This is a genomic window from Catenibacillus scindens (genome assembly GCF_014202115.1).
GTDB classification, from domain to species: Bacteria; Bacillota; Clostridia; order Lachnospirales; family Lachnospiraceae; genus Catenibacillus; species Catenibacillus scindens.
The window spans coordinates 57,672-111,970 of the sequence record NZ_JACHFW010000012.1 but is presented as its reverse complement, the minus strand read 5'-3'; the positions used below and the strand labels follow the sequence as shown (position 1 = coordinate 111,970).

Annotated in this window: 55 protein-coding genes; 19 read left to right on the top strand and 36 right to left on the bottom strand. The window is 45.2% G+C overall.

Annotated features, from left to right (window positions below; all coding sequences use genetic code 11):
• Positions 1-108: 108 nt before the first annotated feature.
• The 11 genes from HNP82_RS13550 to HNP82_RS13500 form a co-directional block, all read right to left on the bottom strand.
• Complete coding sequence (locus HNP82_RS13550; protein ID WP_183775579.1) at positions 109-1,707, bottom strand: ABC transporter substrate-binding protein; 1,599 nt, start codon at positions 1,705-1,707, stop codon at positions 109-111.
• 162 nt (positions 1,708-1,869) lie between these two features.
• Entirely contained in the window at positions 1,870-3,018 is a 1,149-nt protein-coding gene (locus HNP82_RS13545; protein WP_183775578.1) for a Gfo/Idh/MocA family protein, read from the bottom strand.
• Between the two features lie 21 nt (positions 3,019-3,039).
• Complete coding sequence (locus HNP82_RS13540; protein ID WP_183775576.1) at positions 3,040-4,038, bottom strand: sugar phosphate isomerase/epimerase family protein; 999 nt, start codon at positions 4,036-4,038, stop codon at positions 3,040-3,042.
• 448 nt (positions 4,039-4,486) lie between these two features.
• A complete protein-coding gene (locus tag HNP82_RS13535) occupies positions 4,487-4,630 on the bottom strand; it encodes a hypothetical protein (RefSeq protein WP_183775574.1) in 144 nt (47 codons plus the stop codon).
• Positions 4,627-5,043: a Zn-ribbon domain-containing OB-fold protein gene (locus HNP82_RS13530; RefSeq protein WP_183775572.1), complete on the bottom strand. Its 417-nt coding sequence runs from the start codon at positions 5,041-5,043 to the stop codon at positions 4,627-4,629. Before HNP82_RS13530 ends, HNP82_RS13535 begins: the two co-directional genes overlap by 4 nt.
• A gap of 13 nt (positions 5,044-5,056) precedes the next feature.
• A complete protein-coding gene (locus tag HNP82_RS13525; protein WP_183775570.1) occupies positions 5,057-6,340 on the bottom strand; it encodes a thiolase family protein in 1,284 nt (427 codons plus the stop codon).
• A gap of 51 nt (positions 6,341-6,391) precedes the next feature.
• Positions 6,392-7,585 carry an ROK family protein gene (locus HNP82_RS13520; RefSeq protein ID WP_183775569.1) on the bottom strand — a complete coding sequence of 398 codons (1,194 nt, stop codon included), beginning with the start codon at positions 7,583-7,585 and terminating at the stop codon, positions 6,392-6,394.
• Positions 7,586-7,761: 176 nt separating this feature from the next.
• Positions 7,762-8,727 (bottom strand): aldo/keto reductase, encoded by a 966-nt coding sequence (locus HNP82_RS13515; RefSeq protein WP_183775568.1) that lies wholly within the window; start codon positions 8,725-8,727, stop codon positions 7,762-7,764.
• Positions 8,728-8,772: 45 nt separating this feature from the next.
• On the bottom strand, positions 8,773-9,267 hold the full coding sequence (locus tag HNP82_RS13510; RefSeq protein ID WP_183775567.1) for a VOC family protein: 495 nt from the start codon (positions 9,265-9,267) through the stop codon (positions 8,773-8,775).
• Between the two features lie 97 nt (positions 9,268-9,364).
• On the bottom strand, positions 9,365-10,300 hold the full coding sequence (locus HNP82_RS13505; RefSeq protein ID WP_183775566.1) for a sugar phosphate isomerase/epimerase family protein: 936 nt from the start codon (positions 10,298-10,300) through the stop codon (positions 9,365-9,367).
• 3 nt (positions 10,301-10,303) lie between these two features.
• Entirely contained in the window at positions 10,304-11,296 is a 993-nt protein-coding gene (locus tag HNP82_RS13500; protein ID WP_183775565.1) for a sugar phosphate isomerase/epimerase family protein, read from the bottom strand.
• 615 nt (positions 11,297-11,911) lie between these two features.
• Between HNP82_RS13500 and HNP82_RS13495 the strand changes: the two genes are divergently transcribed.
• Together HNP82_RS13495 and HNP82_RS13490 are read left to right on the top strand one after the other, a co-directional pair.
• Positions 11,912-14,695, top strand: coding sequence for a DUF3160 domain-containing protein (locus HNP82_RS13495; protein ID WP_183775563.1), 2,784 nt, complete (start codon positions 11,912-11,914; stop codon positions 14,693-14,695).
• 20 nt (positions 14,696-14,715) lie between these two features.
• Entirely contained in the window at positions 14,716-15,300 is a 585-nt protein-coding gene (locus HNP82_RS13490; RefSeq protein WP_183775561.1) for a hypothetical protein, read from the top strand.
• Between the two features lie 47 nt (positions 15,301-15,347).
• On the opposite strand, the gene HNP82_RS13485 is transcribed toward HNP82_RS13490, so the two are convergent.
• The gene (locus tag HNP82_RS13485) at positions 15,348-15,488 is read right to left on the bottom strand and encodes a hypothetical protein (RefSeq protein WP_183775560.1); all 141 of its coding nucleotides are present in this window, start codon (positions 15,486-15,488) and stop codon (positions 15,348-15,350) included.
• Between the two features lie 109 nt (positions 15,489-15,597).
• Positions 15,598-16,074, bottom strand: coding sequence for a pyridoxamine 5'-phosphate oxidase family protein (locus HNP82_RS13480; protein ID WP_183775559.1), 477 nt, complete (start codon positions 16,072-16,074; stop codon positions 15,598-15,600).
• Between the two features lie 133 nt (positions 16,075-16,207).
• Between HNP82_RS13480 and HNP82_RS13475 the strand changes: the two genes are divergently transcribed.
• On the top strand, positions 16,208-17,116 hold the full coding sequence (locus tag HNP82_RS13475) for a LysR family transcriptional regulator (RefSeq protein WP_183775557.1): 909 nt from the start codon (positions 16,208-16,210) through the stop codon (positions 17,114-17,116).
• Positions 17,083-17,538 (top strand): GNAT family N-acetyltransferase, encoded by a 456-nt coding sequence (locus HNP82_RS13470; RefSeq protein ID WP_330599613.1) that lies wholly within the window; start codon positions 17,083-17,085, stop codon positions 17,536-17,538. Before HNP82_RS13475 ends, HNP82_RS13470 begins: the two co-directional genes overlap by 34 nt.
• A gap of 148 nt (positions 17,539-17,686) precedes the next feature.
• On the opposite strand, the gene HNP82_RS13465 is transcribed toward HNP82_RS13470, so the two are convergent.
• Positions 17,687-18,523 (bottom strand): SGNH/GDSL hydrolase family protein, encoded by an 837-nt coding sequence (locus tag HNP82_RS13465; protein WP_183775555.1) that lies wholly within the window; start codon positions 18,521-18,523, stop codon positions 17,687-17,689.
• Positions 18,524-18,779: 256 nt separating this feature from the next.
• On the opposite strand from HNP82_RS13465, the gene HNP82_RS13460 reads away from it, so the two are divergent.
• The 4 genes from HNP82_RS13460 (at position 18,780) to nadA (ending at position 22,522) form a co-directional block, all read left to right on the top strand.
• A complete protein-coding gene (locus tag HNP82_RS13460; RefSeq protein WP_183775553.1) occupies positions 18,780-20,072 on the top strand; it encodes an L-aspartate oxidase in 1,293 nt (430 codons plus the stop codon).
• A gap of 72 nt (positions 20,073-20,144) precedes the next feature.
• Positions 20,145-21,011: a carboxylating nicotinate-nucleotide diphosphorylase gene (nadC, locus tag HNP82_RS13455; protein ID WP_183775551.1), complete on the top strand. Its 867-nt coding sequence runs from the start codon at positions 20,145-20,147 to the stop codon at positions 21,009-21,011.
• Between the two features lie 44 nt (positions 21,012-21,055).
• Positions 21,056-21,589 (top strand): transcription repressor NadR, encoded by a 534-nt coding sequence (locus HNP82_RS13450; protein WP_183775549.1) that lies wholly within the window; start codon positions 21,056-21,058, stop codon positions 21,587-21,589.
• A 15-nt stretch (positions 21,590-21,604) separates the two neighbouring features.
• A complete protein-coding gene (nadA, locus tag HNP82_RS13445; protein ID WP_183775547.1) occupies positions 21,605-22,522 on the top strand; it encodes a quinolinate synthase NadA in 918 nt (305 codons plus the stop codon).
• A gap of 5 nt (positions 22,523-22,527) precedes the next feature.
• On the opposite strand, the gene HNP82_RS13440 is transcribed toward nadA, so the two are convergent.
• On the bottom strand, positions 22,528-24,918 hold the full coding sequence (locus HNP82_RS13440) for a helix-turn-helix domain-containing protein (RefSeq protein WP_183775545.1): 2,391 nt from the start codon (positions 24,916-24,918) through the stop codon (positions 22,528-22,530).
• 305 nt (positions 24,919-25,223) lie between these two features.
• Here HNP82_RS13440 and HNP82_RS13435 point away from each other — a divergent pair, with 305 nt between their 5' ends.
• Positions 25,224-26,171, top strand: a complete 948-nt coding sequence (locus tag HNP82_RS13435; RefSeq protein ID WP_183775544.1) for an alpha/beta hydrolase — start codon at positions 25,224-25,226, stop codon at positions 26,169-26,171.
• A gap of 75 nt (positions 26,172-26,246) precedes the next feature.
• Here the strand turns inward: HNP82_RS13435 and HNP82_RS13430 are convergent, their stop codons facing one another.
• Positions 26,247-26,435, bottom strand: coding sequence for a hypothetical protein (locus tag HNP82_RS13430; protein WP_183775543.1), 189 nt, complete (start codon positions 26,433-26,435; stop codon positions 26,247-26,249).
• Positions 26,436-26,484: 49 nt separating this feature from the next.
• Here HNP82_RS13430 and HNP82_RS13425 point away from each other — a divergent pair, with 49 nt between their 5' ends.
• Both HNP82_RS13425 and HNP82_RS13420 read left to right on the top strand, forming a co-directional pair.
• On the top strand, positions 26,485-26,808 hold the full coding sequence (locus tag HNP82_RS13425; protein WP_183775542.1) for a hypothetical protein: 324 nt from the start codon (positions 26,485-26,487) through the stop codon (positions 26,806-26,808).
• Positions 26,805-27,695, top strand: a complete 891-nt coding sequence (locus HNP82_RS13420) for an ABC transporter substrate-binding protein (RefSeq protein ID WP_183775541.1) — start codon at positions 26,805-26,807, stop codon at positions 27,693-27,695. Before HNP82_RS13425 ends, HNP82_RS13420 begins: the two co-directional genes overlap by 4 nt.
• Positions 27,696-27,815: 120 nt before the next feature.
• Here HNP82_RS13420 and HNP82_RS13415 read toward each other — a convergent pair whose 3' ends face one another.
• The 4 genes from HNP82_RS13415 to HNP82_RS13400 form a co-directional block, all read right to left on the bottom strand.
• On the bottom strand, positions 27,816-29,198 hold the full coding sequence (locus HNP82_RS13415; protein ID WP_330599612.1) for an MFS transporter: 1,383 nt from the start codon (positions 29,196-29,198) through the stop codon (positions 27,816-27,818).
• Between the two features lie 200 nt (positions 29,199-29,398).
• On the bottom strand, positions 29,399-31,789 hold the full coding sequence (locus tag HNP82_RS13410; RefSeq protein WP_183775539.1) for a GH39 family glycosyl hydrolase: 2,391 nt from the start codon (positions 31,787-31,789) through the stop codon (positions 29,399-29,401).
• A 12-nt stretch (positions 31,790-31,801) separates the two neighbouring features.
• On the bottom strand, positions 31,802-32,155 hold the full coding sequence (locus HNP82_RS13405) for a cupin domain-containing protein (RefSeq protein ID WP_183775538.1): 354 nt from the start codon (positions 32,153-32,155) through the stop codon (positions 31,802-31,804).
• Positions 32,156-32,167: 12 nt separating this feature from the next.
• A complete protein-coding gene (locus tag HNP82_RS13400; protein ID WP_183775536.1) occupies positions 32,168-32,449 on the bottom strand; it encodes an acylphosphatase in 282 nt (93 codons plus the stop codon).
• Positions 32,450-33,045: 596 nt separating this feature from the next.
• Between HNP82_RS13400 and HNP82_RS13395 the strand changes: the two genes are divergently transcribed.
• Both HNP82_RS13395 and HNP82_RS13390 read left to right on the top strand, forming a co-directional pair.
• Complete coding sequence (locus HNP82_RS13395; RefSeq protein WP_183775534.1) at positions 33,046-34,308, top strand: chloride channel protein; 1,263 nt, start codon at positions 33,046-33,048, stop codon at positions 34,306-34,308.
• Between the two features lie 93 nt (positions 34,309-34,401).
• Positions 34,402-35,322 (top strand): LysR family transcriptional regulator, encoded by a 921-nt coding sequence (locus HNP82_RS13390; protein WP_183775532.1) that lies wholly within the window; start codon positions 34,402-34,404, stop codon positions 35,320-35,322.
• A 38-nt stretch (positions 35,323-35,360) separates the two neighbouring features.
• On the opposite strand, the gene HNP82_RS13385 is transcribed toward HNP82_RS13390, so the two are convergent.
• The 5 genes from HNP82_RS13385 to HNP82_RS13365 form a co-directional block, all read right to left on the bottom strand.
• Positions 35,361-36,119, bottom strand: a complete 759-nt coding sequence (locus tag HNP82_RS13385) for a hydroxypyruvate isomerase family protein (protein WP_183775530.1) — start codon at positions 36,117-36,119, stop codon at positions 35,361-35,363.
• A 23-nt stretch (positions 36,120-36,142) separates the two neighbouring features.
• Entirely contained in the window at positions 36,143-37,222 is a 1,080-nt protein-coding gene (locus tag HNP82_RS13380; protein WP_183775528.1) for a Gfo/Idh/MocA family protein, read from the bottom strand.
• Positions 37,223-37,245: 23 nt separating this feature from the next.
• Positions 37,246-38,862 (bottom strand): ABC transporter substrate-binding protein, encoded by a 1,617-nt coding sequence (locus tag HNP82_RS13375; RefSeq protein ID WP_183775526.1) that lies wholly within the window; start codon positions 38,860-38,862, stop codon positions 37,246-37,248.
• 71 nt (positions 38,863-38,933) lie between these two features.
• Positions 38,934-39,935 carry a sugar phosphate isomerase/epimerase family protein gene (locus HNP82_RS13370; protein WP_183775524.1) on the bottom strand — a complete coding sequence of 334 codons (1,002 nt, stop codon included), beginning with the start codon at positions 39,933-39,935 and terminating at the stop codon, positions 38,934-38,936.
• 14 nt (positions 39,936-39,949) lie between these two features.
• The gene (locus HNP82_RS13365; RefSeq protein WP_183775522.1) at positions 39,950-40,450 is read right to left on the bottom strand and encodes a C-glycoside deglycosidase beta subunit domain-containing protein; all 501 of its coding nucleotides are present in this window, start codon (positions 40,448-40,450) and stop codon (positions 39,950-39,952) included.
• A 184-nt stretch (positions 40,451-40,634) separates the two neighbouring features.
• Here HNP82_RS13365 and HNP82_RS13360 point away from each other — a divergent pair, with 184 nt between their 5' ends.
• Entirely contained in the window at positions 40,635-41,072 is a 438-nt protein-coding gene (locus tag HNP82_RS13360; protein ID WP_183775520.1) for a LysR family transcriptional regulator, read from the top strand.
• Positions 41,072-41,551, top strand: a complete 480-nt coding sequence (locus HNP82_RS13355; RefSeq protein ID WP_183775518.1) for a LysR family transcriptional regulator substrate-binding protein — start codon at positions 41,072-41,074, stop codon at positions 41,549-41,551. Before HNP82_RS13360 ends, HNP82_RS13355 begins: the two co-directional genes overlap by 1 nt.
• 120 nt (positions 41,552-41,671) lie before the next feature.
• On the opposite strand, the gene HNP82_RS13350 is transcribed toward HNP82_RS13355, so the two are convergent.
• From HNP82_RS13350 to HNP82_RS13340, 3 genes are all read right to left on the bottom strand, one after another.
• Positions 41,672-43,312 (bottom strand): ABC transporter substrate-binding protein, encoded by a 1,641-nt coding sequence (locus tag HNP82_RS13350; protein WP_183775516.1) that lies wholly within the window; start codon positions 43,310-43,312, stop codon positions 41,672-41,674.
• Between the two features lie 86 nt (positions 43,313-43,398).
• Positions 43,399-44,409: a sugar phosphate isomerase/epimerase family protein gene (locus HNP82_RS13345; protein WP_183775514.1), complete on the bottom strand. Its 1,011-nt coding sequence runs from the start codon at positions 44,407-44,409 to the stop codon at positions 43,399-43,401.
• 14 nt (positions 44,410-44,423) lie between these two features.
• Positions 44,424-44,921: a C-glycoside deglycosidase beta subunit domain-containing protein gene (locus tag HNP82_RS13340; RefSeq protein WP_183775512.1), complete on the bottom strand. Its 498-nt coding sequence runs from the start codon at positions 44,919-44,921 to the stop codon at positions 44,424-44,426.
• 259 nt (positions 44,922-45,180) lie between these two features.
• On the opposite strand from HNP82_RS13340, the gene HNP82_RS13335 reads away from it, so the two are divergent.
• Positions 45,181-46,530 (top strand): MATE family efflux transporter, encoded by a 1,350-nt coding sequence (locus tag HNP82_RS13335; protein ID WP_243164773.1) that lies wholly within the window; start codon positions 45,181-45,183, stop codon positions 46,528-46,530.
• 145 nt (positions 46,531-46,675) lie between these two features.
• Here HNP82_RS13335 and HNP82_RS13330 read toward each other — a convergent pair whose 3' ends face one another.
• The 6 genes from HNP82_RS13330 to HNP82_RS13305 form a co-directional block, all read right to left on the bottom strand.
• Positions 46,676-48,142, bottom strand: coding sequence for an aldehyde dehydrogenase family protein (locus HNP82_RS13330; protein WP_183775508.1), 1,467 nt, complete (start codon positions 48,140-48,142; stop codon positions 46,676-46,678).
• A 333-nt stretch (positions 48,143-48,475) separates the two neighbouring features.
• Entirely contained in the window at positions 48,476-49,543 is a 1,068-nt protein-coding gene (locus HNP82_RS13325; RefSeq protein ID WP_183775506.1) for a hypothetical protein, read from the bottom strand.
• Between the two features lie 340 nt (positions 49,544-49,883).
• Positions 49,884-50,150 (bottom strand): hypothetical protein, encoded by a 267-nt coding sequence (locus HNP82_RS13320; protein WP_183775505.1) that lies wholly within the window; start codon positions 50,148-50,150, stop codon positions 49,884-49,886.
• 206 nt (positions 50,151-50,356) lie between these two features.
• A complete protein-coding gene (locus HNP82_RS13315; protein ID WP_183775503.1) occupies positions 50,357-50,890 on the bottom strand; it encodes an ATP-binding protein in 534 nt (177 codons plus the stop codon).
• The gene (locus HNP82_RS13310) at positions 50,887-51,480 is read right to left on the bottom strand and encodes a type IV toxin-antitoxin system AbiEi family antitoxin domain-containing protein (RefSeq protein WP_183775501.1); all 594 of its coding nucleotides are present in this window, start codon (positions 51,478-51,480) and stop codon (positions 50,887-50,889) included. The genes HNP82_RS13315 and HNP82_RS13310 overlap by 4 nt, the downstream gene beginning before the upstream one ends.
• Before the next feature lie 107 nt (positions 51,481-51,587).
• On the bottom strand, positions 51,588-52,409 hold the full coding sequence (locus HNP82_RS13305; protein WP_183775499.1) for a relaxase/mobilization nuclease: 822 nt from the start codon (positions 52,407-52,409) through the stop codon (positions 51,588-51,590).
• Positions 52,410-52,896: 487 nt separating this feature from the next.
• On the opposite strand from HNP82_RS13305, the gene HNP82_RS13300 reads away from it, so the two are divergent.
• The 3 genes from HNP82_RS13300 to HNP82_RS13290 are packed head-to-tail and all read left to right on the top strand — an operon-like array spanning position 52,897 to position 53,656.
• Positions 52,897-53,136 (top strand): DUF3791 domain-containing protein, encoded by a 240-nt coding sequence (locus HNP82_RS13300; RefSeq protein WP_183775498.1) that lies wholly within the window; start codon positions 52,897-52,899, stop codon positions 53,134-53,136.
• Between the two features lie 9 nt (positions 53,137-53,145).
• The gene (locus tag HNP82_RS13295) at positions 53,146-53,424 is read left to right on the top strand and encodes a DUF3990 domain-containing protein (protein ID WP_183775496.1); all 279 of its coding nucleotides are present in this window, start codon (positions 53,146-53,148) and stop codon (positions 53,422-53,424) included.
• 4 nt (positions 53,425-53,428) lie between these two features.
• Positions 53,429-53,656, top strand: a complete 228-nt coding sequence (locus HNP82_RS13290) for a hypothetical protein (RefSeq protein WP_183775494.1) — start codon at positions 53,429-53,431, stop codon at positions 53,654-53,656.
• A gap of 61 nt (positions 53,657-53,717) precedes the next feature.
• Here the strand turns inward: HNP82_RS13290 and HNP82_RS13285 are convergent, their stop codons facing one another.
• Positions 53,718-53,879, bottom strand: a complete 162-nt coding sequence (locus tag HNP82_RS13285) for a hypothetical protein (RefSeq protein WP_183775492.1) — start codon at positions 53,877-53,879, stop codon at positions 53,718-53,720.
• A 28-nt stretch (positions 53,880-53,907) separates the two neighbouring features.
• Positions 53,908-54,171 (bottom strand): hypothetical protein, encoded by a 264-nt coding sequence (locus tag HNP82_RS13280; protein ID WP_183775491.1) that lies wholly within the window; start codon positions 54,169-54,171, stop codon positions 53,908-53,910.
• Positions 54,172-54,299 lie beyond the last annotated feature (128 nt).

Here is a 54,299-nt window from a genome sequence, read left to right as displayed (position 1 = left end):
CCAGAAATCCCAGCATAATACTACAAAATATGAATTTTTCAAGGTACTATAGGTACAGGGCACAACTAATTATATAGTTTCGACCCCAACATCATCGTTATCTTAAAATTATTCCTGTGCCGCCAGCCACTCATCTAATTGGCTCTGATATTCGTCAATGATTTTCTGAACATTGACAGACTCTAATTTTTCTATAAACTCCTCGTAAGTGCCCTCTGGAGCAACGCCGGAATCCAGGGATGGGCCATACTCAGCAATAACATTGGCCACGGCGCTCAATTCATTCTGGATACCGGATGTATCGCAGGCGAATCCGAAGTATTTAGACTGAGTCACAGCGTCCATATCTACCTTCTGCTCTGTGCGGAAATCCGCGTCCTGACCGGTCCATGGCAGCGCAAGGAACTGATTACCGAACATATAATCCGCAGTCTGATAAGCAACAGAGTTTGCGTCCTGATCGCCAATAAAGCCGGCAACGCCATCGGTTACTTCATAGTCTCTGCCTTCAATTCCCCATACAAGAAGGTTTTCAATACGGGAATCTGTATACATTAAATTCATAAACTCAATAGCAGCTTCCGGTTCTGTCGCTGTCACAGGTACTGCCCAGGCAAATTTTATACAGCTTGTTGTCGACAGAGGAGCTGTCGTTACCTTAACGCAAGTTACAGGCATACCACAGGCTGCGGCTTTTAATGTTTCAACGCCGAGTTCACCTTCTGTAATATAGCTAAAGCCCACATTATTCTTAATGAGAACTTCGCCGGAATCATCTGTATTGGCGGCGTCTTTGTAAACATAACCTTTTTCATACCACTCACGCATTTTATCAACCATGGCTTTATATTCTTCTGTAGCATAGTTGAGGCGCACAGTATCATCTGAACCATTGGGATCAATAGAAATTAATTTATAGGTGTCTCCAAGTAAATCATAGGTTGTTGCATCAGAAAAATTATCCACGCCCATATAATAGCCGTTAAGAGGAAGAATCAGGCCATCCAGATCAGAGTTTACAACTCCGGCAAGATATCCCCATTTTTCACTGGATTTAACGGCCTCAAGAATTTCCTCATACTCTGTAAAAGATGTCATATTCTGTGCCTTTTCAAGAAGGCCAAGATCCTCTAAAACATCTGTACGCATAATAATATAAGCGCTTGTCACAAGGTTTCTGTATGTAGGAACAGCGTAAATAGCATCGCCTACAGTTGTGGCATCCATCAGGCTGCCCGCCGTTTCAAGAATTGGCTGCCCATATTCTTCAAGAAGACCGGAGATGTCCATATACTGATTCTGACTCACCATACTGCTGTAAGATGAAGATCCCACAGGAAATGTCAGCATTAAATCTAATTTTTCTCCACCAGCCATCATCAGACCGATCTGCTGGTCGTAGCTTCCGCTTTCGATCATCTGAATATCTACATGAACATTAATTTCCGGTTCAGTAATTTCATTAATAGCATCTTCGACTTCCTGAACACCTTTAGGCAGACCGCCTACAGGCATATAAACCATAGTAATATTGGCCATATCTCCAAGATGCTCCTCAGAATTTTGTGCAGCACTGTCACTTCCTGATCCTGTAGTGTTCTGGCTGCCTCCTGCGCCGCCGGCGGCTTCATTATTTCCGCATCCGGCAGCCGCAGAAATTACCATAAGAGCTGACAATGTTATTACCGCAAGTTTTTTTATCTGCATTTTATTATTCCTCCATACCAAAAATACCTTTATTTACGCAGCTTTCGCTGCGCTAACTAGTTCCAGGCCCCGCCAGCTTGCTGCGGAGTCATTGACTTTGACAGAGAGTCACGCAAGCCAAACTCTTTGTGCCGCGTAACTCCCTCTATTAACTATAAACCCTTAAATTTCAACCCATACGGCGTTGTTCTTGCTGCTCTCGACACACGCATGGATAAACTTCACTCCCGCAATTCCATCGTCCACTGTCGGGAAGTCCAGATCCCCTTCTGCCGGTTCCTCTCCGTTCACTTTCTTTAAGATCGTGCTGATATAGCACTTATAGATGTTGGCAAAGGCTTCGTACAGCCCTTCCGGATGGCCCGATGGCAGGCGGTTCATCTCTTTGGAACGCTCGCTCACATATCCCATGCCTCTGTTATAGATCTGGGTCGGCTGTCCCTTTAATGTCACACTCAGCACGTTGGGGTTCTCCTGTACCCACTCAATCGCTCCCTCGGTTCCGAAGATCCGCACCACAAGGCCGTTCATATGACCTACACACACCTGGGAGGACGAGTACACGCCGTGGGCTCCATTGTCAAACTCTACAAGGATGTTCGCGTTTAAATCCAGCGGCTGGCCGTAGTTGTCCAGCACTGCCGCCACTTTCTTCAGCTTCAGGCCGGTGATATAGGATACCGTATGCTCGATATGGGTTCCGATATCTCCCACACAGTTGGAGATCCCCGCAACCTTCGGGTCTTTTCTCCAGGAGGACAGCTTCACCATCTTCTGGTCCCCTTTGCCGATATCATCCACAAGGTATTCCTGAAGGTATTCTGCGTTCACGTTGATCACGTCCCCGATCACGCCCTGTTTTACCAGCTCTCTGGCTTCTTTCACCATGTTGTTGCCGGAATACGAATAGTTTACCGCAAAGTACAGCCCTTTCTCTTCGGCCAGGGCCTTTAACTCCTCAGCTTCCCCAACCTCAAAGCTTAACGGCTTTTCGCAAAGCACGTTGATGCCGTGGTTTAAGAACTCCTTCGCTACCTGGTAGTGGAGGAAGTTCGGCGTTACGATGGACACGAAGTCGATACCGTCTTCTCTCTCGCTCTCCTTCTGGGCCATCTCTTTATAATCTGCGTAGATCCGATCCTCATCCAGGCGGTAGAACTGGCCGCACTCTTTGTTGGCCGCCATATCCGGGTTAAAGCAGCCCGCCACTAACTGGGCTCTTCCGTCAAAGTTCACCGCAATCCGGTGTACCCCGCCGATGAACGCGTTTAAGTCTCCGCCGACCATTCCGTATCTTAATGTCTTTCTCATGGTTTTCTTTTCCCCCTTTTTTTAATTCCCGCTGTTGGAGATCGCGCTGTCAAACTTCACATCCGATGGCGCAAAATCAACTTTCTTCACAAACGCGCAGGCTTCTTTCGCCCCGTACTCTCTCTCCATTCCCGAATCTTCCCATTCTACAGACAGCGGACCCTGGTAATCGTAGGCGTTCAGCACACGGATGATGTCCTCAAAGTTTACATCCCCATGGCCAAGGGAACGGAAGTTCCAGCCCCTTCTCAGATCGCCGAAATCAATATGGGAGCCTAACAGGCCGCTGCGGCCGTCTAAGGTCACCGCCGCGTCTTTCATATGGACGTGGTATACACGGTCGATGAAGTCCTGTAAGAACAGTTCCGGTTTCATCCCCTGCCAGATCAGGTGGCTCGGATCAAAGTTTAACCCAAACTCCGGACGGTCTTTGAATTTCTCAAGGAGACGTTTCGTGGAGTAGTAGTCAAAGGCGATCTCTCCCGGATGGACTTCCAGGGCGAACTTGATGCCGTTCTCTTTGAACACGTCAAGGATCGGCGCCCACAGGTCATAGATCTCCTGGTAACCGGCCTCGATCATCTCTTCTGTGGTCTGGGGGAAGCTGTAAAGGTATTTCCAGATCGGTGATCCGGTAAAACCTGTCACCACATAGCAGCCCATCTTCTTTGCCGCGATGGCGCAGTATTTCATCGTCTCGATGGCCCAGGCCCGGATCGCGTCCGGCTGGTCGGCAAGGCTTGGCGGCGCGAAGTTATTCAGTCTTGGATCGTTATAGTCTCCCACACACTGTCCGATAATGTGAGAGCATAACGCCACGCACTGAAGGTCATATTTTGCCAGAAGCGCTTTGACTTCCGCCACATAAGCGTCATCCTCTGCTGCACGTTTCGGATCCAGGTGGTTGCCCCAGCATGCCAGCTCGATACCGTCATAGCCCATGGCTTTCGCTTTGCTAAAAAGTTCTTCCATCTCCATGTCCGCCCACTGGCAGGACATTAATGTTACTAATCTGCCCATATGTATCCTCCTTACTATCAATGGCATATGAAAGCCTGTCTTGTTCAACTTCCATATGTATTTTTGCCGCGCCCTGCGCGGACGTTACTTTACTTATAGGATAATACGTGATTTGTTTATTGTCAATACTTATTATATCATTTTAACAAAGTATTTTTATAAGAGTTGGATAAAGATTTAACAATGCCCCCCTGAGTTTTGTGGCAATATGTATAGGAATGTATAGGAAATGTCATAATAATCTTTATTATGACGTTTCCTGCACCGCCCTATGCCAAACTAACCGATTGTGCAGTATTTCCGCCAAAGGCGGGCCGATCCGCCGGCATTTTCTGCGACATAAAAACCTGCCCTTTCCGAAATCCAAAGGATACCGGAAAGGGCAGGTTCTTACTGAAACGGCGGATTATCCATCCCGGCCGCGCCATCTCTGATGACAAAACAGTTATTACATATTTTCCATAACGAAGTCTGTAAGTTCGCCGATGGTTGGATATTTGCCAATATCTCCGAGAGAGATCAGCACATCCGCCTCATTTTCAATCTGAGATACACATTCAATGATCACTTCAAGGACTTCATCTCTGGTCATTTGATTCCCTCCACTTTATCAATCTCAAAAAATACAACGGTAACGCCGTCTTTATCTGCAAAAAGAGGATGTACCGGCAGAGGCAGAAGAGGTCTTAACTTCTTAGCGCTCCGCTTGTTAATGCCAAATACTGTACAGTTAAACATAGGGCCTTCTTCCAGCTCCACAAGGCCATAGGCGTAATCGCCAAGGCTGGCATTCCATGGGTCCGCGTTTAATGTGGAGGGCAGGATAATGCTGTGAAGCACGCCTTTACCGGAAAGTTCCACCCACTCCGTCTCATGATAACCGCATGTATTGCAGGCATATCTGGGCGGATATTCAATAGCGCCGCACTCTTTGCACTTGCGGCCTAAAAGTTTATGTTCAGCTAATCCATCATAAAACGGTTTTACAATTTTTTCTATCTTCATGTCTTGCCCCTCCCTAATCCAATGCGCGAAGAATAGGAATACGACAGTTCTGTCCGCCACCAAATCCGCGGAGCATCGCTGTCTTAGGTTGCTTTTTCACCTGTCTTGGACCGGCCTCACCGCGAAGCTGCAACACAGCTTCATACACGTCAGCCATACCTGACGCACCGTAGGCGTGTCCGTAGGATGTACGTCCGCCATGGGGATTGATCGGGCGGTCGCCGTCAAATGCTGTACGTCCCTCTAATACCCATTTCCAACCCTCGCCTCTGGGGAGATAACCGACTTCCTCGGCGGCAAGAAGCTGAGACGGAAGAACAAAGTCGTTGACAAGAAGCAGGTCGATATCCTCCGGCGTCAGACCTGTCGCGGCGTAAACCTGACGGGCCGCTTCCTTTGTGATCTCCATCTCATTGTGGGGGCGCATAAGTTCCAGACAGGAAGCGCCGATACCTAAAACTTCAACAGGTTTTTTAGAAAACTTGTGAGCCATCTCTGTAGGGCAGACAATCACGCACGCAGCGCCATCGGCGGAAGGCGCGTTGCCTGTCACGCGGAGGTATTGCGTTGTCTTAGGATTAAAGGGTGAACGGAGATATTCCATAGGATCATCAAAGCCGTACTGTTTGGCAACTTCCTCAAAAGGTGTGCGCAGCATGGCCAGAGGATTGAGAGCCGCAGCTCTTCTTCCGTGGTAGGACATGGTATTTAACACCTCGTCCACCTGCTCGTCTGTCAGTCCATAAGTATTTTTATACAGGTCGATCCAATCGTCCTGTCCGATATGTCCGCCGCCAAGGGCACGGGTGTAGGCCCGGTCCATAATAGCTTCCAAATCCGGTATAACGTCATCTGTGGTAATCGTCCGGCGGATATGGGCCGGCTTGCCCTGTACCGGAAGACCACAGGCCATTTCCACACAGCCGGATAATACAATATCATGAGCGCCGCTGGCAACATCCATCACAGCTTCTTCCAGGCCAACATAGCCTGTACAGCATGCCTCGGAATGATGAATGGAACCTTTTCCTCTCATACCAAACCACTCAGCCACCTGCATATTGGGAGTTGCGGCAAAGTTAAAGAATTTTGGATTTGCCGAACCGTGATAGAAATAATCTACGTCTCTTGGCTCCAGCCCGGCATCAGCCATAGCCATCAGCGCGGCATGCCCGAAAAATTCGCCTTCGGTTAATCCCTGCATCTCTGGATCATCGTCAATACAGCAAAACGGTGTTGCCCCTATGCCTATGATTGACACACTTCTGGAGTATTTTCCCAAATTTCCATGTACCATATTTCTTCTCCTCGCTTTATATACGTTTCACCCAACGTCCGATCTCATTTCTTACTTTGCCCGTCTGCCCTTTCCTCTGGTCTGGGCCGGCGCCGCGGCTGTCGCGCTCTTTAAGATTTCAGGAAGCTTTTCATTTAAAAACAGAGACCTGGCTTCAAGAGCCGCGCCGTAAGCATCATCATATTCCCCGTAAATACTGCATTTTAAGTGGATGTCCTGTATAGCGCTTCCCGACAGAGCGCTGACGTAATCATCAACGATCCGGGTGTAGGGCTGAATATACTTAGCCATTTCCCCGCCAATGACAATACTCACTTTAAAAACAGCATAAAGATTGTACACCGCAATAGACAGATTTCTCAAATACATATCCCATATCCCGGCAAATTCCTTATTGCCCTTATTAATCTCTTCAAAAAAATCATCATATCCGGCAGTCATACCGTTGGCTCTGAAAAAATCCACGATCCGGCTGGCCGAACACAGCTCGTAAAAACTGCCCGGCACTCCCCGCACTGCGGTTTTTTGTGAAGGATCAATAAGCATGGATCCCACATCCACACTGGAACCTTTAAATTTGAAGATACTCCGGTCATAAATGAGTATTCCGCTGACCCGGCGGCTTAAAAGGACAAAGAAATTATCTTCCACATAAGCCTTTCCGAACATCTGGGCCATGGCGGCCAGACGGCAGGAGTCATCAATAGATACATCGTCACCCAGGATTTCATGGATATGCTCCAAATCCATGGAAGACGTTCCCAGGGTATGTGTTCCCAGAGCAAATGTCTGATCTTCGTTGACAAATCCGGGAAGGGCAATTCCTATGCCGCATGGCGCGGATACTTTCTCCTGCATTTTAGTGATCAATTCACGAATTTTATGCCAGTAATCGTCATTATCTTCAAATTGGATATAATGACGCTCTTTTTCATAGATCTCACCACTAAAATCAATGAGTAAAAGATATACTGTATGCCTGGCGATGCTCACACCTATGGAATACTGATACTGGGGATTTAAGGATAACCGGACAGGACGTCGCCCTCCGGAAGATTCACCCGTACCGGCGGTCATGACAATGCTGCTGTTTCTCAGAATATTTACGATGTTAGATATTGTAGGAATACTTAATCCTCTGTTATGGGCGATTTCCGTATTTGTGATCCCTGGACTGCATCCGAGATCGTCAATAATATTCAATGCGTTTTGCAAACGTATTTCCATAGTATTAGCAACTCTCATAGCTCTCTACCGTTACCTTTCAATATTTTTGTAGCAGTTTAGCCATCAGCCATAGGCCAACCTGTACTATTTTTTAAACAGGTGCCTGCATATGCAGGCACCTGTCAATAAGGGCCGAAAAGGACTGCTAAATACTATATTAACACATTCCTTTTTGTTTTCCAAAAAGATTTGTATTATTTTCTTGTATCAGATTTCAGTTCAAGATAGAGAACTTCCTGAGGAGTCAGTTTAACGTCTAAAGCGCCAAAGGAAGATTCCATCTCGGCCCGGTTTGCTGCGCCGATTACCGGGAATGTATTCAGCGGGCTGTCAAGAACATAAGCCATAGCTACCTGCGGAACTGTGCAGCCTTTTTCTTCAGCGATCTCTTTGCAGCGATCCAGTCTTACAAAGTTCTCTTCGCAGCAGTATCCGATACGGCAGAACATATCAATATCATCCGGATGATTTGCAAACATCTCTCTTGTTACTCTTCCGGAGAAAAAGCCTCTTGCCAATGAAGAATAAGCAAGTACCGGCATCTGATTCTTTGTATACCATTCCTGAGCTTCTTTATTTGCATTACCTGAAATGGTGACGCAGCCAGGAGCAAACGGATTCTGAACCTGCTCAGCTAAGCAGAAGTTTGGTGAAGATACTGTCATTGGTGTAAGATTATGAGCATATGCATACTCATTAGCTTCGTCAAGACGCTGATGTGTCCAGTTGGAACCACCGAAAATTTTGATTCTTCCCGCTGCCTGATGCTCGTTTAATTTCTCAACAATCGGACCTACAGGAAGTGCTGTGTTATCTCTGTGAAGAAGATAAATATCAAGATAGTCTGTCTGAAGCTCTGCAAGGGTTTCAAAAAGATCAGAATCAATGTCATAAGGGGTTACTCTTTCACGGTAATCTGTGGGATGAGCACCTTTAGAAAGGAGGACGATGTTCTCCCGGATACCGCGGGTTTTGATCCACTCGCCGACAGTAGGTTCAGAATCATAAGCTCTTGCTGTATCAATAGCTGTAATACCTAAGTCATAAGCTGCGTCTAATGTTGCAAAATGTTTTTCTTTATCAGAAGGAAACATACCAAGTGTTCCCATGAAAAACCGGCTTACTTTTTTCTCAAGTCCGTTGATTTTTGCGTATTCCATGATTTAATTACCTCACATTCTCTAATACAGATAGTATGATACCATTTATTCTTCAGGAAGTTTGAAGTTAGCGTCAAGTCCGCCCTTCTTATCTTCGTTGTAAACTTCAAGGAACATACCGATTTCTTTGTGGAGATCAAGATAAGCAAATTCCATGCCGATCTGAGGATCTTTGCACCACAGCCAAGGATCTCTGCCTGTCAGTTTCTTATGCTCTTCGATAACTTTATCGAACGGATCTCTTGTGATAATAGCGATGTGATGCATACCAGGGCCATGTTCTTCTAACCATGTCTTGTATGGGCTGTCGCTGATAGGCTGGATAACTTCAAGCTCGAATCCCCAGCAGTCGCAGAAGCACATGATTGTCTGAAGTCTTTCTTTCTTTCCATTCATTGTGAAATCAGGAAATTCGTTGGAATCCAGCGGGCTTACTCTCCATGGGCCAATGCCGTAGTCTTCTTCAAAATGTTTGATTGTCTCCTCAGCGTTTTCAACAATAATACCGATCTGTAAGAATTTTTTAAACTGTGTGTTCATGTTCGATTTCCTCCCAATTATATATTTCTTTATATCTTTATAGTGGCTGTGATTTTTTCTCCGGACGATGCCTGACAGAAAAAACACATTTATTTACTTATTTGTAAATAGGATCAAGAACTGTATCAATGTAGTTCTTTGTCAGCAGGATAGTGGCCAAAGGTTCCGGCGTTCCGTCGGATTCAATACCGATCCATCCTTTATGGTTGTACTTCTTCATCAGCTTCCATAAGCCTTTGAAATCCAGAAGGCCGCCGCCCGGCTCCCAGAACCATCTTGCGCCATGTTCATCAAACTCAGCGCCAGGCCCGAAACGTTTTTCGTCGGGAGCGTTGATGTATGTTGTATCTTTAATATGGAAATATTGAACCCGGTCATGATATGTATCATAAAAATGCAGGATGTCCTTGCCCATAATTGCTACCTGAGCTGTATCCAGGCAGTAGAAAACATATCTCGGATCTGTCATCTCAAGGAATTTTTCATGGTCGTATTTATTAACGGCGCACCAGAATTCATTGTGGATGGAAACAGCCAGACCTTTTTCAGCGCACATACGTCCTACAGTGTTCATACACTCAGCTACATTCTTTAATCCTTCTTCGTCCAGAGGACCTGTACCATAATACTGGCCTGCCGGCTGAACAATCAGGTTGATGCCGTCACACTCTGCCAAAGCGTCAATCGCCTGCTGCTCATAAGCGTAAATTTCCGGATGATTTCTTTTATCCTGAGATCCTACATGATGTGAAAACATACCTGTGATACGCTCAATTCCTCTCTCCTGAGCGAACTCTTTAAAATTCTTCATGGAGCCGAAAGCATTTCGGATACTTGGTACAGAGAATACCATAATCTCAATACCTTTAAAACCTGCGCCGGCGAAATATCTGAGAATCTTATCCCAATCCTGATAGTAGTAGGCGTTTCCAAAATCGCCCATGTACCACTCATCAAAATTGTTAATCTGTTTATAATTGATATTGCCCCAAAGATTGGTCATATAAGTATAGTTAAGATTTCTTTCTTCCATTATTTATTTAACCTCCTTTGCAGCATAGTTTTTTTCAAGATTGTTCCAGAAGGTACGCATTCTTAAAATGCCTTTTGGAATATCCAGTGAGTATTTGGAATCCAAAATCACCGGTCCGTCAAAATCAGCATCTTTAAGGATGGCGTAAAGAGCTTCAAAGTCCATATCGCCAAAGCCAAGGTCATAATAAACTCTCTGCACACGGCCATCCTGAGGAAATTCCGGAGAGATCGTCTTATAAGCATCCAGCTCGTCAACAAACTTTGTATCTGTAAAGCATACAGTTTTAGCCTGTCCGGCGTATTTTTTGAAATACTCTACAGGATCAGCTCCGGCAATGTGGAGGTGGGCCGGGTCTGGAGCGTAAGATACAAGATTTGTATCTACATTCTTCATAAAATCATCAATAGCTGCACCGCGCATCAAAGTCCAGTATTCATTGCGGATAGCCATATTGATGTTGCCTTCTTTACAGTATTCTCCGATACGGTTCATACACTCAGCAGCCTCACCCAGGAACTTCTGGATCTTTCCCTCATCATTATTAAATGTCTCATTCAGGAAACCGATACCCGGTGTGGGAGAAACGAGAAGTACGCTTCCTTTAAACTGCTGTAATGCTTCCACTGTATCCTGAGCATGTTTATAAAATTCATCAAAGAACTTCTCAATGGGAAGTCCTGTCTCAAACAAACTATTGTACTGGCTCTGGGCGGAAATCGTGATCGCTTCAACGTTTTCAATACCCTTGTCATTCAGATAAGATAAGTATCCTTCAGGTGAACCAAAACGTGTCTTAATTGATGCTGTACATATCGGCGCGCCATTTCTCGACACATTCTCTGTATTCGGAACCATAGGAATCATAATGGATGTAAAACCTGCCGCAGGAAACATATCTGTCAGTTCATCCCAATACCACTTTGCTGCACGAAGAAACGCTCCCGGTCCACTTGTGTCGGCGTTTACAATGCCAAAACTTGCCACAGCTTTCATAGTTTTTTACCTCCCTTAAATTTTCTTTCTGTAATTAAAATACATCATAAAAGTCTTTTTGTCAACAGTATTTTAAAGACTTTTTTTAAAACTTAAAAAAACATTGGTTTGTTTTTACAAACAGTACGCCAGACGGCAGCATTCTGTTGTTCCGATTTTGAGAGAACACATTGAATTTTACCACAAAATCCTTCAAATGAATTAACTTTGTGCGCGGCGCCATAAATATGCACCAAATGGTAATCTTCAGCTTTGCCGGTGATATTATTGACGCCAACTGGCTGCGTACCGGCCGCCGGACCGAAGGCGTTATTTATGCCACAATCTGGCTCCTATTATTTTCTATGCCCTCGGCGCATTTTTCTACTCAAGGATCACTCTGACTAATAAAATCGTCCACGAAAATGAAAAGAAGGTTGCTGAGCTTATCGAAAACGCTAAAGAAAACAAAAATTGAAGCAATCCTGCAATCTAAACAAAATTATAACCGCCATATAAAGGGTTCACTGCGGCCCCCGTTACAGTTTTACGCCGGAAGCATCAAACGTTTCCGGCGTAAAACAGCAACGGGGGTCATCCACATAATCCTGGACAGCAAAGAATGTTTTTGATAAGATGAGGGTAAACAAGAATAAGAAGGAGGGGAGTACCATTTTTTGCGTAAGATGTGGTAAAAAATTAAGAGACGGGGCAAAGTTCTGTCCCGCCTGCGGCTATCCGGTACAGGAGCCGGACAGCCAGGGGCCGGCGGCACAGGATCAGGTACAAAATAACATGCCCCAGGGGCCGGCCGCCGCGCCTTCCGGTCCGACAGCAGGGCCGTCAATGGCGTCGCCTGAAAATGTCCCCCAGGGGCCTTCCGGACACAGGAAAAAGACCGGCCTGATCGTCGGTCTTATTATCGCCGTTGTGGCTGTGGCCGCCATCGGCATCACGGCGGCTGTTTTTCTGACACGAGGCAGTTCCGGTGAACTTTACGCCCGGTACATGGATGAAGGCGAATCCTTTTTCGCGTCCCAAGATTATGAGCAGGCGGAAAAGTCTTTCTTAAAGGCCATCGACGAGGCCCCCGACAACAAAGAGGCTTATTTCCGCCTGGCCGATGTCTATTCCGCCCAGAACAAAAAGTCTGACGCGGCCCGTGTCCTTCAGGACGCTGTGGATACCGCCGACATGGATGATTCTGAAAAAGAACAGGTTCTCCAGCAGATCGCCGATCTTGAAAGCGGTTCTGATGCCCAGGCCGATGGTTCCGGCACAGGAGACAGCAGTTCCGGCAGCAGCGAAGATAACACCGGCGATCAGGGCGGGGAGACAGAGACTCCCGCTGACACAGTGATCCCGCTGGAACGCCCTCTGCTTATCGGCAGTTCTGAGAGCAGTGACAGTGACAGCGGCGACAGTTCGGAGGTTACCCCTTCTGTAGAAGACTACAGTGTTGACGCGGATCTGTCTAATGTTTACAACCGGGATCAGTTTTATATTGAACCTGGCAGCGAGGAAGCACGTCTTCTCTCGGAAAATCTTTTTTATGTGGAGGACGGCTATAGCCGGGAATTTTTTGAGACTTACGAGTCCAACCGCTATTCCCTGACCCCCAACTTTGTCACTGTGGATTCTATGATGCATACCTACCATCTGTATTTTGGCTATCTCATGAAAAAGACAGAGCGGGATCACCTGGCAGACATGCTCTCCCAGTTAAGTCAGGCCATGCTTTCAGCAAGCACCGCCCAGTATGACGCCCTCAAAGGCTCTGAGTGGGAAAATGCCGCCCGCCGCAACGTTGCTTTTTTTGCCGTAGGAGCCAGCCTGCAAAGTCCTGACACAGCCGTCCCCGGCGATGTGGCCGATGTGGTCAGTCAGGAACTTTCAAACATTACCGGCGCCTCAGGTATTTCCAACTCTGCGCTGACCGGCACCATGATTGACTATTCCCAGTTTGCGCCCCGGGGCTACTATTCCGGCGACCAGCAGCTTGAACAGTATTTCAGGGCAATGATGTGGTATGGTCAGATCGGTTTTATCCAATCGGAAGAAGATCTTGACCGGAGCGCCCTGCTGATGACCCTGGCCATGAACGGCGAGCCTTTTGCCCAGTGGTCTTCTATCTATGTAGTGACATCCTTTTTCGCAGGCTCCAGCGATGATCTGACTTACTATGAATACCTCCCGGCCATTGAAGCGGCCTACGGCGGTATCCCGGAAGTCTCAGCTCTCATCGGCAATACCGGGGCATGGGAAAAGTTCCATTCTCTGACCTCGGCCATGGACGCCCCGGCCATTAATTCCATTCCAACCATGGACGACAATGATCCGGATACAAAGACCACCGATGAAAATAAGGGATTCCGGTTTATGGGACAGCGTTTTACTATTGACGCCGCTATTTTCCAGCAGCTCATCTATGACAATGTCCAGGAAAACAGCAGCGGTGAACAGCGGATGCTCCCGGATACTCTGGATGTGGCGGCAGCTCTTGGCTCAGACAAAGCCTATGAAATCCTCCAGCAGCAGGGAGATACCGATTACGTCAATTATCCGGAACAGATGGAAAAGCTCCGGACAAATATTGCCAGCGCCTCCACCGAGGAGCTTTGGGACGCCAGCCTTTATTCCAACTGGCTCTACACTCTGACGCCCCTTCTGGAAGAAAAAGAGGCGGGATACCCCAGCTTTATGCGCACTGACGCCTGGGCCACTAAGAATCTGGAATCCTTCGCGGGAAGCTACGCGGAGTTAAAGCATGACACGGTTTTATATGCCAAACAGGTTATGGCCGAAATGGGCGGCGGCGAACTGCCCCAGTGGGATGACCGGGGATATGTCGAGCCGGAACCGGAAGTTTGGAAGCGCTTTGCCAATCTGGCCTCAAAGACCTCTCAGGGCCTGAAATCCTATGGGCTTTTAAGCAGCGATGATGAGACAAACCTGGCCCGCCTTGAGGAGATGGCCCGCCAGTTCCTCACTATGACAGAAAAAGAATTGAGCAACACTCTGCTGACCGATGAAGAGTATGACCTGATCCGCAACTACGGCGGAAATCTGGAACACTTCTGGCTGGAAGCATTTAAAGAAGAAGGGGAAAATATTACCTCCGGCGATTTTCCGGCGGCCATCGTTACCGATATCGCCACTGACCCCAACGGCTCCTGCCTTGAGGTGGCCACAGGTAACCCGTCCATAATTTACGTCATTGTTCCCATTGACGGTGAGCTTCACATCTGCGTGGGTGCCGTGTATTCATTCTATCAATTTGAGCAGCCCCTGTCCCAGCGTCTCACCGACGATCAGTGGCGTCAGATGATGGGCATCGCGGTGACAGAGGACGGCACTTATAATTTTGATTCCTCCATCCAGCAGCCGGAGTGGACACAGTCTTACCGTTATGAGAGATAATCAGAAAGCTTGACGGATTTATGAAAAAAAGAAAACGATTACTGTGGATTTTAATCATCACAGGGGCGGCGGCACTTGCCGCTGCCCTTGTATTTGTTTCCTGGACAAAGGGCGCTTTTCTCCCCTCATGGATACAGTGGAAGGAAAAAAGCCTGGATCTTTCCGGCATGGCCGGCGGTTCAGGCCCTGACGCCATCACCCTAGACCGCCGCCAGGTGAATGTTATCTATAATTCTGAAAGTGTCTGGCAGTCGCCGGACAATGTTTTAGTTCAGGATTTTTTGTGGTGCGATATTGACCACGATGAAGAAAATGAATTGATCCTTTTGTGCTGGCGTATTGGCCGCTACGGCTACGCCCGGCCGTTTTGGGTGGACCGGGACGAGTTTGCCTGGAGCCAGCATATTTATATTTATGATTGGCAGAACGAGACGATCCATCCGGTGTGGATGGCCTCGGATATTGGCATGGACGCCCTGTCTTTTGAATTTAACGACACTGACCGGCTAATCATCACCGAAACTGATGGGCGGCAGACTGCCTGGGACTGGATGAGCTGGGGTCTGTCTATGTTGAGAGAAGTGCGGGCGGGAAGTGAGGGGTGAATATAAAAATACCGGGCCTGGCGCTTACGTGGAAGGTTCGGTAATTTTTATTGGGCTTCTTTTTCTTCCAGTTCCATTGGATGGATAAAGTTTTCTTCAAACTCACTCTGCGTATATGTATGAGCTTCATAGAATAAATATTTTTCAAACTTATCAATTTCAAATAATGTTTTTTCCCGCCTGGCCACCCTCTTCCTCTGGAATAGTCCTTAGGAATTTTATCAAAATCTATGACCTTGATCATACTTTCACACATAGGGATATGATTTTGAATATCTACCGAAGATTTTTTAAGTTTCATACCAACTCAATGCACTGTTTTCCAGTCATATGTTCAATCTCCAGGACAAACATATTCAGAATCTTATCGTCCTTCTCAATTTCCTGCTCCATCTTTTCTTCAAGTCCCGGAGAATACTTGCGTCCCAGAATTTCAATGGACGCCCGCCTTTCTGCACTATCTTCCACGACATGAATCTTTCCAAAGGCGATGACACTCTTATAATGGGTGGTAAAGGTTTCCGGATGAACCTGATCCTGAGCGATAACGCAGAAAGAAGCCTTATCACAGTTTCTCACAGCGTCCAGCTTATGTCCGGACTTTGCCCCGTGAAAATAAATTTTATTTTCATGATACACGTAGCTTAGCGGTACGCCGTAAGGATAGCCATCGTCGCCAAGGAGGGACAGCACTCCTGATGTGCCTTTTAAGAGGATATCAAGCGTCTCTCCCTCTGTTAATAATTGTCTCTTTCTCCGCATTTCACGAAACATAATCCACAAACTCCTTTTCCGTATCATTACATATCCACATTTTAGCACAGACAATCCACAAATGTCTATGGCAATCCCCAGGTCTCTGTGCTATGATCAAAACAGTTGTTACATTCTTTCAGGAGGGAATGCCATGACCATCCAACAAATGATATATTTTGTCACTTTATGTCAATGCGGAAGTTTTTCAAAGGCTGCCAATCAGCTTTTTATTTCTCAGCCGGCTGTCAGCAAACAGCTATCTGCTCTGGAAAAGGAGCTGGATGTACTTCTTTTAGACCGGAAAAAGGGCGGGAAATTCCAGATCACGCCTTCCGGAGAAATCTATTATCAAACCTTTTGCCAGATTTTAAAAGATCTGGAAACGACAGCCTTTCATGTGAGATACGCATCCGCCGGAACGGATTTTATTTATAAGATCGGTATTTTGGAAGGCTGGATGATGCAGGACTATGTAAGTATGTGCCATGAAAACATTAACAGGGCTTTTGCAGACATAAAACTCCATTTTGAATTTCTTCCGCCGGACAAACTAAATCGGATGAAAGATAGTGGAGATCTTGACTTTATTCTGACCATTGACCCTGCCTATGAGAATACAAGAGATTATGTGAAAGAATCTGTCTACTCCATCCACTCTGTATTATACACAGCCATGGAGCATCCCGCCGTTGAAAATGGCCGCCTTAATCCCGGTAAGCTTGGACCGGATCTGTATATTTTGTCTGAACAGGAAGTGGCCCACATCCATATTAGCCAGATCACAGATCTTATCGCTCCTCAGCAGCCTGTGATCCATCCGTGTATGTCCTTTAATTCAGCGCTGATGAATGTTCTGGCCGGTCAGGGCGCCGCCATCACAGACGAATGGTCTCTCCCCGCATACTCCGAACGCTTTAGCGCCTACGTCCTGTCTGATACCCAGGTTCCCGTTATTTATGCCCGTAAAAACACAGGGGACGCTGGGACATTGAGCGTTTATGGGATTCTGAAAGATACGCTGGCACAGTGGAAACACCATGGCATTTGCGGAGGTTATTAATCATGATAGAAATCAGATATGTTCAAATATGTGATAAAACATTTTGGTATAGCCTTGACAGACATTTGCCGGAACAGGAATTTGAAAATAAAGTGAATGGCAAAAGAGGCTATGTTTTGCTGGATAACCACACACCTGTCGGTTTGCTCAGATATAATCTTTTTTGGGATAACACCCCCTTCTGCACAATGTTATTTATTGATTTTGGCTGCCGCCAAAAGGGGTATGGAAGAAAACTTATGGAATATTGGGAAAATGATATGAAATCACAGGGATATGGTATGGTCTTGACATCCACACAGGTGGATGAAGAAGCACAGCATTTTTACAGAAAACTTGGATATAAGGATTGCGGTGGGCTTGTTATAGACATTCCGGGATTTGAACAGCCTATGGAATTATTTTTGTCTAAAAGGATCTGACCGTTACCCTGTTGAGCGCAAAACACGGCAGTAGCCATTGCGTCAGCTACAAACTGCTGCGAGTCATTGTAATGGCCGTGGACAGGCAGGCACGGCGTACAGACGCGGCGCCTGCATCTGCCTGGGAGCATTTTTCCACAGCACTCTTTTACTTAAACAACTGCATAAGGCCGATAGCAAAGCCCTCATGCCCCACCGCAGACGGATGGTTGGCGCCGTTGGCCAAAAGGGCCTCTACCGGATATCCGGCATCAATATAGGCGTTCCACACTTTGTAGAGATCTGCCAGGCACACGGAAAGCTCTTTTGCCACCTGCCTTATGATCTCCACCCGCTCATCCAATGTAGAGTGAGGATGATCAAAAGGCGTAGGCAGGGCTGTATTTGGCGTCATCAAAATAATATCCGCACGGGTCTCATTTTTAATACGGCTGGTCACTGCCTTCAACGCGGTGTAATAGTCCTCATTACTTCCACAGTCCTCCCTCCAGTTTAACGAGGCGTTGACGATCACAAGATCCGGCTGATAGCGAAGGACGTCCCGGTCCAGACGGCGCTCAATGCCGAGAATAGTATCTCCGGCAATGCCGGAATTGATGACGCTGACTGATGTCTGCTCATACTTTTCCACAAGTTTTTGACGAAAACGATCCACATAGCTGGATAAAACATCAGTAACCTCCCCAGGCTCGTCCGGATTAACAATCCCCGCTTTAAACCGCCGCTCCATCTCTTCCGGGGTGATCAGCGGCTCAAAATGCCCCGCCGTAACACTGTCCCCAACGGCAACGATCAGCGGATTTTTAAGCTCAAGGCCGTCCTCCGGCATGGAAAATGGACCAAACATTGCCGCCGTTCCTCTGTTCTGCCACATGATCTTTTTAAAACGTTCCGGGTAAACCTCTCCCGTACAGCACACCGATTGAGTAAGTTCCAGATACGCCTTCGCGTATTTTTCTTCTGTTGTAAACTGTGTTTTCATCATTTGTTCACTCCTCTACTTATGACAAAATATACCTCTTTGTTTGTAGAAAAATTATAAACGCTGAATCTTCAAATGTCTAATAATGATTTCCGGAAAAAGTTATAACTTTTCTTTATATGAGTAACAGTTCAGCCATCAGGGATGGGCGGGATGAACTGTTACTTATATGACACTTTTCTTTAACATGTGTCTTGACACCTATCTTGTCCGGTAGTATAATAACAAAAATTATTTTACTGTGACGAGGATGATGGAAATGAATGAACGTTATGATGTTATCATTGTGGGTACCGGAGCCGCCGGACTCTACTGTGCCCTGAATCTTCCCGATCGTATCCGGACGCTGATCATCTCCAAGCAGAAAGCGGACGAATCCGATTCATTTCTGGCTCAAGGAGGCATCTGCATGCTCTGCGGAGAAGATGACTATGATAATTACTTCGCGGACACGATGAAAGCCGGTCATTACGAAAATGACGAAAGAGCGGTAGATCTCATGATCCGCAGCTCCAACAGTATTATCCGGGATCTTGTAGCCCGGGGCGTACGTTTTGCCAGAGACGGTGAAGGGCGTCTGGACTTTACCAGGGAGGGCGCACACTCCCGCCCAAGGATATTGTTTCATGAGGACGTGACCGGGCGTGAAATCACTCAGACGCTGCTGGACGGGGTACGTTGCAAAAAAAATGTGACGATCCTTGAAAACACAACGATGATCGACCTTATTGTCAAAGACAACATCTGCGGAGGCATTGTCATTATGGACGACCATGACCGGATCGACACCATTTTTTCAGACAATGTTGTCCTGGCCTGCGGAGGGCTGGGCGGACTTTACAAAAATTCCACCAATTTTCCCCATATTACCGGGGACGCTCTGGCCATTGCCTTAAAACACAACATTGCGGTGGAACATCTGGACTACATCCAGATCCATCCTACAACCCTGTATTCTAAAAAGCCCGGACGGCGCTTTCTCATATCCGAATCCGTCCGGGGCGAAGGCGCTCTTTTATATGATAAACACGGTCAGCGCTTTACCAATGAGCTTCAGCCCAGAGATCTTTTAAGCGAGGCTATATGGGCACAGATGGAGAAGGATCACACAGAATTTGTCTGGGAGGATATGCGGCCGCTTGGAAAAGAAACTATACTGACCCATTTTCCAAATATTTATCAACGGTGCCTTGAGGAAGGCTTCGATGTTCTTAAAGAGCCTATCCCTGTAGTTCCTGCCCAGCATTATTTTATGGGCGGCATAAAGGTAGATCTTTCCAGCCGGACGTCCATGGCCGGGCTGTACGCCTGCGGCGAGACAAGCTGTAACGGCGTCCACGGAAAAAACCGTCTTGCCAGCAACTCTCTCCTGGAATCTTTAGTATTTGCTCAGAGAGCCGCGGATGATATACTCTTTGGCAGCGGACACGCGCCTTGTCCCGCCGGACCGGTGTCCAAAAATATATATCCCGACCGGGAAACCCTTTTTGCCACATACCGCAGCCATATTCTTGAGGCTATTGAGGGAATGAAAAACGAAGAGACGGCATAAACCAGAGCAATCCGTGTCTCATGTCATTTGTCGGGCAACTCATCATAACATTTTACAGAAAGGAAAAATTCTATGAATAATATAACAATGAAAATGAACGGAGACCAACTGATCATGATGGCCCTCCAGGAAGATATTACTAGCGAGGATGTATCTACAAATGCGGTTATGCCGGGCTATCAGAAAGGCACCGTAGACCTGATCGCCAAGTCTGACGGCATTATCGCCGGGTTAAATGTTTTTGCCAGAGTATTCACTTTACTGGATGAGCAAACCCAGATCGCTTTTACGTGCAAAGACGGCGATGAAGTCAAAAACGGGCAGCTTCTGGCAACTGTCACCGGGGATATCCGGGTGCTTTTATCGGGAGAACGGGTGGCGTTAAACTATCTCCAGCGCATGAGCGGCATTGCCACATACACGCGACAGATGGTGAAAATGCTTGAAGGAACAGGCATTACTCTTCTTGATACAAGAAAGACAACGCCAAACTGCCGTATTTTCGAGAAATATGCTGTAAAAGTTGGCGGCGCCTGCAATCACCGCTATAACCTGTCCGACGGCGTTCTCCTTAAAGACAATCACATCGGCGCCGCCGGAAGTATTACAAAAGCCGTGAAAATGGCCCGCCAGTATGCGCCTTTTGTCCGCAAGATCGAAGTTGAGACAGAGACGCTGGAACAAGTAGCGGAAGCTGTAGAAGCCGGCGCGGACATTATCATGCTGGACAACATGACGCCAGACATGATGCGCCAGGCTGTAGTCCTTATTAACGGGCGGGCCAAAACCGAGTGTTCCGGCAATGTCACCCGGAAAAGTATTGAACAGCTAAAAAATATTGGCATCGACTATGTGTCCAGCGGCGCCCTGACCCATTCCGCACCGATCCTTGATATTTCCATGAAACATCTCCACGCCACTGAACCGCTGTCTGACTAAAGATAAACCGCCGTTAATCGTTTCATGAGAGGAGAAAGCATCGCATGAATACATCACAGCGCCGCAATGAAATTTTAAACATTTTAAAAAAATCCGACGTTCCCATTGCAGCCAAAAATCTGGCCGCCCATTTCGGCGTCAGCCGCCAGGTCATTGTTCAGGATATGGCTGTTATCCGGGCGTCCACACCTGGAATCCTGGCTACAGCCAGGGGATACACCCTGCAGCAGGAATCCGCTTATACACGTGAATTTAAAGTGCGCCACCGCCAGGAACAGGCTGCGGATGAACTAAATATTATCGTTGACTGCGGCGGTCGGGTAAAAAACGTCAGCATAAGCCACCGAGTCTACGGGCGGGTCACCGCTGAAATGGATATCCGCTCACGCCAGGATGTCCTGGAATTTGTCAACGCCATTAACAGCAGCCGTTCCTCTGTCCTGAGTACGGCCACTTCCGGGTACCACTATCATCTTGTGGAGGCTTCCAGCCCTGAAAGGCTGGATCTCATCGAGGAGCAGTTAAATCAGGCCGGCTTTCTGGCCCCGCTCCAGCCCTGGGAAACAGAAAATATGTAAAGAGAGGGAAATTACATGACTGTACATGAAATACAGGAGGAGATCCTCCGTCTGAAAAAAGAAAAAGATATATGCATTCTGGCCCACGCTTACCAGAAGCAGTCCATTCTGGAGATCGCCGACTACACAGGAGATTCCTATGGACTCAGCGTCCAGGCCGCGAAAACCTCAAACCAGGGGGTGATCATGTGCGGCGTCCGCTTTATGGCGGAAACCTGCAAGATCTTATCACCGGACAAGAAGGTATGGCTGGCCAACCCCATGGCCGGATGTCCTATGGCCGAGCAGCTTGGTCTTGACGATCTTAAAGCTTTAAAAGCGCAGTATCCGGGATACGACACTGTGGCTTATATCAACACCACATCGGAATTAAAAACCGGCTGCGATGTATGCGTCACTTCCGCCAGCGCCGTCAAGATCTGCGCCGCCCTGGACACCGATAAGATCCTGTTTATCCCGGACCCTAACCTTGGACACTATGTAGCTTCCAAGCTCCCCCAAAAGCAGTTCGCCTTCTTCGACGGGGGATGTCCGCGGCACAAAGTGGCTGTCCGCGATGATGTGATCCTGGCTAAGGAGCGCCATCCCGGCGCCCTGCTCCTTGTACATCCGGAGTGCCGCCCACAAGTCACCGACCTGGCCGATTACGTAGGCTCCACCACCGGCATCATGGATTATGTACGCAAATCAGACAACCATGATTTTATTATCGGCACAGAAAACAGCATTGTGGAACATCTCCAGTTTGAGTATCCACAGCGCCGCTTTTACCCCTTATCTTCCGCCCTGTCCTGTATGGATATGCAGCTCACCACACTGATGGATGTGTACAACTGCCTCAAAGGCGCCGGCGGCGAGGAAATTATTCTTCCCGATAACGTTATGGAAGGCGCAGGAAAATGTATCAGGAAAATGGTGGAATTGGGCGGCTGAAAATCTCATACCATCCTCACCACTTCGATCATCACCACCTCAAAAGGCTGCACATGGATATGGAAGTTAAGCTGTCCATTGACACTGCTTCGCATTGAACAGTTTCTTTTGGGGTGGATGGCCTGTCTGAGATAATCCAGTTCGTGGATGCCCGGATTTTCCCAAAATCCTGTCTTTTCCCACTCATCAAACAGACTGCCGTTTTCCCGGTTCACATGATAGCTGATGATCCGGTAATCGCCGTCATTAACATGATTCAGAGTGATAAAAATACTTTTTGACTCCCCCGGTTCATAGATGGTATAGGCGTTGGACAACGACGTGTTTTCATTAATTTTCAGACACCACTCCCCGCTGATCTTCACCGGATTGCAAAGCAGAATATTATAAGTGTCATGATCCCCTTTGGTGATCATATAGTCGGCCCCTCTGGCAATGAGACGGTTGGACATGGCGGACATGAGCATAAAAATCAGATATCCCGGCTTGTGAATACCAAACTGGGCCACCAGGCCGTTTCGCCCGCCAAGGAGCCGCTGATCTTCCGCCCCTGAAAAATTCATGTCGGAAAGCTGATAATAGCACAGAAGATCTACATCCTCCACAAGATCTATGACCATTTTAGCAACAAAGGCAGATTGATAGCATGTATCATTGAGATAATGGCGGTGCATGAGAGTGGTTCCCACAGCGCTGACAAAAAATTCCGGTATTTTATCTCCCGGCTGGCAGCAGCGCCTGATCATTCCTTTAAAATTTTCCACGTATTTTTTCAAAAAGCCATCGCCAGATGCATAAGCATAATTAATATATCCATTATTTTCCAAAGACACATAGGGAAATATATTCACAGAAATAAAATCCGGAACGATCTTTTTTTGCGCCAGCCTGTTTAAAATCAGCTCACAGTGATCCGCCATAAAGACCGCAGAGACATCAAATCCCCCCACCCTGGCTCCCGGAACAATTCTTTTGATCAGCCGGTAAGCCCCCGCGAATCTCTCCGCAAAAGCATCCGGATCCTCACAATTATGGGTAGTAAAATGAAAAACAATACCAATGTCATAAATCCACTTCTCCATCTCCCCGATACCAAAGACATTGGCGCTGTAAAGAAGAAGTGCCTCAAGGCATCTTAGAAACTCCCCGGCGTCGATGATATAGTTTTTACCCTTCACCGGCACATTGGTACAGGCATAATTAATATCCAGATAAGGGATCATCCCGTCTTTCCTCAACGCCTGGATCATGCGGGTAAAATAATAAAAATTATAGCTGTCATTTTCCGGATTGTAGATAAAGGTATTGGTCATCAAAAAAGAAATCCGTCCATAGATAAAGCCAATATCTTTTTGCGCCTCCTTAATTTCATCGGCAATATCCGCAAAGGGCATATAAGAAGCTGCGGCCACACTGATCCCGGTTTTCCACACCGGAACAACTAATTTTTCCTCACTGTCCACATCAGCCATATAATGGCACTCCTGACGTCCATCCATGATCAGCTCTGTATCCGTTTCCAGATCTTTTGTCATTTTTTCAAGAAAAGATACCGCATTCTCTGACAGATCTTCCTTTCCCATAGGCCGGGAAAATTCCTTCTGGATACTGTATTTCTTCCGGTAATTTCCCGGCGTCTCCCCATAATACGCTCTAAAGTCCTGAATATAGGCGCTGGCGTTGGGAAATCCGCAGTCCATGGCAATATATGAGACACTTTCTTTCGTGTAAAGCAGTTGATGTACGGAACGCTCAAGACGGTACCTTTTCAGATAGTCAACAAAATTCTCTTTAAATACATTTTTGAAAAAACGGGATAAATAGGAAGATGACCAGCGCATGTGCCGGGCCATGGCGCTTAATGTGATCCCTTTCCCGTAATTTTGCCGGATATAAAGAAGGATCTCATTGATCCGATCCGCGTATTTCTCGCTGACATTTTCAATATTTACAATCGTTTTTTCAAAATAATTGCTTCCAAGATGATATACCAGCATATAGGCGAGGGATTCATAGTAAGTCTGTGACATATCATTGCCTTTTGTCAATGCCAGCGCCATTTTCACCATAAGCCTTTGAAGGGGCGCGTAGTCATGCTGCTGATCCACAGACGAATTGCAGATAAAATGTCCCTCATGTACCGGAATCCTGCTCTCAAGAAAGGCCGCGTCCATCTCCGTCTCGATCAGGAGACTTTTCCTGCCGCCAAAGTACTCCGCCTGATCTCCGGGCACAAAGATGATAACGTCTTTTTCACTGAGATAAAAATTCTGTTCCCCAAACCGCAGCCGGATATTTCCCTGCAAAACCATTGCCAGATGATACTTTGCATATAAACTTTTCCAAATGCCTGACCGCTGGGCGATCATTGTTTTCACGCCATACTCTTGTTCCATAAAACCCCGCCTTTCATCCTGTTCCTTTATTATGATGTTTCCCGCGCCGATTTTTGCTGCTCAAAGGTCAGATCTCTCCTTGTAAAAATCCTGCGCATCTCCCGGAGGATGTTATAAACATTTTAAATCCTGAAACCGCAAAAAATCAATATCTATATTATTGTATTTTTGATCTGTATTTGCTTTTTTATTTTCAGTTCAATAAAAATATATTTATTTTTAATCATGAGACATTTCCCCGCCTATATCCGCGCCCGGATTTTTTTTATAATCATTTAAGATCATGTGAAAGGGGAGTTTACAACATGCTGATCAAAACCTACGAGTTATGGCCGGGGCGTCATGACGTGACACTGACGGTATTCATCCATACATCGGATCATATTTTTGCCTCAAAAAACAAACGGCCGGCCATCATCTGCTGCTCCGGCGGCGGATTTATAGAATGCTCCAGGGACGGAGACGGAGGCGACCATGTGGCCATGTCTTTTGCCAGCGACGGATATAACGCCTTTGTCCTGCAGTACAGCAGCGCTGACCGCAGCAAAAAAGAGGACGTCCTCTTTCCCTCCCAGATGTACGATCTGGGAAAAGCCATTTTAATGATCCGCCAGCACGCCGATGAGTGGAAAACAGACCCGGATAAGATCACCATTGTGGGATTTTCCGCCGGTGCCTGTATATGTGCTTTATATGCCACTACATACCACCAGGATCATATGTTAAAGAAATTAAATGCCGCTGCTTGTGACCTTGAAATTTCCGCAGCGCTGCTGATCTACGGCATTTATGATTTTAAGGCGCTGCTCCGGTATCAAAATGAACATCCCGCGCCTGATGGAATAAACGCGGGCCCTGACGGCATCCAATGTATCTTTGGTCAGAAAAATCCGTCAAAGGAACAGCTTGAGCGGTACAGTCCCATCTGTCAGGTATCTTCCATGACACCGCCTCTGTTCCTGGCGGCAGCTATTGATGATCCGGCCATTCCCGCGGTTCAGACCCTTGATATGGCAAAAAAATGTCATGAGGAGCAAATCCCCTACGAAGTCCATGTTTTCCAAAGAGGCGGCCACGGTTTCTCCCTGGGGCGGTATCTCGCCGACGAATACCGTCAGGACAAAGCTCTCTCCTGCTCGGCCTGGGTTCCCATGGCAAAAACATTTCTGACCCATCTATTTGCGCCGGAATCGGCGGAACATGAGCCAGACTTTGAGAAGCTTATGAAAATGTTAGCTGAGGGAAATAAATAAAGGTTTGTTGGCAGCCATCACGCTCTCCTTTTAGATACCGGTTTTGGCTTTGGGGATTTAAAAGGCGCTGTCCGCTCAGTGACATCCCTTCCTCTTATTGTAGTCAACACCCACGGACATCTGGATCACTGCAATGGCAATCATCTTTTTCCGGGTTATCCTGTGTACATGAACGAAAATGACTGGCCCATGTACCGGGAAAACTTCGACCCGCAGCAACGCAATCTCTGCTTCATCCGGCTCCACAGCCGAAAATGCCGACACTTCCGGCGCTGCTTAGGCTTCCGCAGCGGATGCAAACGGCGATGAAGATTTGGAAGATATCGCCACGATAAATATTATGTTTTGGACAATGAATACCGTTCCCAATGATGTTCAAATGGTGGAGGACGCCATTAATGAAATCACCCGTGAAAAAATCAATGCTGAAATTGATCTGACCATTGTTGATATGGGAAATTACGCTCAGCAGATCAATCTTATTGTCACCAGCAACGAAAAGCTGGATCTGATGATCACTCTACCCGGCGAGAGCGCCCATTTTAACGCCATGACTTCACAGAACTGTTTGCCAAAGTCAAAGAAGTTGATCCTCAGATCAATCCCCTGTGGGGCGCCATCACTACACCTTACATGATTGATCCCGAAGGTAATTTCGTCGCCTATGATGGGCTTGGGGAGAGTGGCACAACAGGTATCATCTCTATTTTCCCAGGAAATGGTTCCACCATTACAGATTTATATGAAACAGATATTTATGAATCTACAGTACAGCAGATGAATGAATGGTATGAAGCCGGATATGTGGATAAAGACGCTGCCACCAAAGATCCGACTCAAGAGTCGGATGTTAAGGCGGGAACAACCTTCGGCTATTTTAAACTGGTCAGCGGAGGTTCAGCAGGCGCTTCTATGGTTGAACAGTCCACCGGACGTGATATGACAGTCATAGAATTAGCCGACGCCATTATTAATACCGGATCAATAAGAAAATTCACCTGGGCGGTTCCACAATCAGCCACAGAACCGGAAGCCGCAGTAAAATTCCTTAATCTTTTATACACTGACGCGGACATCGTAAACCTTCTCACATGGGGCATCGAAGGCGCCCATTATCAGACCTTAGACGATGGAACCATTGACTTTATGCCTGGTGAAGACGCCACAAGCTGCGGATATTATATTGGTGATTTTTCATCCATTATCGGCAACGGCTTCCTGGCAAAGGTACGAGCCGGACAGCCCGCAGACTATCGTGAGCAAACATTAAAACTCAACCAGAATGCTATTTTATCGGATTATCTTGGATTTGGTATTGATACATCTGCTGCGACCAATACACTGACAGCTTTAACCAATGTTGTCAGCGAATTTAACCCTTCCTTATTGGCCGGAGTCAGCGGCCCCGATCAGATTCCGGCATTTATTGAAAAGCTGAAAGCTGCCGATATCGATAACTATGTAGCTACCATGCAGCAACAGCTTGACGCCTGGATCGAGGAAAATCAGACTTCACAAAATTAACAACTCCTAAAGTCTTCTTTTCATTATAACCTCCATGCCGCGATCCGCGCGCGCAGCATAACAAAAAACCCCCGCTGGGCGCAGCGGGGGAATTTTTTGTTATGTATTCTCTTTTTACAATTACGCGTTCTTTTCTTCTTTCGCGTGACGCTGCATCAGACGTTCACGGATGCCGTCCGCGTCCTTATCGCTCATATTCCACAGGAAGCAGAGGAAGAAAGCAATGATATAAAGGATGGCCGGAATCAGGTTTACAGTAATATTGATTCCGCTCATAGCTTCCGCAGTCTGCTCAGCGTTGGGGATATAGCCAAAAGCGGTAATGATCAGAACACCCACAGCGCCGCCCACAGCGTTTCCGAACTTTGTAGCCAGGCCGTAGGTCGCGTAAGCTGTTCCGTCTGTACGGACGCCTGTCTTTTCTTCCATGTAGTCTACGGAATCCGCAACCATAGAAAGAGTCATAGGCATACCGATATTGAAAATACCAAATAATACATCGCCCACAATAATCATCGAAATATTATTAAACGGCGCAAAGTACATGATCAGCAGTCCGACGCACTGTCCAAGAAGAGACATCATCAGCACATTTCTCTTGCCCATGCGTTTTGCCAGGAACGGAACCAACAGTGATGTAAAGATACCGATCACTGTAGGCAGGGTCATAATCAGGGAGATCAGCGTGAAAGAACCCAGGCAGTAAATAACCCAGTAGCTTGTCACTGCGATACGTCCCATAAACGCTGTCATCTGAATCGCCATAATACCTGTAACAATCATAAGATACTTGTTTGTCACAAGATTTTTCACAGTTTCTTTAAAAGAGAACTTACGGTTGACTGTTGAAGCCAGAGGCTTTACATTTTCCCGCGCCGTAAAGAATACCGCGAAAAACAGCGGAATCGAAACAATAGCGTAGATAATAACCGTTGACAAATAACCTTTAGCGTCAGCGACTTCCGCTCCTTTATTGGAAAGGGCAAGAAGAAGGATCGGGGACAGGGCGTTTACCAGCGCCATTCCGGCGTTCATACCAACATTTCTTGAAGTATTGATCTGATTTCTCTGGTTCGCGTCCTCAGACATAACGGCAGCCATGGCGCCGTATGGAATATTAGTCAGCGTGTAAAGCATACCGGCAATAATATAAATAATACCGGCCCACAATACGCCTGCAGTGGACTGGCCACTGAACGGGTTGGTAAAGGTCAGCACGCTGAAAATTGCCAGAAATGGACAGCCAAAGGCAATATAAGGTCGGAAGCGTCCCCATCTGGATTTTGTCCGCTCCGCGATAGCGCCCATCATCGGGTCATTGATTGCGTCCCAGATACGGGCAATGATCATAATTGCTGAAACTGCCACCGGGGCAATTCCAACGATATCTGTGTAAAAAATTGTAAGATATGAACCAACAAAAGTCCATACAAACTGTGAGGCCAGGTCACCAAATCCATAGCAGATGACGGCCGCTTTTGAAGCTCTCAGTTTCTTTTCCACTGTCTTCATCCTCCATAAAGTATTTTTACAACGATTCAGCCGTAAGAGCTGATTCATTTTTATATTTACTCCACAGGGTATTTTAACTTTTTTACTTTAGATATTCTTATCGATTCATTTATTTGTTCTTGTCTATTTTTGCATATTTTAATTTTGTTTTACGCAAAAGCATTTTTTGCTTTTCCAAAATTGTTATTTACTTACACTGTATCGACAATCTGCACTGTGATCAGACGAACTTCGTTGGGTGCTAAAGTTAAATTCAGAACAAGTTTTCCATTCTGAATATTTTCATTTTGCAGAATCATGCCAGGTACACAAGTCTTTCGGATATAATCAATGTCCTCTTTTTGGAGGTCACTGGCACATCCTAACTGAATCCACTGATTTAAAACGCTGCCGTACATATCATTAATAATGGAATGGCGTATTTTCACCTGCTGACCGTCACCAGGCACAGACAGTGTAATTTTTATTTTCTTTGAGTCTTTGTTGACAAACAGCCTGTTAATTTCCTCCGGCTGGTAAGAGTTTTCCTCCAGAAGATAATAGGCCGATCCTAAAACTTTAAGGTTAAAGCACAAAATCTTAAAATTGCCGTCCTCATCTTTTGTAATAATACCATTTTCCGACTGCCGCAAAACCTGTTTTCCAAGCTTCCCAAGGAAATCAAGGGCGAAAAACACCGGCTTAGGGATGCCGTGACGTGTAACAATACCTCCGCTTCCCTGCAAAACCGCCTTTTTGTCAGCATATACATTGAGCATATCCGAGGCGTAAAAAATCCCCAAAGCGTCCGCGTAGCGATAATTTTTTAAAATATTAAATACTGTAAAGGCACCTCTGAAACAACTGTCCTGAATGTAATTTCGGTTCGCCAGGCTGACTCCCCACTCTGTAATACAATTTTGTCCCTTAAAGCCCATTTTTTTAAGTTCCTTCAAAACAAACAAAATCTGAGCCGACAAAAAATCGGTTTTTGTATTTTTTGAAATTTCTCTCTCGTACACAGACACATCTTTCATATCCTGCCTTTCAAGATAGGGAAAATGAAAAGATGTAAAAATATCCGGCAAATACTGTGTATCCATGAAATCTCTTAAAACCATCCGGGTAATCTCAAAATCACAAAAAGCCGGAAGCCCCGGCCCGGCAATCCTTGCCTGGGGAAGATGTTTTTTAATGATCTGGTAAGTCGTCTCCCAAACCTGATGGCTGCTGTACTTCTCAGCGCTGTAATAGGGCAATTCGTTCAGAAAGAAGGTCATTTCAAAAATCCACTGACTGACTTCATGCCGGCCATAGCGATAAATGATATGGCGTATAAAGGCGTCAATGAGATTCTCCCATGCTTCCCGGCTTTCCAGGAGCATATTATCCTCAAAAGAATAAATATTTTCCCTCTCACTGGATAATGCTACATTTTTCCGTCTTCCAAGATCAAAAAAAACTTTCAGATGGTTTTCCACACAAAAATCCAGGATAATATCAATAAAAGAAAAATTATACCCCTCCTGATTTCCATAAAAGATCATCATCTGTCTTGAAAAAATCCCCCACAGGCGGATATATTCAATATGAAGCTGATCCGCGATCTCAAGCACATGGCTCTGAACATCCGCAGATCTTAAAATATAGATCGGTCCCACATTAAGGAGATGGTTGGCATTAAACAATGTCTGCGCGCCGCCGCCATCCTCCGCCCATAATTCCTCCGTACTGTCTGTACTTTCTTCACTAAGACTTTCCTTTAATATGTGATACAGCTCCTGTGAAATCTTTTGTCCGCTCTCGCTGCCCAAACCTTCGTCGGCGTTGATTTCCCTGTATTTCGTCGGCGCCATCTGATATTCCTTTTTAAAAATTTTGTTCAGGGAGGCTGGTGTGGCAAAGCCGTTGTCCAGGGCGATCTGCAAAATAGAATGATCCGTGTGGAGCAGATCATGTTCCACATGGCTCAGACGCACTTTATTCAAATAAGAAACAAAATGTTCTCCTGTCGCCCGGTAAAACATCCGTGACGCCGCGGAAGGAGACAAATACAGCTTTTTTGCTATTTCCTCAAGGCTTAAACCTCTTTTGTAATTCATATGGATATAACGCAGGACTTTTAAAACCCTTGTATTTTTATCTTTTTCCCCGGCTTTCCAATCTCTGTCCCGCGCCCGAAAATAATGGAGCATACTGTCCAACAAAAGGCACACCCGTCCCTCTTCTTCAAAATACGTATCCGCTCTGCGCTCTGAATAAATCAAAAGGATTCTCTGCATATGTTCAATGACTTCCGTATATTTTCCACCGGTATCCAGACGGCTGTTTAAAAAGAAATAAAGGTATTCTTCATCCAAAATTTCACACATATGGTAATAATTAACAGACAGTACGGCTGTCAGGTTTTCCGGAGTCATTTCGATCTGGCATTTCCGGCCGGCATTGATAACAAAGATGTCTCCCTGAGATACCTGATAATTGCCATTTTCATCATCAACAACCATAGCGGTTCCCCGGACAATATAGACAATACGGACAGCCTCGGCTATATCCACAAATTTTTCCTTCCAGGTGAGTAAATGGATCTGATAATCGATCATAGTCCCCCCTGTTTACTTTGGCGTATACATAATCAGCGCCATCAGAACAAGATCCTGATCCCCACAGTTTTCCACACCGTGGAAGCCGCCTTCGCGGCACAGATTCATATCTCCCGGATTTAAAACAACCGTCTCGTCTCCATCCGTCACTGTGGCCTGCCCTTCCAGGACATAGATAGCCTCAAACTCACCGATATGCTGATGAACGCCGATGGAACTTCCCGGCGGAATTACAAGCTTGCTGAACACACGGCCGAGATCGCAGGCTTCCTCTTTGGTCAGCCAGTCATGAAAATAAACCTGCCCCTTTCCGCCCTGGGCTCCTTTGACCGGACGGATATTGATTTCTTCTTTTCTCTTAATCATAGCAAAAACCTCCTAAAAATAGTCTCTCACTTTAAAACTTTTATCCCCTTTAAGAGGAATGTCTTTAATATCCATGCGCTGGACATCAATATAACGGTTCCCTTTCTGAAGGGTTTTTAAATAGGCGTCAACAACATAGTCTTTTCCCTCAACCTCCATGTGGACGCTGCCGTCATAGAGATTTTCCACAAATCCGGTGACATTAAACCGCTGAGCGTTCATTTTCGCGAAATATCTGAACCCCACGCCCTGGACATAGCCATAAAATAATACTTTTTTGCGAACATAACCCATAGATTTCCACCTCACTTTTTTGTATCCAACGGAGGATCACCGATATAAACATAATACTTTAAAACCTCTGAAAACTCAATGCCAGATTCTGTCCCGGATCTTAAACGCCCAATCACTTATCACTGTTTTATACTGACAATACTTGCTGTTTCCGGCTGTCCTAAGCAGCAGCAAATACTGCCAACTTTTACAATTTAGATATATTTTTTAACTTTTCTTCAGATTTTTTTCACCACAGATTCATAAGATAGCCACAGTTTGAACACAAAATCTCCCTATAATAAAGCCATAGTTAATAAACATCCTCCCTCTATATGTTATTAACTTTCATATAAATCTTTTCATTTTCATAACTGGGGGATGCCTGATACATCCCCCCTCCCTCCTTTATTTAGAATAAAATCGTAAGTATAACAGACAGAGCCCAAACCCATGGGGCTCTGTTTGTTATTGTTCGCAAACATATCCTGCTGCTCAAAGATTATTACAGTTCACAGAGCAACAAAAGCTTTCATATATAAAATACTCTATAGAAGGAACGGGAAAAATATATTATAATAGTGTTAGGATTCTGACACATAGGGGGATATATTGGAATGCGTGAGTTTGTACGAAGGATCAGACATATTACCTACACATCTGTTTTCGGCCTGCGGGTACTTTTTAAATGGATTTTATTCGGAACACTGACCGGACTTGTGGTTGGGGCAGCGGCCACGGCCTTTTTCTACTGTCTGCGATTTGCCACTGATTTTCATACCGCTCACCCGGCCGTTATTTTTGGCCTTCCACTGGGCGGCGTACTGATTGTTGCCCTCTATCATTTTATGAAAAATGACCTTGGAACCAACGTCATACTGGCATCCATCCACAAGGATGAAAAGATTCCCGGCCGAATGGCTCCAATGATCTTCATTGCCACTTTCCTCACCCACTTTTTTGGGGCTTCTGCGGGAAGAGAAGGGGCGGCTCTTCAGCTTGGCGGCAGCATATCTGCCCAGCTCGGAAAGCTTCTGCGGGTTAATCCCGAAGATCGCCACATTGTTATCATGTGCGGCATGAGCGCAGGTTTTTCCGCTATTTTCGGAACGCCTATGGCTTCGGCCATCTTTGCCATGGAAGTCATCAGCGTGGGGATCATGCACTATTCCGCCCTGGTTCCATGTGTATTTGCCTCCCTCATCGCCAGCATTTTCTCAAAAAGCCTCGGTGTCATTTCGGAAAGTTTTTATGTCTCCATTATCCCGGAATTTAATGTGGAGCATTTTATAAAGATGATCTTTTTGTCCATCTTTTTCGGGGTTTTAAGCGCGGCTTTCTGCTTGATGCTGAGAGGTTTTGGAAAATTCTTCACAACATACTTTAAAAACTCTTTTATCCGCGTTATCGTATCCAGCGCCATAATCATCGGCCTCACTCTTATTGTCCGTTCCACTGATTATATGGGCGCGGGTATTGGCATCATCGAGCGAGCTTTCAGCGAAGGGGCCCGTCCGGAAGCATTTTTGCTGAAAATGATATTTACAAGCCTTGCTTTATCTTCCGGTTTCAAAGGCGGAGAGATCGTCCCCTCCTTCTTTATCGGGGCAACATTTGGCAGCGTTGTTGGGCCGCTCATTGGTCTTCCGATGTCTTTAAGCGCGGCCTGCGGTATGCTCGGCGTGTTCTGCGGCGCCACCAACTGTCCCATCACAGCCCTGCTCATCGGTTTTGAGCTGTTCGGCTTTCAGGGGATGCCTTATTATCTGGTGGCAGTTTCTGTCAGCTATATGATGTCCGGGTATCATGGGCTGTACAAAGAACAGAAGATCGTCTATTCCAAATATCAGACACGTTTTATTAACAGAAATCCGAAATAATTAGCCAAAGGACGCATCCGCGAAAATCGCCTTTATGGGACTTTATCCATAAACGCGCGTTGGATTGTTACTGTTTACGGGGGAATTTAGATTATGGATATTGATTTACTTAATGAATTTGTCACCTTGACCAAATGTTTAAATTACAGCAAAGCTGCCGAACAGCTTTACATTTCCCAGTCGGTTTTAAGCCGGCATATTCAGAGTCTTGAGACCCGGCTTGGGGTAGAACTGTTGGCGCGGAGCAAGCATTCTGTCTCCCTGACGCCTATTGGCGAGATTTTTGCTGCGGATGCGGAAAAAATCATTGGCATGTACGAGAAGGCCATTGAACATGTACAGATGTCTAAAGACGGCTCTCTGGGAACCTTTGAACTGACCACATCCTACGCTTTAAGCTCCCTGTTCATCTACGAATTTCTTCCGGAATTTAACCGGAAATATCCAGACATTAAGGTCAATATCCATATCCAGGAAGTGGGAGTAAATACAAAGAAAGAGATTGAAGATCAGGTGACTGACATGGCTATTCTTATGGACTGGGCGGAAAACTCATCGCCCATCATTGACCATGAGCCATTTTTCAGAAACAGCTTTTATGCTTTTATCCCGGAAGGGCACCCGCTGTATCATCACGACAGCGTCACTGTCCATGAGCTTTCCGGCCTTCCCATGGTCTATTTAAGCGGCCCGGAAAATCAATGTTCCACCGCCTATTTTCAAAAGTTATTTGAAAAGCATCACGCAGTCTATAATCCCTGTATCGCCGCATCGGGCACCGAAGACATCTTTTTAAAGATCCTCACAGAACATAGCGTCTCCATTTTATCGGAAACTGTGTTCCGATTTACACCGTCAAAAATCCGTCCCATTAAGATCTCAGACGTGGACGCCTATATTAATACGAACCTGATCTGGAATAAAGAAAATACCAATCCCTGTATCCGTGTCTTTGCCAGGGAATTTGATATCTTTGCCAGGGCGTACAATAAAAAGAATAGTAAAAGAAGCTGACACATGGCCTTCGGCCGCATGTCAGCTTCCTTTCATGGTTAAATCAGTACTTCTTTACGAGTTTTAATAAGGCTTTCCCTCGCGTCCCCGAACGGATAATATTCCAGTCCGGCATAGCCGGTATAGCCTGTTTCTTCTATCACTTTTAAAATATTTGTGTAATTAATCTCCCCAAGAAAAATATCATTTCGCCCCGGATTTCCTGCCATATGGAAATGCCCGATCTTATCAATATTTTCTGTGATGTTGGCGATGAGATTACCCTCGGTAATCTGCTGATGATACATATCAAAAAGTATTTTCAGGTTAGGGCTTCCCACAATATCCACAATATCAAAGGCGTCTCTTGATGAGGCCAGATGATATGTGGGATGATTCACTTTCTGATTTAAAGGTTCGATCACCAGAAGTTTTCCGGCAGCTTCCGCCATAGGCGCAATCCGCTTATAAAGCTTAATAATATTTTTCCGGTGAATGGCCTCGGGAATATTTTCATCTATCCATCCACCCTGTATAATAATTGTATCGCAGCCAAGCTGATCAGCGGCGTGAAAAGTTTTTTCCAGATCTTTCACGTATTCATCGTGGGTGGACGCGTCCCCAGGCTTTCCAAAAGGGGCGCAGATGGCAGCCACCGGAAGATCCAGTTCTTTGCTGGCGTTGGCTATGGCCTCCACGTCTCTTGTCCACCAGAACCAGAACTCCACAGCGTCATAGCCGCACTCTTTCACGGATTTCATTGCGTCTAAAATATCAACGCCGTCAAAAACCGTTTCGGTACAAACAGAATATTTCACAATGTAAACCTCCTCAATACGGTTTAGAAAAATACTTCTTTCCCTGTTCTGGCGGATTCATAAATGCCTTCAATAATCTGTGTAACAACCATGGCCTGCTCCGGTTTTACGAAAGGCTCGCAGTCTTCCCGGATCGCTTTAATAAATTCCTGAGATTCCCGGTACATAGGTTCCACCGGCTGAATGGAGAAGGGCGCTCCGGGAGCGGACAGATCCGGTTCCATAGTGTAGGGCTTGCCGTTAAGGACGCCTGTGAGACGGACATCTCCGCCAGGCATATCCAGGCCCGCTTTTGTCCCCACTAAAGTCACTGTATTGTCAACGTAAACCGTATTGCTGGCCCAGGCAGCTTCGAGAAGAATGGTCGTTCCATTTTTCATAGTGATCATGGCAATACCTGTGTCCTCAACTTTCAGCTCATCTTCCGGGAACTCTCCCCAGATATTTCCTTCCGATTGGCCGGCCATTTTGTTATATGTATGGGCTTTAACACTGTAAGGCTCGTAGTTGTTCAATGCCCAGAGAGCCAGGTCGAGGGCGTGTGGCGCGCCATCAATCAGGATGCCGCCGCCGTTTTTACCGCTGAAATATTCGCCCCAGCGCGGAAATGCACGGAAACGGAAAGCATGGGCTTTTGCGTAATATACATCCCCAAGCATACCTTTATCACAGCTCTCTTTCACATAGAGAGCGCACGGACGGTAACGCCACTGGAAACCGACAGTAAGCTTGCGGTCATTTTTCTTAGCCGTCTCAATCATTTTCTCACACTCAGCTTTAGTCATTGCCATGGGCTTTTCAATAAGTACATGTTTTCCCGCATTTAAGCAATCGACAGTCAGCTCACAGTGGAGAGGATTCGGCACAGCGATATGAACGATATCAATATTTTTATCTTTGATCATCTCTTTATAATCACTGTACACAACCACGTCTTTTAAATCGAACATATCCACAAGACGCTGAGCCTTCTCCGGCTTAATATCGCACAGAGCCGCAATATGTACGTCTTTGTTGGCTTTAAGTCCGGGCACATGTTTATCCTCTGCGATCCATCCACAGCCAATAATGGCTACGTTATAAATATCTTTAACATCTTTCATCGCAACATACACTCCTTTACACTTTACTGTTCTTTGGCGGCCAGCCACTCGTCTAACTGTCTCTGATATTCATCTACAATCTTCTGAGCCCCTGACGCATATAACCGATCAATAAATTCTTCATAGGTTCCCTCTGGAGCAAGGCCGGATTCAAGAGCCGGACCAAACTCGGATATTACATTCACAACCGCTGAAATTTCATTCTGTATATTGGAAGTATCACAGGAAAATCCAAAGTAGTTGGACATAGTGGCTGCATCCATCTCCGCCTTTGCCTGATCACGGAAATCCGCAGGCTGGCCGTCCCACGGATATGCAAGGAACTGATTGCCGAACATAAAGTCCGCTACCTGATAGGCAACACTGTTAGCATCCTGTCCGTCAACAAATGTAGCCACGCCGTCTTTTACCTGATAATCACGACCTTCAATTCCCCAAACTAAAAGATTCTCAATACGCGCATCTGTCACCATAAGATTTAAAAACTTCACGGCAGCTTCCGGCTCCGTGGCATTGTGAGGTACACCCCACACAAACTTTGTCACATTTGACGAAGAGATGGGAGGTGTGCTGATCTTCACACAGGTCATAGGCATACCACAGGCGGCTGTCTTAGATGCTTCAAGACCGATCTCCCCTTCAGATAAGTAGGAAAATCCTATGTTGCTGCGAATCAGCGCTTCCGCAGAATCATCTGTGGTGGCTGCATCCTGATAAATATAACCTTTCTCATTCCATCCCCGAACTTTGTCAATCATAGCCTTATACTCTGGTGTATCAAAATTCAGTTTAACTTTGCCGTCTGTTCCTTCCGGATCAATAGCGATCATCTTATTCAGATCTCCCAGCTCATCATAATAATAAGCATCAGAAAACTTATCTACGCCCAGATAATTTCTGGCTAGCGGAAGAACAAGTCCATTAGAATCAGAATTGACAATTCCTGCCAGATATCCCCATTTTTCACTGTTCTTTACAGCGTCAAGGATTTCCTCAAATTCAGTAAATGACGTCATATTCTGCGCTTTCTCCAAAAGCCCGAGATCTTCCAGAACATCGGTGCGCATAACAATATAAGATGAAATGACATACGTCCGCCATGCGGGAACCGCGTAAATAGCGTCACCTACAGTTGTTGCTTCCATGTAGGGCCCAATGGTATCCAGAACTTGTGGAGCATACTCCTCAAGGAGATCTGAGATATCCATAAACTGATTCTGAGAAATCATGTTGTTGTATGATGACGATCCTGTAGGCAGAGTCAGCATCAGATCCAGCTTTTCCCCGGAAGACATCATCAGGCTGATCTGCTGATCATAGTTACCGCTCTCAAGCATTTCAATATCCACATGGGTATTGATTTCAGGCTCGGTAATCTCATTGACGGCATCTTCCACTTCCTGTACACCGGTCGGCATGGAACCCATCGGCATATAGACCATCTTGATCTCGGCAATATCCTCCAGCACTTCCCCATTACCCTGGGAGTTTCCCTCCGTGGTTCCCTGTGCCTGAGTTGTTCCTTCAGTTCCAGCAGAAGACGATGAAGAACTTCCGCTCTCATTATTGCCGCATCCGGCTGCCAATGACAATCCCATGGTCATAACCATTGCCATAGAAAGAATCTTTTTTGTTTTCATTATATTTTCCCCCTTGAATTTACAAAATTTAATAAAACCTTCTCCTATTGATTTTTACTTTATTGATTTTTTTATTTTCTCCACAATTTATCTAACATCTGAATATGAAGGGCAAGCTGATCCTCATCGTTATATTTCATTGAGAAATTGGAACCTTCATACTCAGAGGCAATATATCCGTCGTAATTTTCCTCCTTCATGATCTTTACAAATTCCGGATAATTGATCTCGTCGCAGTTTAAGTCCTCATCTACATGCCAGTATTTGCCATGCATATATTTGGACCACTTTAACAGGCGGCGGAAGCCGTCATAGTCCGGATGTGTCCGGTAGTAAACAGTTCCCATTTTTTCGTTGATCAAACCTGTGTAGATCTTCTGCTGTGCAATGAGTACATCCACTTCATCTCCGCCCTCATCCAGGATCATCTTTGTCAGATCCTCTGTAGGAATCTCTGTGGTTGTAAACAGTTTGCGGATCTTGTGGAGCAGATCTTTGTGGCACACATCATCCGGGAACTGATCCAGCACTGTGGCCGGAGGGCCGGATGTAAATGCGGAATAATCCATAACCACGCCTAAATGGGGCGAATTTTTCTTTTCAAAAAGTTCCGCATATTCCTGGAATATAGGTGTGGACGGAGAATAGGGCCCGTGAAGCTCGATGGCCAAGTGAACCCCCAGCTCCTGCGCGTAAGGAAGCAGCTTTTCCATAGTCTTTGGCAAAAGGGCGTCCTGGCTGCGGACTACGGAAAATCCCATCTTTTTCGCGTATTCCATCTCGTTGATCGTTCCTGTGAGACGCTCCGCCTCATTTAAGAAACGGCCTTTGTGCTTGCCGCTGTCAATATAAATACTGTAGCACACCGGCTCCAGATCATATTTGTGGTACAGCTCCTTAAAGCTCTCCATCCAGTACTCGCTTGGATTAGGATGACCTTCCACCATCTGAGGCGCTACAATCTCAAATCCCTGAGCCCCCAGCTTTTTTGTCTTTTTAAGAACATCTTCAAGGGTATATTCCCCTCTCATGTAATGATAGCCGAAACCATAAAGTGTTATGCTGTGTTTCATTCTTCTTTCCCTCCTCACTCAACGGTAAATACCGCTTCGTCTTTATAAAGTGTCGGCGTATGGAACTCTGTGGCGTTTTCATATCCTTCTTCCCCTTCTCCGTAGGAATGGCCGAAATCGCCTCTCTTATAAATTTCAATCTCAAGTTTATGTTCGCCTTTGCTTAATCCTCCGATTTTATTAACACTGAGAATACATGTATCTGTCGCTCCCCAGAAAACTTCCGTGTGACTCACCGTGTCGCACAGTGGGAATTTCATGCCTTTAAGGCAGAGCATCATCGTATCCTGAGGTACTTCCTCGCCGTCAACTTTTAAGTTGATCTTTTCAATGGTGGATACCCATACACCTCTGTAGCTTAAATTGTCAAGCTGTACCGTGTACCCGGTACGGCTGTCCCCAATGCACTTATTTTTCAGTGTTCCCGCCTTCAGCGGGCTTGTCATTAACTGCACCGGCTGATTAAAGATCAGGTCTTTTACAATCGCCATGCGTTCTTCCAACGATTTTGTCATATGATCCTCCTCCTGGTTGATTTTTAACAACATTTTTTTGATGTATTTATGATAACACAGTTATTTTGACTATGGTTATTCGCTGTGAAACGGCGGTATTGCACATTTTGCATAACAGGACTGGAAAGGTATTGACAAATGTATTAAAATAATAAGGGGTTTTTACTTAAAGGAGAAGGATATTATGGATATTGAATTACTCAAAGAATTTCTCATTCTGGCCAGGTGTCTGAATTTCAGCAAAGCCGCAGACAGCCTTTATATGTCCCAGCCAGTGTTGAGCCGACACATACAAAACCTGGAAAACCACCTTGGAGTGGCTCTTTTTTCCAGGGATAAACATTCCGTAACCTTAACTGATATCGGAAAAATTTTTGCCCATGACGTTGAAAGGATTGTTGAGGACTATGAACTGTCCATGAAACATATACAGATGTCAAAAACCGGAGCCGTTGGGGCCATCGAACTGACTACATCCTACACGCTGAGTTCACTGTTTGTCTACGACTTTCTTCCGGCCTTTAACCGGGATTATCCGGATATCAAAGTCAACTTTATCATCGAGGAATCAGGCCCTTTTATAAAAAAAGGATTGAAGAAAATAAGACTGACCTTGTTCTGATGTTGGACTGGACAGAGGGAAGTTCTCCAAATCTGGAACATACCACTCTCGTCCGGGATCATTTTTATGTATTTGCCAACGATGATCACCCTATCGCACATCAAAAAGAAGTAACGATCAAAGAGCTGTCCGGTATTCCCATGGTTTATCTTGACATAAAAGAACAATTATGTTCGGTTAATTTTTTTCAGCAGTTGTTCTTGCGGCATCATTCTATTTATAATCCGGCGATCACAGCCACCAGCACTGAAGGACTTTTTTTGGAGGTATTGACCGGAAAAGGTATTTCTATTTTATCAGAACCGGTCTTCCGGTATACGCCTTCAAAAATCCATATCACCCGTATCAGCGACTCAGACGCTTACATTAATACCAACCTGATCTGGTGCAGAAATACAACCAATCCCTGTGTCCCTATTTTTGTTGAGGCATTTTCCAAATTTGCCCAGGATTACTATTCAGCACATTCGACAACTTAAAAGGGCGGGCATACCGCTTTTATCACGGTACGCCCGTCCTTTTTATGAGGGTTATTTTATAGCAACAGTTCAGCCATCAAGAATGATCAGGCTGAGCTGTTACAAGGTAAGTGACCGGTTTTATTCCTGTTCTGCCAGCCATTCATCAAGCTGTCTCTGATATTCGTCTACAATGTCCTGGGCACCTGAATCATAGAGCTTCTGTATAAATTCTTCATAAGTGCCTTCCGGAGCAATACCAGATTCCAGCGACGGCCCAAATTCAGAGATAACATTAGCGATGGCTGTGAGCTGATTCTGGATATTTGTTGTATCGCAGGAGAATCCCAGATATTTGGATTCCTGAGCGCCGTCCATTTCTTCTTTAGCTACTTCTCTGAAATCCGCAGACTGTCCGTCCCACGGATAAGCGAGGAACTGATTGCCAAACATGAAATCTGCAGTCTGGTAAGCAACACTATTGGCGTCCTGTCCGTCCATGAAGTAAGCCACACCGTCTTTCACCTGATAGTCTCGTCCTTCAATCCCCCATACAAGGAGGTTTTCAATACGGGAATCGGTATACATCATATTCATAAACTTCACTGCCGCTTCCGGCTCTGTGGAGCTGTTTGGAACTGCCCACACAAATTTTGTACAGCTTGATGTGGAAATCGGATGGGTAACGATCTTTACGCAAGTCATAGGCATACCGCAGGCAGCGGTCTTAGATGTTTCGATGCCGATCTCACCTTCAACGAAATAGGAAAATCCAACGTTGCTCTTAATCAGTGTTTCAGCGGCGTCATCCGTTGTTGCTGCATCCTCATAAACATAACCTTTTTCATACCAGTCGCGCATCTTGTCAATCATGGCTTTATATTCCGGTGTATCAAAATTCATCCGAACTGTATCATCGGAGCCCTCAGGATCAATAGCAATGATCTTATTGAGGTCACCCAACTGATCATAGGAAGTGGCGTCAGAGAAATTGTCAACGCCAAGATAAGAACCGGCCAGAGGCAGACACAAACCGTCAACGTCAGAATTGACGATTCCTGCCAGATAGCTCCACTTCTCGCTGCTCTTTACCGCCGCAAGAATCTCCTCATACTCTGTGAAGGAGGTCATATTCTGAGCCTTCTCCAAAAGTCCCAGATCTTCAAGAACATCGGTGCGCATTACAATATAAGCGCTTGTCACAAGTGTACGGTATGTTGGAACCGCATAAATACTGCCGTCCACAGTAGTGGATTCAATAAGGCTTCCCACCGTACTGAGAACATCCTGGCCATATTCCTCCAGAAGTCCTGAAATATCCATAAACTGTTTCTGGTTCGCCATATTATTGTAGGAAGATGAGCCAATGGGCAGTGTGAGCATCAAATCTACCTTCTCGCTGGAGGACATCATAAGACTGATCTGCTGATCATAGTTGCCGCTCTCAATCATCTGTATATCCACATGGACATTGATCTCATTTTCCGTGATCTCGTTAATAGCGTCCTCAACTTCCTGAAGACCGGATGGAATAGCTCCCATCGGCATATACACCATAGTGATCTCCGCAATATCCTCAAGAACCTCTGAGTCACCCTCGGCCTGGGAAGTGCCTGTATCTGATGCCGCAGAAGATGTATCCGCAGCGGCAGCTTCTGTTTCAGCACTCGACTGAGTATCCTGCGAACCGTTTCCTGTACCTGAACTGTTTCCGCAACCTGCCAGTAAAGATAATCCCATGATCCCCGCCATGGCCATTGAAAGCATTCTTCTTGTTTTCATTAATGTCGCCTCCTCAATACTTATTTTCTGGTAACAATTCAGCCGTATGGCTGAATTGTTACTTTTTCTGCTTTTTCTTTCCCCAATTATCTGTTCCAAAGCTGATCCAGCATCTTTATATGAAGCGCAAGCTGATCTTCGTCATTATACTTCTTAGAAAAATTAGAACCCTCATATTCTGAAGCAATAAATCCCTGATAGTCTTCTTCTTTCATAATTTTTACGAAGCCGGGATAATCAATCTCATCACAGTTGAGATCATCATCTACATGCCAGAATTTTCCGTGCATGTATTTTGACCATTTTAGCAGCCGTCTGAAACCCTCATAATCCGGATGTGTCCGGTAATAAATCGTTCCCATTTTCTCGTTCATCAGACCTGTATAAATCTTCTTCTCGGCAATCAACACGTCCACTTCATCGCCGCCCTCATCCAAGATCATCTTTGTCAGATCTTCCACAGGAATCTCTGTTGTTGTAAACAGTTTCCTGATCTTATGGAGCAGTTCTTTGTGGCATACATCATCTGGAAACTGATCCAGCACCGTTGCCGGAGGACCTGACGAGAATGCGGAATAATCCATAACAACGCCTAAATAAGGCGAATTTTTCTTTTCAAACAACTCCGCATACTCCTGAAAAACAGGTGTTGACGGAGAGTAAGGCCCGTGAAGCTCGATAGCCAGATGGAGATCCAGTTCCTCGGCATATGGGAGCAGCTTTTCCATAGTTTTCGGAAGAAGAGCGTCCTGGCTGCGGACTACGGAAAATCCCATCTTTTTCGCGTACTCCATCTCATTGATAGTACCTGCCAGACGTTCCGCCTCATTTAAAAACCGGCCTTTATGTTTGCCGCTGTCGATATAAATACTGTAGCACACCGGCGTCAGTTCATATTTTTGATAAAGCTCTTTAAAGCTTTCCATCCAGGATTCACTGGGATTTGGATGGCCGTCAACCATCTGAGGCGCTACAATCTCAAAGCCGTCGGCGCCGAGAGCTTTTGTTTTTTTCAATACATCCTCAAGAGAATATTCTCCTCTCATATAGTGGTAGCCAAATCCATAAAGTGTAATACTATGATTTAATTTCCCCATATTCTCCCTCCTCCTTAAATCGTATAAACGCCTTCGTCTTTGATGACCTGAGGCTGGTGGAACTCGGAAGCGTTTTCATAGCCTTCTTCGCCCTCACCGTAGGAATGTCCGAAGTCCGCCCGCTTCAAAATCTCGATCTCAACCTTGTGTTCGCCTTTTGAAAGTCCCCCAACTTTATTAACGCTGATCATACAAGGATCATGGGCGCCCCAGAATACCTCCGTATGTCCTTCAAGATCACATATGGAAAATTTCATACCTTTCAGACATACCATCATATTCTCCTGCGGCACTTCTTCCCCATCCACTTTAAGGCGAATACCTTCAAGGGTCGATACCCATACGCCGCGGTAACTTAAATTGTCAATTTCAAAAGTATAGCCGGTGCAGCAATCCCCAATACATTTATTCTTTAAACTGCCCTCCTTTAAAGGTTTTGTCATTAACATGTCTGCCCGGCCAAAAATGATATCTTTTACAATAGCCATTCTTTCATCCAAAGTTTTCTCCATTTTATCCTCCTCCTTTGTGTATTTTGTCCGTATATTTATAGTATCATAGTTAATGTGTCCATGGTTATTCTTTTAAAACGTCTTTTTTTATCTATTTTGCATAACCACTTTTCTTTTAAAGGATATTATCCGCACAGATTTTCTCAATCTGAAATGTTTTATAGCATTATTTTATATTATAATGAGCTGGGAGTACTGTTTCCCCTATGGGCAACAGAAGAAGAAAAGAGATTATAAAATGTATGAGGAGGAAAATGAATTGGAAAAGAACTTGTCCAGCGGCTTTACCGAGGGAAAAATTTTGTCGCCGCTGATCCGTTTTATGCTCCCCATTGTCGGGGCGCTGTTTTTACAGGCCATGTACGGCGCAGTGGATCTGATGGTCGTGGGATGGTTTGGAGATTCCACCAGCCTTTCGGCCGTATCCACCGGCAGTTCCATTATTCAAATGGTCACTATGTTTGTCTCCGGCCTGACTATGGGTACGACGATCCTCATCGGCCGCCACATCGGAGAGAACGACCCTAAGCGGGCCGGAAAAACGGTAGGCGCGGCCATCTGCCTGTTTATCATTGTAGCTATTGTTGTCAGCGTCATCATGTTTGCCCTGGCGCTGCCCTTAACCCACGCCATGCAGGTTCCCGCGGAAGCTGTGGATCAATGTGTGGATTATCTTCAGATCTGCGGCGCCGGCATGGTATTTGTCACCGCCTACAATGTGATCAGCGGTATTTTCCGGGGGATCGGAAATTCAAAGCTGCCCCTGATCTTTGTATCCATTGCCTGCGCTGTCAATGTTGTGGGGGATCTGCTCCTTGTAGGCGTTTTCCACATGGATGTGGCGGGAGCTGCCATCGCCACCATCGCCGCCCAGGCCGTCAGTGTGATCCTGTCCCTGGTGATCATCAAAAAAACCGGGCTGCCCTTTGAATTTAATAAGAGCATGATCCGCTTTCACAAACACGAGATCAAATCCATGGTCCTTCTGGGCCTTCCCATCGCTCTTCAGGATACTCTCACCAGCCTCTCCTTTGTCCTTGTCAATTCCATGGTCAACAGTATGGGACTTTTATCTTCCGCCGGCTACGGCATTGCCGTAAAGGTGGTCAACTTTATCATGCTGATCCCGTCGGCGTTCATGCAGGCTATGTCCGCCTTTGTGGCCCAGAACATGGGCGCGGGAAAGCCGGACCGAGCCAGAAAGGCTCTCTTTCTTGGCATGAGGACAGCGCTGTGCGTCGGCGTATTTATGTTCCTTTTAGGCGTTTTTGGAGGCAGTCTTTTATCGGCGATTTTCTCCACAGACGCCCAGGTAATTGCGGCCTCAGCCAGCTATCTTCGGTCGTTTTCACTGGACTGCATCATTACCTGCGTCCTGTTCTGCTTTATGGGATACTTTAACGGCTGCGGCCACACAAAACTGGTAATGATCCAGGGACTTATCGGTGCTTTTGGCGTCCGCATCCCTCTGTCCTATCTCATCTGCCAGACCACATCCTCACTGTTCCTCATGGGCTTCGCCACCCCAGCGGCGTCCATTACAAGCTGTATCATCTGTACGTGCTATTACCGGTATCTGAAAAAACATCCTGAGAAGATGGTGGCGTGAGGAAAGTTCTGCCCGCCAGATGTCCAACCGCAAGGTAATGCCCAAAGCGCCGGGGAGTTTTAAAACTCCCCGGCGCTTTGGATCACTTTCTCACGGCCTGCGCAGTAAATGCTCAGCCCCGGCTGAATCGCTGCAAAGATATCCTTTAGAAAAATTCCGGAACATTTTCATCCGGGCAGATACAGAGATTTTTAACATTGGAATAATTATCTAAAGCCATTTTGTGTATCTCACGTCCGATTCCGGAACGTTTATATCCGCCAAATGGGTTGCCCGGCGTACTGGTCAGATAGTCATTCACCCACACTGTTCCTGCCTGGAGAGCCTTTCCCACACGGAAGGCTTTTGGAAGATTTCTTGTCCACACGCCGGCTCCAAGTCCGTATTCCGAATCGTTGGCAATATGGATAGCTTCTTCCTCATCTTTAAATTTCATCACGCACAAAACCGGCCCAAAAATTTCTTCGCGGGCGATACGCATGTTATTGTCCACATCAGCAAAAATTGTGGGAGCCACAAAAAATCCTTTGTCCCGTCCATCGCTTGTCACACGTGTGCCGCCGCACATAAGACGGGCGCCCTCCTGTTTGCCGATCTCAATATATTCAAGAACTTTATTCATCTGTTTTTCGTCGATCATTGGTCCGATCTGATTCGCCGGATTCATAGGATCGCCCACGCTTAACGCTTCAAACTTTTTCACGATCATGTCAAGAAATTTGTCATAGATAGATTCGTGGAGAAGCAGACGGGAACCGCCGACACATATCTCACCCTGGGTGGAAAGAATCCCAAGCATAGCGTACTGTAAAGCCCGGTCAATCTGAGCATCCTCAAAAATAATATTGGCTGATTTTCCGCCAAGTTCAAGGGTGCATGGCACAATATTTCCGCCAGTCACAGAACCCACATGTTTTCCTACAGCCGTTGAACCGGTAAATGAAAACTTATCAATCCCTTTGTGGTTTAAAAGAGCATCGCCAACGCCGTCGCCTGTGGCGAGGATAACATTAAAGACACCGGCCGGAATAACATCCGCCCACAATCTGGCCAGCTCAAGGATAATCAGAGGCGCGGCACTGGCCGGTTTTACAATGACACAGTTGCCGGCAGCCAGAGCCGGGGCAACCTTCCAGGATAACAGCATGGCCGGAGCGTTCCAGGGCAGAATAATACCCACAACGCCCAGAGGCTCTCTTAAAACCGCGGACATGGACCCGTTATCGTGTGTCACAAGTGTATCGTCCTGAGATAATATGGACGCAGCAAAATACTTGTACTCAGAAATGCACATCTCCATCTGGAGCTTTGCCTCCTCAATAGGCTTACCCACATCCCGCGCCTCAATAGAAGCCAGATAGTCTTTATTGGACTCCATTACATCTGCCATTTTATTAAGAATCCCGGCTCTGAAAAGTTTTGTGGATTTCCCCCAGCTTCCATAAGCGGTTCTTGCGGTGTCCACAACTGTATCTAACACAGACGCGTCGGAAAAACTAAGCTCCGCCAGAAGTTCCCCGTTGGACGGGTTACAATCTTTCCGGATCTTTCCCTGCTCCGGATCAATAAATTTTCCTCCAATAAATGAACTGTAAGTTTTGAAAAATTCCATGATTTACCTCCTCATATAACTGTACTTTAAAGAAACGCACATTGAATGATTAAAGTATAAATCTTCACGCAAATATAAATCAAATTAAATATTTCCGCATTATAAAGGAAAATTTTCAGTATTATCTTTATAATTTCTGATTAAAGAAACTTTGTATAAAAATTGTCAAAATATTGTTAATATTTTGACATGATTAGTCCTACGCAAATATCTTGATCTTTCTTTCACGCCTATATACAATTCTTATTCCAGTACTTTGTCATATTAATGTCCTTCTTTTGATGTAAGTTACTGACCTATTTTCAACGCAGATCCGCATAGATATAAATTATGTTATGAGTATATTGGAACGGTTGTCTGTTTAAAATCTGATTTTCTTATAAGGTAAAATTCTTCTGCTTCTAATGGGGGAGACATCAGCTTTCCTAATAAAATATAGTCCCTGGTACTGCATATATAACGGCTGTCATTTACCGTAGATATTTCGGTGATGTAATTTCCCTGGTAGTCGTAGATTTCAGTGCAATAGGATTCTGAAGAAGTATTGACAGGCTGAGTGTATGAAACATAAATAAAATTGTTGTCGCAGGACAAATCCAAATAGTCACCGCTTTTATTATAGGATCTCGGACAAAAGGTTAAATCCGTCTGTTGATTTTTAATATCATAGACCTCAATGGCTCCCTGGCGATTGACCGAACATATTTTTTCTGTTGTTCCGGCCATACGACGTAAAGATGTTATCGGTAAAGTCTCCAGAACCTTTGTGTCCGGATCGTAAATAGAAATGGTGTGATAATATTCATTTATTGTATGCACTACGCCATGGATCATAATTTTATTGTCACAGACACGGATATGTATTTGAGAAACACTTTGTTCCGAATCGGAAACTGCGCAAAGTTTTTCAATTTCTGCCGAGTCCGCCCGGAGAATATCTGTATGATCAATATTTTCCAGGTCTGCTCTGGCCAAATAAACCTGTTCATTTTCTGCCATTATAAAATAAAAAAATCCATCATGAAAAAAGAAATTTCCCTGTTCTAACATCCCTGTGATAATGCGTGCTTTCATGGAATCTTCGAAGGGATTTGTTAAAGACATTTCTTTAATTTCAACAAGTCCATTGTTATTATAGACTCCATATAAAATTCCATTCACTTCACCAATAGAGGTAGTCCACGGCCAATGGGTATTTTCCAGAATTTCCAGGGTGGGATTGGATGAAAGATGAATGGAAACAAGATCGTTTCCCGATAATAATATCAAAGAGTTGTCATTAAGTATGACATTCCCGTGCTGGTTTGAAGTGCAGTAAAGCTGCCCATGGGCAGAATGAGAACATCCTGACAGAGTGAAGATGAATAATACAATCCATATCACTTTTTTATATTTCTTCATAGCCATTATCCCCCCTTAAAAACATTTGTTCCTTAACCCATTTTCCGGAGCAGTGCGCAAGTGCGGCACAGCGTAGGCGCGGGCTGATCTGTTACTTTTTATTTTATCATGTCGTATACGTTCTTTCTATTGACACAATTTGATGAAAATCCATAGGATTTTTCTACATTTCAAACTAAGGAAAAATGGCAAACTCAATATATTAAAATAACTTCAACAGATTTTCAGGCCATCCCACAAGCCCTCTGAATAGATTGACCCACACAAACTTCCAATGTATAATGAACAAGAAGTACCTGTCTTTTGGAAATTGAAAAATAATGTTTTGCAGTCTTCAAGTTTATGATTTCAAGCTATCATCATCTAATTTTTCTCCGCAATTATGACAAATACTTTGTGATGACCACTTAAAATTTAATAATTTTTTACAGTGTGGACATCGTAAAAAAATAAATCCAAAGATAACGTCACCGACCACAAGAAATGTGGCCACAAAAATCATTTCTCTATGAATTGAACTTAAAAATGGAATATATGATAAAAAAACCATTCCCATTCCTATTAAAGCAAGCCCATTTATTATTTTTCGACAATTTTGGGGTTTCATTAAACACACCTCCAAATTACCACCCTGATTTTCTTATATAATACTGTATAAGAGAAGAAAAAAGTGATACTGTAAATCGTTATCTAAAGATAATTAAGAATCGTTGATTATTTCACGCCAAGGGATCCGGGTCTGAGCTTTGCTCAGACCCACTGATTTTTCTCACAGACCCAGCAATACGCTTTTGGGATCCACCGGTGTGTTTTTTACCTTTTATGCTTGGCACAGTATTCCCTCATATTGGTGCTGCCAGTTTCAATCCAGAAGGCTGTGTATGCGTAACGGTCTACAATCGCTTCTGCCCGTACTCCTTCGCCCAGACGTTTCACCCAGTCATCCTTGCGGTATTGTGTACAGAAGATGGTAGAGGTTGTATCCGAGCGCCTTTCCATAAGTTCAAACAGGAAGTGGAGTTCCGCATCCGATATGTCAGACACCAGCCACTCATCCAGTATCAGGAGAGGTATCCGGCTGTAGCGTTCAAGCAGCTTCCTTTGATTCCCGGCAACTACGGTGGAGTCCCCATACTCCATTAGCAGATCAGGCAGCCTGACATACCGGAGGATGGCGGAAATCAACAGCCCGCCTTTTAAAATAAATCTGTCCTTGTACGGGGAAACAGAAAGACGTTCAATGATACGTTCAAACATAAAAATCTGCAGGACTTCCTGTGCATGGATTCCTTTCTTCTTTGCCAGATTGCGAATGGCTCCTTTTAGTTGTTCTGGTGTTTTCATCATAATATCTCCATATACTCTTGTACTTTTTCCTCAATGTGAAATTTCTTGGCATATTCCATCAGTCGGATGTTGTCACGCTCTTTGGAAGCAAAATATCCTTTCACCGCTTGGCTAAAAACCTGTGGGTCTGCCTGTTTGCGGCTCCGTATCATATCACAGATACACCGTTCTCTGTCATAGACCATGATTTTTCCGCCTTGCGGTGAGACCATCTCCATCATTCCAATGCTCCATAAGGACGGCTTGATCCGGTGGAACTCTACATGAAACAATTCTTCCTTTAGATAAAATACATTATAGGTCTTTGGCACTGTCATGGAAACCATCTGTGGGAAACGGTCAGACAGGCCATGAAAATATAATGCTGTTCCATAAGAGAAAACCCCTTTTTTACATCTGCTCTGCAGCAATACAAATTCGTCATTGATACTGTCCGCAAAGGAATAGATTCCCCGGCTTTCCCGGATCAGACTGCCTTCATCCAGATATTTTTTAAGCTGTTCTCGGCGAATCCCTGCGCTGGTTACGTCTTTCGTATATAGATAGCCATTTTCTCTGACAAGTTTTTTCAAAGAATCTAAATCGGTCATAACATCACCTCTCTTGTTATAACTTGACACTATTATAATATACGGTATCAAGTTTGTACATATCCTTGATGGTTTTATTATGGCCGATTTTTGCAGATTTATACCTGTCAAATCTGGATGGAAGATTCTTTTTCTTTGCCCCGGTCTTTTTCCGGCTCCGGCCGGATGAGCTGTTCCAGATTTGCCCGGACAGTTTCATGCTGCCGGACTTTCTGATTCAGTTTCCGGTATTCCTGATACAGTTTATCCTTTTCCGCTGTTATCTGCTCATACTGTTTCCGCAGCTCCTTGTAGGGTGGAAGTTTCTTTCCATCTGTTTTCAGCGCATTTAAGTTTTTGACAGTGGCCTCATAGATAATCAATTCTGCTTGGTGCTGCTTAGAAAATCCCTCTTTGTCCTTTGCCTTCTGGTACGCCTCATAGACTGGCCGCGTCTGCCGGTAAGCATTGAGCTGTTTCAGTATAACCGCCATGTGATTTAATTTCTTTTCCAGCTCCTTGACGGAACCGGCGGCCTGCTCGCTGGCTGCCGACAACTCTTTGATCTTGGCGATCAGTTCCGCGTGGGAAGTCAGGTTATTGTCCATGAGGAAATTTAGTGTCTTTGCAGCCTGTTTGAGATTATTCAATTTCGCCCAGTGAGCAAACCCACCACTTTCCTGTACCCGGCTGTCATTCTGCAGGTCAATAAGCTGCCGGATTAGCTCGGATTCCTTGCGAACCGTAAAGCCCCGTTTTGGACTTCCGGCAATCCGCTCCCTGATCCGTTCCTCGGTATACTCTGTGCCGAGGGTTTTCCCTCTGGTAAACCGCTGCTGTCCGGCAGCGCGGAAGGAAGTATATTTGCCCTGTTTGATTTCATAACCGTTTTTCTGCATGAGCCGGAGAAAATCGTCATAATCCTTTGCCTGACGAATACAGGAATCCATCACAACACGCAGCTTTTCCTTCCAGCTCTTACCTTCACGGGTGGCCTGATATTCTTTCTAGCTTTTCCCCTTTTCCTTTCCGGGAATAATGACGGACAGACCATGCTCCCGGCAAAGCCGGTCACTGACATTGCGGATTCCATACAGGCTCTTCTTGTTAGAGATATAAAAACAAAATGACAATATCGATCAATAATGTATATTCGCTGAAAATTTTGTTATGAGTCGTTAAGATCACATTAAGGGTAAGGAGTCCACCCGCCAACAGTATTCCCGCAATATTAATGAATGTTTTTCTTCTTCCGCCATTAAACAGGAACATAAAAATAACAATGATAAATGATTAACCCACACGAACTTCCAATGTATAATGAACAAAAAGTTCCTATCTTTTGGATGATGCAAGAACCGGCTTTCAGAGCCATATTTTTGCAAATATCCGTAAATCAAAATTTATTTTTAATATGACAAACAGGGGGCAACGGCTATGTTAAACAGTGCCAGCATTAAAAATACAGATGAACTGGAATTTGCCGTTTTCTGTATTGAAAATATTGCCGCTAGATTTGGGAAAAATGCTGAAGAAGTTTATCAGGCATTGACTGAAAAAAGTGATATTCTAAACAGCTACATTATACCGGAGTATGAGATGCTGCATACCCAAAGTAAAGACTATATCCTGGATGATATTATCAGCTTAATGGAGGAAAGGGGAATCCAGTTATGATTGTTTATCATGGCTCCTATCAGTAAATCCAAACGCCGGGGAAAAAATGGAGTTGTATCCCGTTACGACTTCGACGAAGCAGCCTGTAAGAAACTTAAAGTTCTAAATTTTGACAGCTACTCTGAAAAATGGCTTGATTTTATTCTAAAATGTAGAACTGGAAATGATACAACAGATTACGATATTGTCATTGGCGGTGTTGCAAATGACAAAGTATTTAATACTGTCGAGCTTTACTTTGATCATCTGATTGACAAAGAAGAATTGATTTCTAAAGAGAGGGAGTAGCGACATGAATAAATACACTATCAAATACAATGAACTAAGTGCCGAAGAATTTATACTTTTATGGGAGACAGTATGGGGACCAGGACCTTCATTGACACAAACAAAACTTGCAATGGAGCATACATTATTTCGGATATCTATTTTCGACAAGGATAAAATACCATTTTATCAGAAGTTTGGTTTTAATGCCAATGAAGCTCAACGATTAAAAATGATGTATCCGGTTAAGTAATGAAGCGCCGAAAAAATCGCTGCGTCCCTTGTATTTACCGGGGTGCAGCGATTTTTGGGGCTTAATCCCAATCTATTGCATTATGATCGACAGTACCATATTTTTCTATACTCTCATTAGCACGGCGTATGGCTTCAATTTCATCAGTCAATAGTTGTTCCTCTTTATCTATTTTATTTATATGTTTAGCAGCTTCTTTTTCATAAATAATCTTAAACCTCAAAGTTCTCCTTCGCTTCGTTTATTATACCCTATCCCATAAACCACTTATTACGCTCTTTCAGCAATTCCTGAGAAATCTTTCCTTCCTTCTTTTCTTCATCGGTCGCCCCATACTGCTTATTCTTATTCCCTAAAAGACCGCAGATAAAAATAGCGCACAGCAGATACACGGCAAATATGATCCAGGCAAATACATTAAATCTCAGCGGCTCCATAAAAGGCACACATATAATGCCGATAATGTACAGCACAGCGATCAAGATCAGAACGATTTTTATAATACTTCTTTTCATTGTGATCCCCCTCTCTCCAACAACTCTCCCTCTTATTTTATCTGTATATGATTATATCATATTTATTTTGTCATTACTATTGGCATAATTTCTAATATTTTTCTGTTTTTTTTACATTTAGTCGCTAT

What these genes read in the sequence shown, in the direction of transcription:
- HNP82_RS13550 (WP_183775579.1), bottom strand. Translation starts at nt 1,707, where the DNA reads ATGCAGATAAAAAAACTTGCGGTAATAACATTGTCAGCTCTTATGGTA.
- HNP82_RS13545 (WP_183775578.1), bottom strand. Translation starts at nt 3,018, where the DNA reads ATGAGAAAGACATTAAGATACGGAATGGTCGGCGGAGACTTAAACGCG.
- HNP82_RS13540 (WP_183775576.1), bottom strand. Translation starts at nt 4,038, where the DNA reads ATGGGCAGATTAGTAACATTAATGTCCTGCCAGTGGGCGGACATGGAG.
- HNP82_RS13535 (WP_183775574.1), bottom strand. Translation starts at nt 4,630, where the DNA reads ATGACCAGAGATGAAGTCCTTGAAGTGATCATTGAATGTGTATCTCAG.
- HNP82_RS13530 (WP_183775572.1), bottom strand. Translation starts at nt 5,043, where the DNA reads ATGAAGATAGAAAAAATTGTAAAACCGTTTTATGATGGATTAGCTGAA.
- HNP82_RS13525 (WP_183775570.1), bottom strand. Translation starts at nt 6,340, where the DNA reads ATGGTACATGGAAATTTGGGAAAATACTCCAGAAGTGTGTCAATCATA.
- HNP82_RS13520 (WP_183775569.1), bottom strand. Translation starts at nt 7,585, where the DNA reads ATGAGAGTTGCTAATACTATGGAAATACGTTTGCAAAACGCATTGAAT.
- HNP82_RS13515 (WP_183775568.1), bottom strand. Translation starts at nt 8,727, where the DNA reads ATGGAATACGCAAAAATCAACGGACTTGAGAAAAAAGTAAGCCGGTTT.
- HNP82_RS13510 (WP_183775567.1), bottom strand. Translation starts at nt 9,267, where the DNA reads ATGAACACACAGTTTAAAAAATTCTTACAGATCGGTATTATTGTTGAA.
- HNP82_RS13505 (WP_183775566.1), bottom strand. Translation starts at nt 10,300, where the DNA reads ATGGAAGAAAGAAATCTTAACTATACTTATATGACCAATCTTTGGGGC.
- HNP82_RS13500 (WP_183775565.1), bottom strand. Translation starts at nt 11,296, where the DNA reads ATGAAAGCTGTGGCAAGTTTTGGCATTGTAAACGCCGACACAAGTGGA.
- HNP82_RS13495 (WP_183775563.1), top strand. Translation starts at nt 11,912, where the DNA reads ATGAGGGTAAACAAGAATAAGAAGGAGGGGAGTACCATTTTTTGCGTA.
- HNP82_RS13490 (WP_183775561.1), top strand. Translation starts at nt 14,716, where the DNA reads ATGAAAAAAAGAAAACGATTACTGTGGATTTTAATCATCACAGGGGCG.
- HNP82_RS13480 (WP_183775559.1), bottom strand. Translation starts at nt 16,074, where the DNA reads ATGTTTCGTGAAATGCGGAGAAAGAGACAATTATTAACAGAGGGAGAG.
- HNP82_RS13475 (WP_183775557.1), top strand. Translation starts at nt 16,208, where the DNA reads ATGACCATCCAACAAATGATATATTTTGTCACTTTATGTCAATGCGGA.
- HNP82_RS13465 (WP_183775555.1), bottom strand. Translation starts at nt 18,523, where the DNA reads ATGATGAAAACACAGTTTACAACAGAAGAAAAATACGCGAAGGCGTAT.
- HNP82_RS13460 (WP_183775553.1), top strand. Translation starts at nt 18,780, where the DNA reads ATGAATGAACGTTATGATGTTATCATTGTGGGTACCGGAGCCGCCGGA.
- nadC (WP_183775551.1), top strand. Translation starts at nt 20,145, where the DNA reads ATGAATAATATAACAATGAAAATGAACGGAGACCAACTGATCATGATG.
- HNP82_RS13450 (WP_183775549.1), top strand. Translation starts at nt 21,056, where the DNA reads ATGAATACATCACAGCGCCGCAATGAAATTTTAAACATTTTAAAAAAA.
- nadA (WP_183775547.1), top strand. Translation starts at nt 21,605, where the DNA reads ATGACTGTACATGAAATACAGGAGGAGATCCTCCGTCTGAAAAAAGAA.
- HNP82_RS13440 (WP_183775545.1), bottom strand. Translation starts at nt 24,918, where the DNA reads ATGGAACAAGAGTATGGCGTGAAAACAATGATCGCCCAGCGGTCAGGC.
- HNP82_RS13435 (WP_183775544.1), top strand. Translation starts at nt 25,224, where the DNA reads ATGCTGATCAAAACCTACGAGTTATGGCCGGGGCGTCATGACGTGACA.
- HNP82_RS13420 (WP_183775541.1), top strand. Translation starts at nt 26,805, where the DNA reads ATGATTGATCCCGAAGGTAATTTCGTCGCCTATGATGGGCTTGGGGAG.
- HNP82_RS13410 (WP_183775539.1), bottom strand. Translation starts at nt 31,789, where the DNA reads ATGATCGATTATCAGATCCATTTACTCACCTGGAAGGAAAAATTTGTG.
- HNP82_RS13405 (WP_183775538.1), bottom strand. Translation starts at nt 32,155, where the DNA reads ATGATTAAGAGAAAAGAAGAAATCAATATCCGTCCGGTCAAAGGAGCC.
- HNP82_RS13400 (WP_183775536.1), bottom strand. Translation starts at nt 32,449, where the DNA reads ATGGGTTATGTTCGCAAAAAAGTATTATTTTATGGCTATGTCCAGGGC.
- HNP82_RS13395 (WP_183775534.1), top strand. Translation starts at nt 33,046, where the DNA reads ATGCGTGAGTTTGTACGAAGGATCAGACATATTACCTACACATCTGTT.
- HNP82_RS13390 (WP_183775532.1), top strand. Translation starts at nt 34,402, where the DNA reads ATGGATATTGATTTACTTAATGAATTTGTCACCTTGACCAAATGTTTA.
- HNP82_RS13380 (WP_183775528.1), bottom strand. Translation starts at nt 37,222, where the DNA reads ATGAAAGATGTTAAAGATATTTATAACGTAGCCATTATTGGCTGTGGA.
- HNP82_RS13375 (WP_183775526.1), bottom strand. Translation starts at nt 38,862, where the DNA reads ATGAAAACAAAAAAGATTCTTTCTATGGCAATGGTTATGACCATGGGA.
- HNP82_RS13370 (WP_183775524.1), bottom strand. Translation starts at nt 39,935, where the DNA reads ATGAAACACAGCATAACACTTTATGGTTTCGGCTATCATTACATGAGA.
- HNP82_RS13365 (WP_183775522.1), bottom strand. Translation starts at nt 40,450, where the DNA reads ATGACAAAATCGTTGGAAGAACGCATGGCGATTGTAAAAGACCTGATC.
- HNP82_RS13360 (WP_183775520.1), top strand. Translation starts at nt 40,635, where the DNA reads ATGGATATTGAATTACTCAAAGAATTTCTCATTCTGGCCAGGTGTCTG.
- HNP82_RS13355 (WP_183775518.1), top strand. Translation starts at nt 41,072, where the DNA reads ATGTTGGACTGGACAGAGGGAAGTTCTCCAAATCTGGAACATACCACT.
- HNP82_RS13350 (WP_183775516.1), bottom strand. Translation starts at nt 43,312, where the DNA reads ATGAAAACAAGAAGAATGCTTTCAATGGCCATGGCGGGGATCATGGGA.
- HNP82_RS13345 (WP_183775514.1), bottom strand. Translation starts at nt 44,409, where the DNA reads ATGGGGAAATTAAATCATAGTATTACACTTTATGGATTTGGCTACCAC.
- HNP82_RS13340 (WP_183775512.1), bottom strand. Translation starts at nt 44,921, where the DNA reads ATGGAGAAAACTTTGGATGAAAGAATGGCTATTGTAAAAGATATCATT.
- HNP82_RS13330 (WP_183775508.1), bottom strand. Translation starts at nt 48,142, where the DNA reads ATGGAATTTTTCAAAACTTACAGTTCATTTATTGGAGGAAAATTTATT.
- HNP82_RS13325 (WP_183775506.1), bottom strand. Translation starts at nt 49,543, where the DNA reads ATGAAGAAATATAAAAAAGTGATATGGATTGTATTATTCATCTTCACT.
- HNP82_RS13320 (WP_183775505.1), bottom strand. Translation starts at nt 50,150, where the DNA reads ATGAAACCCCAAAATTGTCGAAAAATAATAAATGGGCTTGCTTTAATA.
- HNP82_RS13315 (WP_183775503.1), bottom strand. Translation starts at nt 50,890, where the DNA reads ATGATGAAAACACCAGAACAACTAAAAGGAGCCATTCGCAATCTGGCA.
- HNP82_RS13310 (WP_183775501.1), bottom strand. Translation starts at nt 51,480, where the DNA reads ATGACCGATTTAGATTCTTTGAAAAAACTTGTCAGAGAAAATGGCTAT.
- HNP82_RS13305 (WP_183775499.1), bottom strand. Translation starts at nt 52,409, where the DNA reads ATGGATTCCTGTATTCGTCAGGCAAAGGATTATGACGATTTTCTCCGG.
- HNP82_RS13300 (WP_183775498.1), top strand. Translation starts at nt 52,897, where the DNA reads ATGTTAAACAGTGCCAGCATTAAAAATACAGATGAACTGGAATTTGCC.
- HNP82_RS13295 (WP_183775496.1), top strand. Translation starts at nt 53,146, where the DNA reads ATGGCTCCTATCAGTAAATCCAAACGCCGGGGAAAAAATGGAGTTGTA.
- HNP82_RS13290 (WP_183775494.1), top strand. Translation starts at nt 53,429, where the DNA reads ATGAATAAATACACTATCAAATACAATGAACTAAGTGCCGAAGAATTT.
- HNP82_RS13280 (WP_183775491.1), bottom strand. Translation starts at nt 54,171, where the DNA reads ATGAAAAGAAGTATTATAAAAATCGTTCTGATCTTGATCGCTGTGCTG.